Annotated in this window: 55 protein-coding genes (2 of these 55 cut by a window edge); 21 read left to right on the top strand and 34 right to left on the bottom strand. The window is 56.5% G+C overall.

The features are described 5' to 3' along the window. The 5 genes from BM205_RS16275 to BM205_RS16255 all read right to left on the bottom strand — a co-directional run. A protein-coding gene (locus tag BM205_RS16275) for an MFS transporter (protein WP_092415922.1) crosses the window boundary here: on the bottom strand, positions 1 to 537 show its beginning. The gene continues 777 nt to the left of window position 1, outside the view; the window shows 537 of its 1,314 coding nt (coding positions 1-537); its start codon is at positions 535 to 537; its stop codon lies off the left edge, out of view. A 98-nt stretch (positions 538 to 635) separates the two neighbouring features. Further along, positions 636 to 1,868 carry an MFS transporter gene (locus tag BM205_RS16270; RefSeq protein WP_092415921.1) on the bottom strand — a complete coding sequence of 411 codons (1,233 nt, stop codon included), beginning with the start codon at positions 1,866 to 1,868 and terminating at the stop codon, positions 636 to 638. A gap of 121 nt (positions 1,869 to 1,989) precedes the next feature. Continuing rightward, positions 1,990 to 3,594, bottom strand: a complete 1,605-nt coding sequence (nadB, locus tag BM205_RS16265) for an L-aspartate oxidase (protein ID WP_092415920.1) — start codon at positions 3,592 to 3,594, stop codon at positions 1,990 to 1,992. A 117-nt stretch (positions 3,595 to 3,711) separates the two neighbouring features. Beyond that, positions 3,712 to 4,923, bottom strand: coding sequence for a formate-dependent phosphoribosylglycinamide formyltransferase (purT, locus tag BM205_RS16260; RefSeq protein ID WP_092415919.1), 1,212 nt, complete (start codon positions 4,921 to 4,923; stop codon positions 3,712 to 3,714). Between the two features lie 262 nt (positions 4,924 to 5,185). Further along, on the bottom strand, positions 5,186 to 6,871 hold the full coding sequence (locus tag BM205_RS16255) for an MFS transporter (protein ID WP_092415918.1): 1,686 nt from the start codon (positions 6,869 to 6,871) through the stop codon (positions 5,186 to 5,188). Positions 6,872 to 7,086: 215 nt separating this feature from the next. Here BM205_RS16255 and BM205_RS16250 point away from each other — a divergent pair, with 215 nt between their 5' ends. Next, complete coding sequence (locus BM205_RS16250; protein ID WP_092415917.1) at positions 7,087 to 7,833, top strand: aldolase; 747 nt, start codon at positions 7,087 to 7,089, stop codon at positions 7,831 to 7,833. A 290-nt stretch (positions 7,834 to 8,123) separates the two neighbouring features. Here the strand turns inward: BM205_RS16250 and BM205_RS24340 are convergent, their stop codons facing one another. Beyond that, a complete protein-coding gene (locus BM205_RS24340) occupies positions 8,124 to 8,291 on the bottom strand; it encodes a hypothetical protein (protein ID WP_175511292.1) in 168 nt (55 codons plus the stop codon). Positions 8,292 to 8,358: 67 nt separating this feature from the next. Here BM205_RS24340 and BM205_RS16245 point away from each other — a divergent pair, with 67 nt between their 5' ends. After that, entirely contained in the window at positions 8,359 to 9,060 is a 702-nt protein-coding gene (locus BM205_RS16245) for a 4'-phosphopantetheinyl transferase family protein (RefSeq protein ID WP_092415916.1), read from the top strand. A 54-nt stretch (positions 9,061 to 9,114) separates the two neighbouring features. After that, positions 9,115 to 9,363 (top strand): hypothetical protein, encoded by a 249-nt coding sequence (locus BM205_RS16240; RefSeq protein ID WP_092415915.1) that lies wholly within the window; start codon positions 9,115 to 9,117, stop codon positions 9,361 to 9,363. Between the two features lie 94 nt (positions 9,364 to 9,457). Here the strand turns inward: BM205_RS16240 and BM205_RS16235 are convergent, their stop codons facing one another. After that, positions 9,458 to 9,679 (bottom strand): hypothetical protein, encoded by a 222-nt coding sequence (locus BM205_RS16235; RefSeq protein ID WP_092352557.1) that lies wholly within the window; start codon positions 9,677 to 9,679, stop codon positions 9,458 to 9,460. A 190-nt stretch (positions 9,680 to 9,869) separates the two neighbouring features. Here BM205_RS16235 and BM205_RS16230 point away from each other — a divergent pair, with 190 nt between their 5' ends. Beyond that, complete coding sequence (locus BM205_RS16230; protein WP_092415914.1) at positions 9,870 to 10,232, top strand: hypothetical protein; 363 nt, start codon at positions 9,870 to 9,872, stop codon at positions 10,230 to 10,232. 280 nt (positions 10,233 to 10,512) lie between these two features. Then, positions 10,513 to 11,559 carry an oxidoreductase gene (locus BM205_RS16225; RefSeq protein WP_092415913.1) on the top strand — a complete coding sequence of 349 codons (1,047 nt, stop codon included), beginning with the start codon at positions 10,513 to 10,515 and terminating at the stop codon, positions 11,557 to 11,559. Between the two features lie 617 nt (positions 11,560 to 12,176). On the opposite strand, the gene BM205_RS24335 is transcribed toward BM205_RS16225, so the two are convergent. Continuing rightward, the gene (locus BM205_RS24335) at positions 12,177 to 12,335 is read right to left on the bottom strand and encodes a hypothetical protein (RefSeq protein WP_175511291.1); all 159 of its coding nucleotides are present in this window, start codon (positions 12,333 to 12,335) and stop codon (positions 12,177 to 12,179) included. Between the two features lie 110 nt (positions 12,336 to 12,445). Beyond that, on the bottom strand, positions 12,446 to 13,306 hold the full coding sequence (locus BM205_RS16220) for a LysR family transcriptional regulator (RefSeq protein ID WP_092415912.1): 861 nt from the start codon (positions 13,304 to 13,306) through the stop codon (positions 12,446 to 12,448). Positions 13,307 to 13,452: 146 nt separating this feature from the next. Between BM205_RS16220 and BM205_RS16215 the strand changes: the two genes are divergently transcribed. Then, on the top strand, positions 13,453 to 13,893 hold the full coding sequence (locus BM205_RS16215) for a multidrug/biocide efflux PACE transporter (RefSeq protein ID WP_092415911.1): 441 nt from the start codon (positions 13,453 to 13,455) through the stop codon (positions 13,891 to 13,893). Positions 13,894 to 13,953: 60 nt separating this feature from the next. On the opposite strand, the gene BM205_RS16210 is transcribed toward BM205_RS16215, so the two are convergent. From BM205_RS16210 to BM205_RS16180, 7 genes are all read right to left on the bottom strand, one after another. Beyond that, the gene (locus BM205_RS16210) at positions 13,954 to 14,283 is read right to left on the bottom strand and encodes a DUF1488 family protein (protein ID WP_175511290.1); all 330 of its coding nucleotides are present in this window, start codon (positions 14,281 to 14,283) and stop codon (positions 13,954 to 13,956) included. A gap of 293 nt (positions 14,284 to 14,576) precedes the next feature. Next, the gene (locus BM205_RS16205; RefSeq protein ID WP_092415909.1) at positions 14,577 to 15,632 is read right to left on the bottom strand and encodes an adenosine deaminase; all 1,056 of its coding nucleotides are present in this window, start codon (positions 15,630 to 15,632) and stop codon (positions 14,577 to 14,579) included. A 92-nt stretch (positions 15,633 to 15,724) separates the two neighbouring features. Further along, entirely contained in the window at positions 15,725 to 16,453 is a 729-nt protein-coding gene (locus tag BM205_RS16200; RefSeq protein ID WP_092415908.1) for an amino acid ABC transporter ATP-binding protein, read from the bottom strand. Next, the gene (locus tag BM205_RS16195; RefSeq protein ID WP_092415907.1) at positions 16,434 to 17,090 is read right to left on the bottom strand and encodes an amino acid ABC transporter permease; all 657 of its coding nucleotides are present in this window, start codon (positions 17,088 to 17,090) and stop codon (positions 16,434 to 16,436) included. The genes BM205_RS16200 and BM205_RS16195 overlap by 20 nt, the downstream gene beginning before the upstream one ends. Next, entirely contained in the window at positions 17,087 to 17,767 is a 681-nt protein-coding gene (locus BM205_RS16190) for an amino acid ABC transporter permease (protein WP_092415906.1), read from the bottom strand. The genes BM205_RS16195 and BM205_RS16190 overlap by 4 nt, the downstream gene beginning before the upstream one ends. Positions 17,768 to 17,802: 35 nt before the next feature. Further along, entirely contained in the window at positions 17,803 to 18,582 is a 780-nt protein-coding gene (locus tag BM205_RS16185; RefSeq protein WP_092415905.1) for a transporter substrate-binding domain-containing protein, read from the bottom strand. 1 nt (position 18,583) lies between these two features. Further along, positions 18,584 to 19,315: a GntR family transcriptional regulator gene (locus tag BM205_RS16180; protein ID WP_092415904.1), complete on the bottom strand. Its 732-nt coding sequence runs from the start codon at positions 19,313 to 19,315 to the stop codon at positions 18,584 to 18,586. Between the two features lie 235 nt (positions 19,316 to 19,550). Between BM205_RS16180 and BM205_RS16175 the strand changes: the two genes are divergently transcribed. After that, entirely contained in the window at positions 19,551 to 20,030 is a 480-nt protein-coding gene (locus tag BM205_RS16175) for a GNAT family N-acetyltransferase (RefSeq protein WP_092415903.1), read from the top strand. Positions 20,031 to 20,119: 89 nt separating this feature from the next. Further along, positions 20,120 to 21,229 carry a mechanosensitive ion channel family protein gene (locus BM205_RS16170; RefSeq protein ID WP_092415902.1) on the top strand — a complete coding sequence of 370 codons (1,110 nt, stop codon included), beginning with the start codon at positions 20,120 to 20,122 and terminating at the stop codon, positions 21,227 to 21,229. Here BM205_RS16170 and ppc read toward each other — a convergent pair. Continuing rightward, positions 21,226 to 24,096, bottom strand: a complete 2,871-nt coding sequence (gene ppc, locus BM205_RS16165) for a phosphoenolpyruvate carboxylase (RefSeq protein ID WP_092415901.1) — start codon at positions 24,094 to 24,096, stop codon at positions 21,226 to 21,228. The genes BM205_RS16170 and ppc overlap by 4 nt on opposite strands. A 249-nt stretch (positions 24,097 to 24,345) precedes the next feature. Here ppc and hemC point away from each other — a divergent pair, with 249 nt between their 5' ends. The 8 genes from hemC (at position 24,346) to BM205_RS16125 (ending at position 32,541) form a co-directional block, all read left to right on the top strand. Further along, on the top strand, positions 24,346 to 25,287 hold the full coding sequence (hemC, locus tag BM205_RS16160) for a hydroxymethylbilane synthase (RefSeq protein WP_092415900.1): 942 nt from the start codon (positions 24,346 to 24,348) through the stop codon (positions 25,285 to 25,287). Positions 25,288 to 25,365: 78 nt separating this feature from the next. After that, a complete protein-coding gene (locus BM205_RS16155; RefSeq protein ID WP_175511289.1) occupies positions 25,366 to 26,157 on the top strand; it encodes a uroporphyrinogen-III synthase in 792 nt (263 codons plus the stop codon). Further along, a complete protein-coding gene (locus BM205_RS16150; RefSeq protein WP_092415898.1) occupies positions 26,154 to 27,341 on the top strand; it encodes a uroporphyrinogen-III C-methyltransferase in 1,188 nt (395 codons plus the stop codon). Before BM205_RS16155 ends, BM205_RS16150 begins: the two co-directional genes overlap by 4 nt. Positions 27,342 to 27,345: 4 nt before the next feature. Next, positions 27,346 to 28,542, top strand: coding sequence for a heme biosynthesis protein HemY (locus BM205_RS16145; protein ID WP_092415897.1), 1,197 nt, complete (start codon positions 27,346 to 27,348; stop codon positions 28,540 to 28,542). Between the two features lie 217 nt (positions 28,543 to 28,759). Next, positions 28,760 to 29,419, top strand: coding sequence for a CC0125/CC1285 family lipoprotein (locus BM205_RS16140; protein ID WP_092415896.1), 660 nt, complete (start codon positions 28,760 to 28,762; stop codon positions 29,417 to 29,419). A gap of 57 nt (positions 29,420 to 29,476) precedes the next feature. Beyond that, the gene (locus BM205_RS16135) at positions 29,477 to 30,448 is read left to right on the top strand and encodes a S1C family serine protease (protein ID WP_092415895.1); all 972 of its coding nucleotides are present in this window, start codon (positions 29,477 to 29,479) and stop codon (positions 30,446 to 30,448) included. 144 nt (positions 30,449 to 30,592) lie between these two features. Further along, positions 30,593 to 31,915 (top strand): hemolysin family protein, encoded by a 1,323-nt coding sequence (locus tag BM205_RS16130; protein ID WP_092415894.1) that lies wholly within the window; start codon positions 30,593 to 30,595, stop codon positions 31,913 to 31,915. 272 nt (positions 31,916 to 32,187) lie between these two features. Next, entirely contained in the window at positions 32,188 to 32,541 is a 354-nt protein-coding gene (locus BM205_RS16125) for a hypothetical protein (protein WP_092415893.1), read from the top strand. 1,202 nt (positions 32,542 to 33,743) lie between these two features. On the opposite strand, the gene BM205_RS16115 is transcribed toward BM205_RS16125, so the two are convergent. The 10 genes from BM205_RS16115 to BM205_RS16070 all read right to left on the bottom strand — a co-directional run bounded on the left by BM205_RS16115 (position 33,744) and on the right by BM205_RS16070 (position 40,988). Then, on the bottom strand, positions 33,744 to 34,514 hold the full coding sequence (locus BM205_RS16115; protein ID WP_092415891.1) for a nucleotidyltransferase domain-containing protein: 771 nt from the start codon (positions 34,512 to 34,514) through the stop codon (positions 33,744 to 33,746). 100 nt (positions 34,515 to 34,614) lie between these two features. Then, positions 34,615 to 34,893, bottom strand: coding sequence for a DUF7660 family protein (locus BM205_RS16110; protein ID WP_092415890.1), 279 nt, complete (start codon positions 34,891 to 34,893; stop codon positions 34,615 to 34,617). Positions 34,894 to 34,974: 81 nt separating this feature from the next. Next, positions 34,975 to 35,193 (bottom strand): DUF6434 domain-containing protein, encoded by a 219-nt coding sequence (locus BM205_RS16105; protein ID WP_092415375.1) that lies wholly within the window; start codon positions 35,191 to 35,193, stop codon positions 34,975 to 34,977. Between the two features lie 108 nt (positions 35,194 to 35,301). Continuing rightward, positions 35,302 to 35,622: an SMI1/KNR4 family protein gene (locus BM205_RS16100; protein ID WP_092415889.1), complete on the bottom strand. Its 321-nt coding sequence runs from the start codon at positions 35,620 to 35,622 to the stop codon at positions 35,302 to 35,304. Between the two features lie 220 nt (positions 35,623 to 35,842). Then, entirely contained in the window at positions 35,843 to 36,181 is a 339-nt protein-coding gene (locus BM205_RS16095; RefSeq protein ID WP_092415888.1) for a hypothetical protein, read from the bottom strand. Between the two features lie 751 nt (positions 36,182 to 36,932). Further along, complete coding sequence (locus BM205_RS16090; RefSeq protein WP_092415967.1) at positions 36,933 to 37,265, bottom strand: c-type cytochrome; 333 nt, start codon at positions 37,263 to 37,265, stop codon at positions 36,933 to 36,935. Between the two features lie 529 nt (positions 37,266 to 37,794). Further along, positions 37,795 to 38,229, bottom strand: coding sequence for a YybH family protein (locus tag BM205_RS16085; RefSeq protein ID WP_092415887.1), 435 nt, complete (start codon positions 38,227 to 38,229; stop codon positions 37,795 to 37,797). A gap of 102 nt (positions 38,230 to 38,331) precedes the next feature. Further along, complete coding sequence (locus tag BM205_RS16080; protein WP_139227290.1) at positions 38,332 to 39,231, bottom strand: hypothetical protein; 900 nt, start codon at positions 39,229 to 39,231, stop codon at positions 38,332 to 38,334. Between the two features lie 170 nt (positions 39,232 to 39,401). Then, positions 39,402 to 40,184: a 3-hydroxybutyrate dehydrogenase gene (locus BM205_RS16075; protein ID WP_092415885.1), complete on the bottom strand. Its 783-nt coding sequence runs from the start codon at positions 40,182 to 40,184 to the stop codon at positions 39,402 to 39,404. Positions 40,185 to 40,247: 63 nt separating this feature from the next. Next, positions 40,248 to 40,988 carry an acetoacetate decarboxylase gene (locus BM205_RS16070; RefSeq protein WP_092415884.1) on the bottom strand — a complete coding sequence of 247 codons (741 nt, stop codon included), beginning with the start codon at positions 40,986 to 40,988 and terminating at the stop codon, positions 40,248 to 40,250. A gap of 591 nt (positions 40,989 to 41,579) precedes the next feature. Between BM205_RS16070 and BM205_RS16065 the strand changes: the two genes are divergently transcribed. Beyond that, positions 41,580 to 42,908 carry a dicarboxylate/amino acid:cation symporter gene (locus BM205_RS16065; RefSeq protein WP_092415883.1) on the top strand — a complete coding sequence of 443 codons (1,329 nt, stop codon included), beginning with the start codon at positions 41,580 to 41,582 and terminating at the stop codon, positions 42,906 to 42,908. A 211-nt stretch (positions 42,909 to 43,119) separates the two neighbouring features. On the opposite strand, the gene BM205_RS16060 is transcribed toward BM205_RS16065, so the two are convergent. From BM205_RS16060 to BM205_RS16035, 6 genes are all read right to left on the bottom strand, one after another. Then, positions 43,120 to 43,851 carry an ABC transporter ATP-binding protein gene (locus BM205_RS16060; RefSeq protein ID WP_092415882.1) on the bottom strand — a complete coding sequence of 244 codons (732 nt, stop codon included), beginning with the start codon at positions 43,849 to 43,851 and terminating at the stop codon, positions 43,120 to 43,122. Next, on the bottom strand, positions 43,848 to 44,582 hold the full coding sequence (locus tag BM205_RS16055) for an ABC transporter ATP-binding protein (RefSeq protein ID WP_092415881.1): 735 nt from the start codon (positions 44,580 to 44,582) through the stop codon (positions 43,848 to 43,850). The genes BM205_RS16060 and BM205_RS16055 overlap by 4 nt, the downstream gene beginning before the upstream one ends. Beyond that, positions 44,579 to 45,535, bottom strand: a complete 957-nt coding sequence (locus BM205_RS16050; RefSeq protein WP_175511286.1) for a branched-chain amino acid ABC transporter permease — start codon at positions 45,533 to 45,535, stop codon at positions 44,579 to 44,581. Before BM205_RS16050 ends, BM205_RS16055 begins: the two co-directional genes overlap by 4 nt. Then, complete coding sequence (locus tag BM205_RS16045) at positions 45,532 to 46,395, bottom strand: branched-chain amino acid ABC transporter permease (RefSeq protein WP_092415880.1); 864 nt, start codon at positions 46,393 to 46,395, stop codon at positions 45,532 to 45,534. The genes BM205_RS16050 and BM205_RS16045 overlap by 4 nt, the downstream gene beginning before the upstream one ends. Before the next feature lie 24 nt (positions 46,396 to 46,419). Next, entirely contained in the window at positions 46,420 to 47,655 is a 1,236-nt protein-coding gene (locus BM205_RS16040) for an amino acid ABC transporter substrate-binding protein (RefSeq protein WP_092415879.1), read from the bottom strand. Positions 47,656 to 47,847: 192 nt separating this feature from the next. Further along, positions 47,848 to 49,533: a peptide chain release factor 3 gene (locus tag BM205_RS16035; RefSeq protein WP_092415878.1), complete on the bottom strand. Its 1,686-nt coding sequence runs from the start codon at positions 49,531 to 49,533 to the stop codon at positions 47,848 to 47,850. Positions 49,534 to 49,835: 302 nt separating this feature from the next. Here BM205_RS16035 and hrpA point away from each other — a divergent pair, with 302 nt between their 5' ends. From hrpA to BM205_RS16015, 4 genes are all read left to right on the top strand, one after another. Next, on the top strand, positions 49,836 to 53,861 hold the full coding sequence (hrpA, locus tag BM205_RS16030) for an ATP-dependent RNA helicase HrpA (RefSeq protein WP_092415965.1): 4,026 nt from the start codon (positions 49,836 to 49,838) through the stop codon (positions 53,859 to 53,861). A 141-nt stretch (positions 53,862 to 54,002) separates the two neighbouring features. Beyond that, positions 54,003 to 54,569 carry a dCTP deaminase gene (dcd, locus tag BM205_RS16025; RefSeq protein ID WP_092415877.1) on the top strand — a complete coding sequence of 189 codons (567 nt, stop codon included), beginning with the start codon at positions 54,003 to 54,005 and terminating at the stop codon, positions 54,567 to 54,569. A 9-nt stretch (positions 54,570 to 54,578) separates the two neighbouring features. Beyond that, positions 54,579 to 55,799 (top strand): hypothetical protein, encoded by a 1,221-nt coding sequence (locus BM205_RS16020; RefSeq protein ID WP_092415876.1) that lies wholly within the window; start codon positions 54,579 to 54,581, stop codon positions 55,797 to 55,799. Positions 55,800 to 55,816: 17 nt separating this feature from the next. Then, positions 55,817 to 56,029 carry a DUF1653 domain-containing protein gene (locus tag BM205_RS16015; RefSeq protein ID WP_092415875.1) on the top strand — a complete coding sequence of 71 codons (213 nt, stop codon included), beginning with the start codon at positions 55,817 to 55,819 and terminating at the stop codon, positions 56,027 to 56,029. Between the two features lie 211 nt (positions 56,030 to 56,240). Here BM205_RS16015 and BM205_RS16010 read toward each other — a convergent pair whose 3' ends face one another. Next, on the bottom strand, positions 56,241 to 57,671 hold the 3' portion of the coding sequence (locus tag BM205_RS16010) for an arginine/lysine/ornithine decarboxylase (RefSeq protein WP_092415874.1). The gene runs 834 nt beyond the window's last position; the window shows 1,431 of its 2,265 coding nt (coding positions 835-2,265); the start codon falls outside the window, past its right edge; it ends in the stop codon at positions 56,241 to 56,243.

Raw genomic sequence — 57,671 nt, 5'->3', positions numbered from 1 at the left:
CAGGCCGTTCGCCATCAAAAAGCCGACCGAGGGCCCGAGTTGCGGAAACATGCCGTACCTGCCGCGTTTTCCAGCCGGTGCATATTCGGTTGCGAGTAGCGCCGCGCCACCCCATTCGCCGCCAAGGCCGATGCCCTGGGCGAAGCGCAATACGCACAGCAGGACGGGGGCCAGTGTGCCGATGCTGTCGTACCCCGGCAAGAAGCCGATCAGCATGGTGGAGATACCCATCACCAGCAATGAAATCACCAGCGTCGATTTACGACCGATCCGGTCGCCAAAATGACCGAACAGAAAAGCTCCGATCGGTCGTGCGATAAACGCGATGCCAAAGGTGACAAATGCCGACAGCGCCTGGGCGGTCGGCGAATCGTGCGGGAAAAATATCGGGCCGATGACCAGCGCTGCCGCAGTCGCGTAGACATAGAAGTCGTAGAATTCAATAGCGGTGCCGATGAAACTGGCGAAGATTACTTTCCTGGCGCTGTTTTGCGGCGGGCTTGGGATGGATGTGATTTTCTCTGACGCTGCACTCATCGTGTCTCCTCGTTATGGTTTTGATTTTGATTTCCAAGCATAGCCGAGATGAGCGAATTGCGACACTATCTAAAGCGTCCATCATTCATCATTATCTTTCAGGCGAGCGGCGCTGGCAGGCGCTGCAGCACGCGCACCTCGGAGTCGAATATGATCCAGGCTTGCACTACGAAACCTGCCAGCGCCAGCGCCAGGCAGGCTGATTCACCCCAACGTGCGCCGACCAGGCCGCCAAGCGCGGCACCAATCGGCCGCGCTCCCGTATTCACGGTGAGGAAAATCGCCGATACCCGTCCCAGCATGGCGCCTGGCGTGACTGTCTGGCGCAATGTGGTTGAGGTGATAACCCAGATAATCGGGCCCACACCGAACAGAAAGAAGGCGACAGCTGCCAACACGCCGCTCGGGAACGCGAGTGTCGCCACCATCGTGAGCGCAGCCAGTACCGAGATCACCGGGCCGAGCTGGATCGCGCGGCCAAACGGCAGCCGCGCCACCACGCGCGACGTCAGCAGCGCGCCGACCATCATGCCTACGCCATACGCGCCAAGCGTCATGCCGACCTCGCCGGCAGTGAGCCCGAGCTTCCGCACCGCGTAAGGCACATAGGCAGCCTGCAATACAAACCAGGAAATGTTCCAGGCCACGGCGGTCAACAGGATCGGCCGCAGCAAATTATCGCGCCAGACCAGGTGTGCACCATCGCGTAACTCGAGCAAGGGATGACGGGCTGGCGCCGGCGTGCGCTGTGGTTCACGCAGTTGCAGCAGCAGCACCACTGCCGATCCGGATAGCATGGCAGCCAACACGAACGCGGCCGAAGCGCCGGCCCAGGAAGTCAGCGCGCCGCCCAATGCCGGACCGGCGGCAAAAGCGGCGCTGCGGGCAAGTTCCAGCCGGCCGTTGGCTTTCGCAAGGTTCTCGCGCTCTACCAGCGCCGGTACCAGGGCAGGTGCGGCGACACTGAAACCTACCGTACCGACGGCGCCGATGAAGCCGAGTACCGCCAGCAACTCGATCGAAAGATGGTTCAGGAGAATCGCCGCCAGCACGCCAAGCAAGGCCAGCATGCGTAGCGCCTCTGCCGCCACCATCAGGCGCCGGCGCGAGGTACGGTCGGCCAGCAAGCCGAATGGGATCGACAGCAACAGAAACGGCAACGACTGCACTGCCGCCAGCATGCCGATTTCGCCAGGCCCTGCACCTAGCATCAGTACGGCCATGATCGGGGCCGCCGCCAGGCTTAATTGCTCCGCCGATTGTGCCGCCAGGTTAGACCATGTGAGCGCTACCAGCGAGCGAGGAAGGACAGGGGAAAGTTTTGAAGTCATGAAATTTCTGCATTTTTTCTTGGAAAAACGGAGTGTAGCGCCGGTGCCGGCGGCAAACACTCCGTTTCTTGGCGCGCAATTCGTCTATTCGTCTGCGCGCCGGATGAACGTAATCTAACGCTTAACGCCGCTGTGGCGGTGTCAGCACGCTCGGCAAAGCCTTGGCCAGCGTCTCTGGATAATCCTGGCTGTAGTGCAGGCCACGGCTTTCATGGCGCGACAGTGCGCTTTCGACGATCAGCGAAGCCACCTGCACCAGGTTGCGCAACTCTAGCAAATCGCGGCTGATGCGGAAGTGGGCGTAGTACTCGTCGATCTCTTCCTTCAGCAAGCGGATCCGGTGCTGAGCCCGTTCCAACCGTTTATTGGTGCGCACGATGCCGACGTAATTCCACATGAAGCGACGCAATTCATCCCAGTTGTGAGAAATCACGACTTCTTCATCGGCGTCGGTCACGCGGCTTTCATCCCAGGCCGGCAGCGGTATGGCTTTCGGCTTTTCTTGCTGTGCGATGAATTTAGCGGTGGCGCGGCCGACCACCACGCATTCCAGCAGCGAATTGCTGGCCAGGCGGTTGGCGCCGTGCAAGCCGGTATAAGCGGTTTCGCCGACTGCGTACAAGCCGGGCAAGTCGGTGCGGCCGTTGAGGTCGGTAACGATGCCGCCGCAGGTGAAATGGACTGCAGGCACCACCGGAATCGCCTGTTTGGTGATGTCGATGCCGAGTTCCATGCAACGGGCATAGATAGTAGGGAAATGCTCTTTCAGGAATTCCGGCGACTTGTGCGTGATGTCGAGATCGACATGATCAAGGCCGCGTTTTTTCATCTCGAAGTCGATCGCCCGCGCCACCACGTCGCGCGGCGCCAGTTCGGCCCGTTCGTCGTGTGCCGGCATGAAACGCAGGCCGGCATCGGCGCCTTCGGTATCCGGCAATTTGAGTACGCCGCCTTCGCCGCGGATCGCTTCGGTGATCAGGAACGACTTGGCATAAGGATGGTACAGGCAGGTCGGATGGAACTGGATGAATTCCATGTTCGCTACCCGGCAACCGGCGCGCCAGGCCATGGCGATGCCGTCGCCGGTGGCGCTGTCGGGATTGGTGGTGTACAGGTAGACCTTGCCGGCGCCGCCGGTCGCCAGCACCGTATGGTTGGCAGCCAGGGTCAGCACTTTGCCGGTCTTGACGTTTTTTGCGTACAGGCCGAGACAGCGGGGAGCGTTATCGCCAGTGGCGACCTTCTTCGACGTGATCAAGTCGATGGCGTAATGATCTTCCAGCAGCGTGATGTTGGGATGGGCGCGCACCTTCTGTTCCAGCGTGACTTGCACCGCATGGCCGGTGGCGTCGGCGGCATGGATGATGCGGCGCTGGCTGTGGCCGCCTTCGCGGGTCAGGTGGAAGCCCAGTTCCGCGCTGGCGTCAGGCGTGAAGGGTACGCCTTGTTCGATCAGCCATTCAATTGCGGAGCGGCCGTTTTCAACAATGAAGCGGGTCGCGCTTTCGTCGCATAAACCGGCGCCCGCGATCAGGGTGTCGTTGATATGCTGTTCGTGGCTGTCGCCGGAATCGAGCACAGCGGCGATGCCGCCCTGGGCCCAGTTGCTGGCGCCGTCGAGCAGCGCGCGTTTGGAGATGACTGCAACTTTGTTGGTCTCAGCGAGGTGCAACGCGACCGACAGGCCTGCCAGCCCGCTACCGATAATGGCGACATCGAATTTCATGGTGAATGTGTGGTTATTTGTTCTTTTAATCTGGATCGCCCCGAACCGGAGTCCGGAGCGATGTCTCTACTACCCTTTGTTACGGTACCGCTGTGTTGCTAGCTGCTTTGTATCGGATTAATCTACGATCACCGGCTTGACCTTGGCCGCAGCCTGCTTGGCGCGTATGCGCGCGGTCTCGACGTCGTCGCCGGTAGCCAGCGCGACGCCCATGCGACGACGCTGGAACGACTCCGGTTTGCCGAACAGGCGAATATCCACGCCTGGAACCCGTAACGCGTCCGCCACGCCTTCAAAGGCAATTCCCTTGGCGTCGTGCTGGCCATAGATAACCGCCGAAGCCGCCGGGCTGCGGAGGGCAACGTTGACCGGCAAGCCGAGGATGGCCTTGGCATGCAACTCGAATTCATTTTGCTGCTGGCTGGCCATGGTGACCATGCCGGTGTCGTGCGGGCGCGGGCTGACTTCGGAGAACCAGACCATCTCGTTCTTGACGAACAGCTCGACGCCGAACAAGCCCAGGCCACCGAGGTTGTCGGTGACTTTCTTGGCGATATCGCGCGCCTTGAGCAGCGCTTCCGGATGCATTGGATGCGGCTGCCAGGATTCGACGTAATCGCCTTGCACCTGGACGTGGCCGATCGGCTCGCAGAAATGAGTGGCGATGCTGCCATCCTGCTGCAGCGCTCTGACTGTCAACAGCGTAATTTCATAATCGAAATCGATAAAACCTTCAACGATGACGCGCCCGGAATCGACCCGGCCACCAGCCGCGGCATAAGCCCAGGCTGCTTCTATTTCACTGGCGCTGTCGAGTTTCGACTGGCCTTTGCCGGAAGACGACATGACCGGTTTGATCACGCAAGGAAAGCCGATTGCCGAGCAGGCGGCTTTCAATTCATCCAGGTTGTTGGCGAAGCGGTAAGGCGAAGTTGCCAGTCCCAGCGTCTCGCCAGCCAGACGGCGGATGCCTTCGCGGTTCATGGTCAGCCAGGCGGCACGCGCCGTCGGGATCACGGTGACCTTGCCGGCCGCTTCCAGTGCGACCAGCGTTTCAGTGGCAATCGCTTCAATTTCCGGTACCACCAGATCAGGCTTCTCTTGCGCAATCAGCGCTTCCAGCGCCACGCCATCGGCCATGTTGATGACATGCGAGCGATGCGCGACCTGATGGCCTGGGGCGTTCGGATAGCGGTCGACGGCAATCACTTCAACGCCCAGCCGTTGCAGCGAGATGATGACTTCTTTGCCAAGTTCGCCGGAGCCCAGCAGCATGACTTTGGTGGCGGAAGGGGAGAGCGGGGTACCGATTCTGTTTGGTGTCTTCATTTTGGAAAGGAGCTGCGGTGCATGACGCGCCGTATTAATCGTTGATGGGTGAAGTAGATGATGGCAGTTCGTAAATAAGAGGGCGTGTATTTTCTGAATTCGGCTGGCCATGTAAAGCAAAGCATTATTGTTGGCCAACGCCCGACAATACCAAATATCGAGGCGCATGGACAGTTGGCAGAATGAAAAAAGCCGCCAGAATCATCTGGCGGCTCTTTTTACGCTGCTCAGGCATAGCCGTAAGGATATGCCATATCGTTGATTAGCGCTCGGCCTGGTAAATATCGTAGTCTTTGGTTTCCTTGACAAACAGCATGCCGATGACAAAAGTGGCTGCTGCGATGACGATCGGATACCAGAGGCCATAGTAGATATCGCCCTTGAACGCCACCAGTGCGAAGGCAGTGGTTGGCAGCAAACCGCCGAACCAGCCGTTGCCGATATGGTAAGGCATGGACATCGAAGTGTAGCGGATGCGGGTAGGGAACATTTCCACCAGCATTGCTGCGATCGGGCCGTAAACCATGGTCACGTAGATCACCAGGATAAACAGCAGCAACAGCACCATCGGCTTGTTCATCTGATCCGGATCGGCCTTGCTCGGATAGCCTGCGCCTTTGATGTCGCCAGCCAGTTCTGTCGAGAACGCCTTGTCCTTGGCGGCAGCATCTTCTTTCGACAAGCCGTTGGCGTCATACGAAGTCAGGATCTTTTCGCCGATCTTGATAGTGGCGACCGAACCAGGAGCGCCGACGACGTTTTCATAGTTCACCGAGGCAGCCGACAGCTTGGCTTTGGCAATGTCACAAGACGATGTGAATTTCTTGGTGCCGGTAGGGTTGAACTGGAACTGGCAAGTCGCCGGATCGGCGGTAACGATCACCGGTGCGTTCTTCAGTGCCGCTTCCAGCGCAGGATTGGCATAGTGCGTCAGGCCGGAAAAAATCGGGAAGTAGGTCAGCGCGGCAATCAGGCAGCCGGCCATGATGATGGGTTTGCGGCCGATCTTGTCGGACAGCGTACCGAAGATCACAAAGAACGGCGTGCCCAGCAACAGGGCGAGTGCAATCAGGATGTTGGCGGTGGACATGTCCACCTTCAGGGCTTGAGTCAGGAAGAACAGGGCGTAGAACTGACCTGTGTACCAGACCACGGCCTGGCCGGCGGTCAGGCCGATCAGCGCCAGGATCACCAGTTTCAGATTTTTCCATTGGCCGAAAGCTTCTGTCAAAGGTGCTTTGGAGGTCTTGCCTTCTGCCTTCATTTTGGCAAAAGCCGGCGACTCGTTCATCGACAGGCGAATCCAGACCGAGACTGCCAGCAGGATGACCGAGACCAGGAAAGGAATGCGCCAGCCCCAGGCCGAAAACGCTTCTTCGCCGACGGCGCTACGTACGCCCAGGATCACCAGCAGCGACAGGAACAGGCCCAGTGTCGCGGTAGTTTGAATCCAGGAGGTGAACGCGCCGCGTTTGTCGTCCGGTGCATGTTCGGCGACATAGGTAGCCGCACCGCCATACTCGCCGCCCAGTGCCAGGCCTTGCAGGATGCGCAAGGTAATCAGAATGATAGGAGCGGCAATCCCGATAGTGGCGTAATTCGGCAGGATGCCGACGATGAAGGTCGATGCGCCCATGATCAGGATCGTCACCAGGAAGGTGAATTTACGGCCGATCATGTCACCCAGGCGGCCAAACACCAGCGCGCCGAAAGGGCGCACGATAAAGCCTGCCGCAAATGCCAGCAATGCAAAAATGAAGCCGGTATTAGGATCTGTGCCGGAGAAGAACTGCTTGGCGATGATTGCCGCCAGCGAGCCGTACAGGTAGAAGTCGTACCATTCGAATACGGTGCCCAGGGAAGATGCAAAAATGACTTTGCGCTCCTCTGGTGTAATACCCCGTGTAGCAGGTTTAAGCCCACCTGCGGTAGGTTGTAATGTGGCCATGCCGGTCTCCTTGATTATTTATATTTGGTACAGCTGATTTGGAGTGTGCAGGAAAAACCTTACGCGGGACTTGCTTGAAACTTACCAGAAACTTACATGCCGGAAGTGGTGGAAGTGGCGGACAGCTTCAGATATCCAGGATTAAGTGGGAGAATCCATGAACTGAAGTTTTGTGTTTCTCGATACTATCGTCCAAAACATTTCTAAAGGCTCTCATGAACGCGATTTCCTCTGACATCGAAGCAATTTTCAATTCACCCGTTGTGGCGGCATTGCGAGCCGATCTGGCGTTGGCTCTGCGTGCTGCAGCGCATCACGGGTTAGGAGAGGGAGTTTGCAATCATTTCAGCGTGGCATTGCCGGATCGCAGCGATCTGTTCCTCCTCAATCCGCGGGGCCTGATGTGGAGCGAGATACAAGCCGGCGATATCGTCATGATTGACGCGACCGGCCGCAAACTCGCTGGCCGGCACGAAGTTGAACCCACCGCAATGTTCATTCATGCAGCGATTCACCGCATCGCCCGGAAAAACTGCGTGCTTCACACCCATATGCCTTATGCAACGGCGCTGACGCTGACAGAGGCGCGCGGCCTGGATACGACTTTGTCGCAGAATGCCATGCGTTATCACGGCCGGATCGCCATCGATGACCAGTACAATGGATTGGCGCTGGATGGATCGGAAGGCGAGCGTATCGCCAATGCAATGTCTGGCGCCGACGTCGTTTTTCTTGGCAATCATGGCGTGGTGGTCTGCGGCGAGCGGATCGACTACGCTTACGACGATTTGTATTATCTGGAGCGAGCTTGCACCGCGCAAGTCCTGGCTAGCTCTACCGGCCGCGCTTTACGGCCGGTACGCGCGGAACTGGCAGAACGCGTTGCGCAACAATTGCAGGGAGAACGCTTGCAGTCGGCGCTTTTTTTCGAAGCCTTACGGCGGATATTGAACCCGGATTGAATCAGCGCTTCGGCAGCTATCGACGCTTTGCACCCCTGTCATTACTGACAGCTGCGCCGATCTTGTAGTAAAGCTACAATAGACCGTCTCCTCAACTCTCCCCGAGTTTGGATCCTGCCCGTGACCGCAAGGTATCACGGGCTTTTTTTTGCCTGTCCGCCATAGACAAAAACCTGCGGCGAGAATGAAGCCAGGCGCGAGCATTGTCATGCTTGCGTCATACCGTTGTCATGTTAACCCGGTACGATTCGACTTGTTGATTTAGTGCTCACTCATAAAGACCAACTCAATCAATCGGGCAGGGGCTTTTCGAAGGGTGTTTTGCCATCAGCAGGTTGGCCGGTAGCCTCGATCACCGGCACCAGTTTCGTTGTATCTTGTTGCATTCCAGTTAACCCGCTGCCGTAAGGTGCGCGGGTTTTGTTTTTTGCATTTTTTGTTTCTTGGCCCGGACGCATCAGTGCCGTCGCTGATCGTTATAATGTTTTGTCATCCGTACAAAACTGTTCAGCCCTGAAAAGACACATGCCAATTCCAGAAAATGACATGACCGGAATCATCTTGCCGGAAATGCCCGAGTCTATCCGCCAGGCCAGCTTGCGTTATACGGTCGATGCCGGACAACTGGCCGGCCTGGAAGCCGGCGGCATTGTTTTGCCCGAGAGCCTGGAAAATGCGGTGTTAAAGCGGCAAGTCGAGTTCGCCGCAGGCAGGTTTTGCGCGCGCGAAGCGCTACAACAGCTGGGCTGCGAGAGCCGGGCGACGCTCGCCATCGGCCAGCACAGGGCGCCGCTCTGGCCTGCTGGCTACCTGGGCTCAATCAGTCACGGCGACGGACTGGCGATTGCCATTGTGACCACCGCCAGGTCATGGCGCGGGTTGGGAATCGATATTGAACGGATCCTCACCAATGCAGCGGCAGTACCGTTGGTTGAGCACTCGATGACGGCGGCAGAACTAGCCCTCGGCAACGCTGCCGGCCTGCCGCTTGCACGCTGGCTGAGCCTGGTTTTCTCGGCTAAGGAAAGCTTGTTCAAAGCGCTTTATCCTTTTGTCGGACGCTATTTCGATTTCCTGGATGCCGAGGTGTGCGAGCTGCAAGAACAACAATCCTGCATCACGCTAAGGCTGGTGACAACATTGTCGCCGTCATGCGTGAAAGGCAGCCTGTATTGTGTCCGATATAGTTATTTTTCCAATAATGTCGCGACGCTATGCCTGCTTTGACGACTGGATATTTGCGCAGCGGCATCTATAATAAAAAGTCTCCTGGAGGCTTATATGAAGGCAGCGAAGATCATCGAGATGTGGAGCAGGGCGAGTCATCAGGTACCGCACACCAGTGACGACGATATCGTGCAGATGTTTGCCAACGAGATTGCAAAATTGTCATACAAGCTTACTGACGAAGAGTTATATCGGCTGATTGCGGTGGGGGCATTGGTTTATCAGCGTGGTTTCCGGGAATTCGATGGAACCATCATGGCGGATCTGTTGATCAGGACTTTGCGCGAGGGTGGCCGGGCGTAGGGCGGGTTCTGCAGCAATACAATTCTCTTTCCCGAATAAAAAAGCCTGCGTCCTTAGTGGTCGCAGGCTGGCATGTGGGTGGTCGAAACGCAGATTAAATCCGGTAGATCTTCTCGCCAGTCTGCACAATCACAAATTTCCCTTCCGAATACGGGTTCAGCGCACGTCCATCGGCCAGCTGGTAGGTTTTCGATACTGGCAGGCTACTGATTACGCCGTTTGCGGTGGCTCTTTCAATCGTGTTTTCATAACACTCTACATGATAGGCGTCCCCGGTTTCTTTGCCTTTGGCGTCGAATTTTTCTATTAAATCCATAAATGTCTCCTTGTGCATGAGGTTGGAATACCTGCGGTAACGATACCAGATTTTATTTCGCAGTTGTAGTTATCAATGGCGTTAATCGATGCTTCCGCCTGGCGACGGAAGTCCTGCAGCCTTGCTGCTATCCATTGCGGCGCGTACCATGGGGGTCGCAGCAAGGCAAATACTTACAGAGGAAGCAGTAATGAACGACAGTTTGACAAGAGATGAATACGACGCGCTGGGCCAGATCGGCAAGGGTGCGCACGGCAGGGTGAGCGCTTGCGTGGCACGCAATACCAAGCGCCTGGCCGGACTGAAGTACATTGCGTATGAAAAAAACGGTGGCCTGTCCTTGACCGAAAAAGGCCAGCAGACCTTGTTCATCAGGAATTGCATAGATGGTTTGCGCGCCGTGGCGAGCGACCCTGGCACCAAGCTTGCGGCTGATGTTGCGCTGTTCCTCGGGAAAAAGGGACATGTCATCGCCAGGTCTGCCGGCGACGGTTACGACATCACCGAAAAAGGGCGTGAATCCCTGGCCGATATCGATTCTTCGGCCCCCTGAATCGCGCCGGAGTTGCCACCGAAGCGGTTATTTACGCTGCCGCCTTTGGGGGCAATCAAGCCATCGCGCAAGTTGTTGCAAGTCCGGTCCGAAGTACTAACCTTGTGCGTTCGGTAAAAAATCATATAAATCAAAGACTTGATTAAAATTAGTGATAGTTATCCACAGGACTGTCCACAATTTCTGTGGGTAACTTTTTCAATCATCATTTGCTTTGGCTGAATCCATCCGGACTTATCTGAATCCACCCTAATCTATCCCGTAATGTAGAAGGAGAGCCATGTCCATCTTGAAAGTAGGCCTGTTAGGCTACGGTTTTGCCGGCGCCACTTTTCATGCGCCACTCATCGGATACTCGGGGCGCACCGAGGTTAGCGCGATTGCCAGCAGTCAAACCGAGGCTGCCGCCAAAGCGTGGCCGCGGGCGCGCTTTGTTGCCGATCTCGATGGTTTGCTGGCGGATTCGGCGATCGAATGCATCGTGATCGCAACGCCCAATGACACGCATTTTGAATTCGCCCGTCGTGTATTGGCGGCAGGCAAGCATGTGGTGGTCGATAAACCGGTCACGCTGAGCGCAGCCGAGGCGCGCACCCTGGCGCGCATGGCCGCAGATAGCAAACTGTTGCTGGCGCCGTTCCATAATCGTCGCTGGGATGGCGATTTCCGTACTTTGCAATTGCTGGTCGCCAGCGGCCGGCTTGGCCATATCACGCATTTTGAATCGCATTTCGACCGTTTCCGGCCCCTGGTACGGCAGCGCTGGCGCGAGAATGCGTTAACCGGAGGCGGTTTGCTGTATGACCTTGGGCCGCATTTGATCGACCAGGCACTGACATTGTTTGGCGCTCCGCAAAGTGTCAATGCGACCATCGGCACCTACCGCGAGCATGCCCAGGCAGACGACTATGTCCACTTGCAGCTGGGCTATCCCGATAAGCAGGTGGTGTTGCACGCCAGCGCCCTGAGCGCATTGGAGGCGCCGCGCTTTGTGGTGCATGGCCGCCGCGGCAGCTATCTGAAATCAGGACTCGACAGCCAGGAAGATCAGCTCAAGGCTGGTTTGCGTCCCGGACAGCCCGGTTGGGCTAAAAACCCGCCCGGCTTGATCAGGGAAGTGGAGGGCGAGCTTGATCTGCGTGGTGAACTGGCTACGCTGGATGGTGCTTACGAGGAATTTTATCGTGCGCTGGCGGCTTCGGTTCAGGATGGTGCGCCATTTCCGGTTGCGGCCGATGCTGCGGTCAGCGTCGCGGAAATTCTCGAACTGGCGCGCCAGAGCGCTGACGAGGGCCGGCGCTTATCCTATACGGCAGTGGGATGGTAGCGCTATCAGCCCTATGAATAACTGATATGCGTTAAATAAATTGGCGGTGCCGGGGGCGGGTCTATATAGTTGTACCTGTCTCCTCCAACACCTCACAAGGTTTGGATTCAAGCCCGCACCGAAAGGTCTAGCGGGCTTTTTTTTATCCACATGGCTCGTGGTAAATGCGCATTCTTCGTCACTTTTCTTGCATTAACTACAAAATCTGTGTATAATTCAGAAATTGCCTGTCGCGTACAACGTCTTAAACGTGATCCGGGCCAATACAAGAGTAGATTCGTTACACGTCGGAGCCACTTTCCAGATAGGACTGGGTTTCGGGAATCTTCTCCTGTATTGAAGAATTAAAAAAACCTGCTTGCCTCACGGCCGCAGGTTTTTTTGCATCTGATACCGTATTTTTACTATATTGCAGTGCCGCATATTTCGTCATATAGTTGATTCGTCTCCTCCAACCTCTACGGTTTGGATTCAGCCCGCGCCGCAAGGCCCAGCGGGCTTTTTTTTGTCTGGCGGGAAGAGGGCAAAGAGAGCAGCCATGCGGCCGCGCAGGCTGGACACGATGTGCTCACCCTGCGCGGTTTGGTTTCTGTGCCGGCAATGTGCCGACATTGACCTTACTGGTGCGGCTTGATCGTCCGGCCGCGCTGCAATCGGGCGTCAGAGCGGGCATTGCGGTTATAAGTTGACAGGAAACCGCGTGTTTTAAACTCTTTACGCAACAGGAAAAAAGCCAGCAAAGCGGCAAAGGTGACGGAGGCGAGGAGGATTAACATTTTTTGTCTGTTTTTTGGGTGATATCGGACAACAGCAAAATTCGCGCCAGATATCGCTGCCGTAACCGACGCATCGCCAATACAGCACGAATACGCCGCAAATCACCTGCTCATCGCGCCATCAAGGTATCCAGCAGCCAGCTGCCGGCCGGTCCCAAGCCACGCTGCCGCGACCAGACCGCATCGACCTGTATGCTTTTCGGCCAGCCGCGCACCTTCAGCTCGAGCAAGCTGTTGGCGGCAAAGCGCTTGGCCATCCAGTGTGGCAACTCGGCCCAGCCGAAGCCCAATTCCGTCATTTCCAGCAACAGCAGGTAACTGGACGCAGTCCAGCATTTACCGCGCCGGCGTTGCACCGCATCGTCGGCGTAGGTACTCAGGCGCAGCTCGCGCGCGCCATGCAGCATCTCGGTGGAGATATGTTTTGCCCGCGCCAGCGGATGTTGTTTGCCGACGTACAAACCGATTGCCGAACGATCCGGGACCGATTCAAAACCGATATCCGGCGCGTAGTCCGGCTGCGCCGCCACCAGCCCGAGATTGGCGCGTCCTTCCTGCACCAGGGAGACCACATCGTTGTGCTCCGCAATCATGCATTCCAGCTCTAGTTCGGGGTAGCGCTGTTCGAAACTGGTGAGGATGTGCTCGAAGCGGTCCGACTGGTAGGTATCCGACAACACCAAAGTCAATTGCGGTTCCAGCCCGCCAGCTAGCCGGTGCGCTGATCGTTCAAGGCGGTCGGTGGCCTCCATCACCTGCTGCGCATGTACCAGCATCGCCCGGCCTTGCTCAGTCAGCGTCGGGCGGCGGGTGCTGCGATCGAACAGCGTCAGTCCGAGGTCGATTTCCAGGTTGGCGATCGCTTCGCTGACGGTGGATTGCTGTTTGCCGAGTTTGCGGGCTGCCGCCGAAAACGAGCCTTGCGTGGCGGCTTCGACAAACATGAATAGCGTTTCCAGGGAGTGCCGCATCCGTGCTGGTTCCTATGTATGTGTCTATGTGTCTATGTGTTTATCCATCGGTTTATCCGATGGTTATTACTTTTATAGTATCAGGAAAATCGAAGAAAATAGCCTCATCGACTTCATCAACCAATTTTGAAGTAATGGGAGGCAATATGAATACGCACAAAACCTGGACCGAGCGCGCTACTCACGCACTGATTTTTGAGGTGTTGGCAGTCTCAATGACAGCACCGGTATTAGCCTGGGTGTTGAAGGTGCCGATGGCCCACGCGGGCTTGCTGACGCTGATGATTTCGCTGGTGGCGATGATCTGGAACATGATTTTCAACAGCCTGTTCGACCGCATCGAGCGCCATTGGCGCCTGGTCCGCACCATGGCCATGCGGGTGGTGCACGCTACTGCATTTGAAGCCGGGCTGGTCGCAATTGTCGTGCCCTTGGTGGCATGGTGGCTGAATATGAGCTTGCTCGATGCACTGATTCTCGACATCGGCTTGCTGCTCTTCTTCCTGCCTTACACCTTCGTCTTCAACCTGGCATATGACAAGCTGCGCGCAGCGTTGTTGAAGAAGCGTGCGTTTGCCGACACGTGACAATCCACCGCATGCGCAGGCCGCATGCGGTGAGTTAGTGAAATCAGGTCAGTCCGGGAATTATTGGAAATAACCGCTGCCGATAACCAGCGGTTTGCCGATAATGCCGGCGCCGATCAAGCGCCGTGCAACGCCTTCGATTTTTGTCTGGAATGCCCGATAAGTGACGAGCAAGTCGAGTTTAGGGTCTTTCGAATGCGACAGATCTGAGAGTGTGGTTGCTGGCACCAGGCACTGATACTGTTGAAATTCGACCGTCACCGAAAACAGAATGCCGGCGTTGGTCAGGCGAGGTGCAGCAAGTACGTTGTCCATCATGGTCTCCACGATAATACGGTTGCGCAGAGTCAGACGGGATCGATAGAGCAGGCTATCTGGCTGCTTATCCATGTTGCACGGAAACTGTCCGGCTGGCAAGGACATTACAGCTTTTAGGGCGTTGGGCCAGATTCGTTATACGCTTGCGGAATATCAGGTATGCGAACTCTAAAGCATACAAGTAGAAGTAGCATCGCTATAGTTACGCCTGTCTCCTCCAACACCTCCTAGGTTTGGATTCAGCCCGCAACCGCAAGGTATGCGGGCTTTTTTTTTGCCTGTCCGGTTTCAGGCGCAAAAAAAACCGCCGGACCTGTGCGGTGCGGCGGCTTGCGGGCGGTGCTGCAATGGAGGGGGGCGTAAGGCTAATGCGCCATACAGTAACCATCCAGCTCCAGCAGCAGTTGCTGCTTTGCCGCGGCAGGTAAGAATGTCGCCTCAAAAGCATTCCGCGCCAGCATCACCAATTCGGTGCGGCTCAAGCGCAGCGCTGCCGCCACCGCCAGGAAATTGGCGTTCATGTAGCCGCCGAAGTAGGCCGGATCGTCAGAGTTCACGGTAACCGCCAGGCCGGCATGCAGCATGCGCGCCAGGTTGTGGTTGCGCATGTCGTCGACCACGCATAACTTGAGGTTGGACAGCGGGCATACCGTCAGCGGGATGCGTTGCTGCGCCAGCCGTTTCATCAAGGCCGGGTCCTCCTCGCTGCGCACGCCATGATCGATACGTTCCACATGCAGCACATCGAGTGCGGCCTCAACGTATTGCGGCGGGCCTTCTTCGCCGGCGTGGGCAACCAGGTGAAAACCGAGTTCGCGGCAACGCGCAAAGACCCGTGCAAATTTTTCGGGGGGATTGCCGCGCTCCGCGGAATCCAGGCCTATACCTATCCACAGGTCACGATATTGCGCACGCAAGGGCAGCGCTTCTTCCAAGGTCGCGAAGGCATCTTCTTCCGATAAATGACGCAGGAACGACATGATCATGGCGCTGCTGAAGCCGTACTTGTCGCGCGCTTCACGCAGGGCGCGGGCGATCCCTGCAAATACTACATCGATGCCGATGCCGCGTTCGGTATGGGTTTGCGGATCGAAGAAAATTTCCGAATGGCGCACGTTGTCGGCGCGTGAACGGACGATGTATGCCATCGTCATATCGTAAAAATCCTGTTCGGTCTGCAATACGGCAGCACCAGCATAGTACAGGTCGAGAAACGATTGCAGATCGGTGAAGGCGTAGGCGGCGCGCAGTTCTTCGACCGAGGCGTACGGCAGTTTGACATTGTTGCGTTGGGCCAGCGAGAACAGTAGTTCAGGTTCCAGCGTGCCTTCAATATGCAGGTGCAATTCCGCTTTCGGCAAGCCTTCGATGAAGGAGATCAGATCGGCAGCGAGTGGCGGGGTAGTGCTGATTGAATTCATGTGTACTTCCACAATTAACAGGAGCTAATCCGCAATTTTACAGAATTGCGGATCAGCTCACCCGGTTTGCCAATTTCGGCGTTGATTGAAGCTTAGTGCGAGGCGCCCAGAAACTGCTGCAGTTCGACTGTTTTCGGGTTCGCAAAAATATCCTCCGGCGCGCCGATTTCATGCACCTTTCCCTGATGCATGAACACTACGCGATCGCAGACCTCACGCGCAAAGCGCATTTCGTGCGTCACCATCAACAGCGTCATGCCTTCCTCCGCCAGACCGCGCACCACCGCCAATACCTCGTTCACCAGTTCAGGATCAAGTGCAGAGGTAATCTCATCGCACAGCAAGGCCTGCGGCTGCATCGTCAGCGCGCGTGCAATCGCCACCCGCTGCTGCTGGCCGCCGGACAACTGATCCGGATAAGCATCGAATTTTTCGGCAAGGCCGACCCGTGCCAGGTTTTCCTGCGCCGATTTGCGCGCCTCGCTCTCCGGCGTTCCCTTGACGATCATCGGCGACAGCATCACGTTGCGGCCCACAGTCAGGTGCGGAAACAGATTGAATTGCTGGAAGATCATGCCGACCTTGAGGCGCAGCGCCCGCAATTCCAGCTCGGTCTTGCCCAGATGCGATCCGGCGACGCTGATATTGCCCTCGTCGATGCTTTCCAGACCGTTGATACAGCGCAGCAGAGTACTCTTGCCGGAGCCGCTTTTGCCAATGATGGCAATCACTTCACCTGCTTCGACATCGAGCCGGATGCCTTTCAGCACCTGGTTATCGCCGAAACTTTTCTTTACGTTATCAATGGCGATTAGTGGCATTGAATTTCCTTTCCAGAGACTGACTGTATTTGGACAGCGGCCAGCACAACGCAAAATACATCAGCGCCACCAAGGCATACACGGTGAACGGCTGAAACGTAGCGTTGGTGATCATGGTGCCGGCTTTCGACAGTTCAACGAAGCCGATGATGGAGGTGACCGCTGTACCTTTGACGATTTGCACGCTAAAACCTACCGTAGGCGGAATCGCGATACGCAAGGCCTGCGGCAAAATCACGTGGCGCATTTGCTGCATGTAGCTCATCGCCAGGCAAGACGATGCTTCCCATTGGCCACGCGGAACGGCGTCAACGCAGCCGCGCCAGATTTCGGCCAGATAGGCGCTGCTCCAGCAAGTCAGCGCCAGGCCGGCGGCAAGCCAGGCTGGCACTTCCAGGCCAAACAAAGCCAGGCCGAAAAAGGCCAGGAACAATTGCATCAGCAAGGGCGTGCCTTGGAACAGTTCGATATACATTTTGGTGAGGCGGCGCAACCAGGCTTGCTTCGAGCTTCGCAAGAACAAGATGACCAGTCCCAGCAGGCCGCCCAAGGCAAACGACGCCAGCGACAGCAATACGGTCCAGCGCATTGCCAGCAACAGGTTGCGGACGATGTCCCAGGTCGAAAAGGAAATCATGCGGCCTCCCTGGCTACAGGCCGGCCAAAAAGCCGGTCACCAATCAAACGCAGCAATTGCCGCAAGCCGATCGCCAGCACCAGATAGATGGCAGTCGACAGCAGATACGATTCAAACGAACGGAAGTTGCGGCCCTGGATGAAGTTGGCCGCATACGCCAGTTCTTCCACCGCAATTTGCGAACACACGGCAGAACCCAGCATCACGATCACCACCTGGCTGGACAGGGCCGGCCAGATTTTTTGCAAGGCCGGCGGCAGGATGATATGACGGAATATCTGCATCCTGGTCATTGCCAGGCTTAATCCGGCTTCGATCTGGCCGCGAGCGACGGCGGCGATACCGGCGCGGATGATTTCACAGCTGTAGGCGCCCAGATTGATCACCATGGCCAATATTGCCGCCTCCATCTCGCCGATTTGCAAACCGATCCCCGGCAAACCGAAGAAAATGAAAAACAGCTGGATCAGGAATGGCGTGTTGCGGATCAATTCCACGTAGGCGCTGACCAGCGGCCGCAACCAGCGCGGCCCCTGGGTACGGGCCCATGCGCCGAAGATGCCGACCGCTATTCCGAGCACGCCGCCGATTGCGATCAGCTCGATTGTCACCAGCACGCCCTTGATGAGGACGGCTGGATAGTCGAACGGCGCCAGAAAATCGAAGTGATAACTCATGTCTTGCCTAAGCTGGTGGTGGTGGCAAGTCGGGTTTACAGATTAGCCGGCAAAGGCAAGCCCAGCCACTTCACGCTCACCGCATTCAATTCGCCATCCTTCTTGGTTTGCGCCAGGATCTCATTAACCTTGGCCAGCAATTTCGGTTCGTCCTTGTTCAGGCCGATCGAGCAAGGCGAGTTCTTGATCAGGAATTTCGTTTCCGGTTTCTTCGGCGGATTCTTGGCGATGATCGCGGCAGCCACTACGTTGCCGGTTGCGACCAGTTGCACCTGGCCGGACAAGAACGCGCTGATGGTGCCGTTATTGTCTTCGTAGCGCTTGATGGTGGTGCTGGCTGGAGCGATCTTGGACAGTTCCAGGTCTTCCACGGCGCCACGGGTCACGCCCACGGTTTTGCCGGCCAAATCGGCTGCACTGGCGACCTTTTGATCGGCGCCGCCGAATACGCCGTTATAGAAAGGCGCATAGGCGTCGCTGAAGGCGATCACTTTTTCGCGCTCCGGATTTTTGCCGAGGCTGGAAATGATCAGGTCGACTTTCCTGGTTTGCAGGTAAGGCACGCGATTGGCGCTGGTAACCGGGACCAGTTCGATCTTGACGCCTAGTTTTTTAGCAATCAAGGTAGCGACGTCGATGTCCAGCCCTTGCGGCTTGAGATCGCTGGTGACCGAGCCGAACGGCGGGAAGTCTTGCGGCACGGCGACTTTCAGGACACCGCTCTTGACAATATCGTCGAGCGCGTCGGCCCGTGCGGTGCTGCTGAAGAGGGCAGTGGCGGCAACCATGGCAAGTAAAATCTTTGGAAATTTCATGTTAAAACTCCTTTAGCTGAGGTGATATTGCAAATGACGGCTTGTCGAGATTATCTCTAAGTGGCGCTAGTGCTTGCCGTAGCGGTGACAGCGGATCGCTGCGCAGCGATTGATCCAGGCCCGCTTCGACGTTGCATAAATGGGTGTGCATCAGTTGCTCTGCCTGCTCCAGGTTGCCGCTTTCCAGCGCCGCGACGATGCCGACGTGTTCGGCACAGGATTGCCGGGCATGGTGTGACGACTGGTACTGCATGGCGGTCAGGGTGGTGCGGGTAGTGAGATCGCGCAAGGTGTCGGCCAGCAAAGTGTTGCCAAACGATTCACACAGGCAGACATGGAAATCGCCTAGCAGGAAGCTGCGGTTGGCGACATCTTCGCCTTCCAGCGAGGCTTGTTCGCGCTCGACGTGCTGGCGCAGCTTGCGGATGGCATCGGCGCCAATCGGCCGCGCATGCCGCAGCAGCCCCAATTCCAGCACCCGGCGCGCCTCGAAGGCATCGCGCGCATCCTCTGGCGTGGGTTCAATCACATACCAGCCGCGGCGGGCGCTGACGGTGACGATGCCGCGTGTCACCAGACGGGTTAGTGCCTCGCGAATCTGGGTCCGGCTGACGCCAAACAATTCTGCCAGTTGCTGTTCGCCTAAGCGGGTGCCGGGCGCGAGTTTACGCGCCAGCATTGCCTCGGTAATCCGTTCGGCGATCTGGGTTGACGATTTGGCGGTGGCAGTCATGCGGTGGTATCTGCAAGTCGCATGCCAGGCGATATCAGCTGATATTTTGGCCTGATGCACCAATCTGATATACAAGATTGGTGTATCAGTTCACCAATTTGGCGAGTGCTGCCGAAAATTGTCACTAAAGTCACTAAAAAGGGGAGCGGCTGCGCTTTTTTTGCACCCGCCTGGCATTGCCCTACGCTGATATAGAATCAGAAACATCAATCAATAATGAACCAGGATCAAAAACATGACTCAGATAGTGAACGCCGATTTTGCCGATGCACGCCATGCCGGTGCAATTGTGGAGCTGCTGAACGGCTATGCCATGGACGCCATGGGCGGCGGGCAGCAGCTCGCCGATTTCGTCAAAAGCAACCTGATCGCTGCCCTCGGCAAAAGAAACGATGTCCACGTGGTACTGGCTTTTGTCGACGACGAGCCAGCCGGCGTGGCGATCTGCATCGAGGGATTCTCGACTTTTGCCTGTCAGCCGCTGCTGAATATCCATGATCTGGCGGTCGCCGCAAAATTTCGCGGCCGCGGGATTTCGAAGAAGCTGATCGCTCAGGTCGAGAAGGTGGCGCACGGCCTTGGCTGCTGCAAGATCACGCTGGAAGTGTTGGAAGGCAACCAGCTCGCCCAGGCGTTGTACAAGTCGACCGGGTTTGCCGGTTATGAACTGGATCCTGCCATGGGCAAGGCCATGCTGCTGCAGAAAAAACTCTAACGTCGGCCGAGGTCTGTCAAGGTCGGCCCAGGTCGGCCCAGGTCGAGGGGGAATAGCTCCGGGGCCGATCAAACGATGGAAGGCGATGGATGAATCCGAGTATTTTCCCCGAGTTGCAATACCTGGAGGCCAGCCTCTATGTGCTTGGCGCGGCCCTGTTGGCGGCATTGGTTGCAGGCGTGTTGCATCATGTCGGCATCATGCTGCTGCGGCGGCTAATCCGCAATCGGCCATATCTCGCCAACCTTAGTTTTATCGCTTACCACGCCAGCCAGGTGTGCCTGATCCTGTTCGCGGTGCGGCTGGTGCTGACCGGGGCGCCGGATGATACCCCCTGGCTGGTGCCGTTGTCCTACCTGGCCTCGGTGGCGTTGATCATCGCCTTGACATGGCTGGCAATGCGCTGCATCAGGGCGTTAAGCGCGACCGTTGTCCAGCTCAATCCTGTCACCGCCGCCGATAACCTGAAAGCGCGCCGCATCCTGACCCAGACCAGGGTACTGACGCGCAGCGCCTATTTCATTGCCGCGCTTCTCGGTTTGAGTTTCGTCTTGCTGACCTTGCCCGGCGCTCGCCAGTTCGGCGCCAGCTTGCTAGCGTCGGCCGGAGTCGCCGGACTGGTCGCCGGCATTGCCGCACGGCCGGTGCTGGGTAATTTCATTGCCGGCATGCAGATAGCATTTTCGCAGCCGATCCGCATCGACGATGTCTTGATCGTTCAAGGTGAGTGGGGCCGAGTCGAAGAAATCACGGGTACCTTCGTGGTGGTGCGGATATGGGATGAGCGGCGCCTGATCGTGCCATTGCAATGGTTTATCGAAAATCCCTTTGAGAACTGGACGCACACCTCCTCAACCATCCTGGGCACGGTGTTCCTATGGCTGGATTTTGCCGTGCCGGTGCCGGCCGTGCGTGCTGAATTCGAGCGTGTATGCAAGCAATCCACTTTGTGGGATGGCCGGGTTTGCGTGCTACACGTGACCGACGCCAATGAGCGCGCCATGCAATTGCGCCTGCTGGTCAGCGCCAAGGACTCGGGCACAGCGTTCGATCTGCGTTGCGCCATCCGTGAAGCGATGATCGGTTTCATCGCTCTGCACTATCCGGAGAGCCTGCCGCGTTTGCGCGCGGCGCTTGATACGGAAGTGGCCAGGGAAGAGATGGCCAGCGATGCTGACCACCTCCATTCAGACGGCTAGCCGGTATTGCGCAAGCCCGCAGCAATACCATTGATGCTCAAATGGATGCCGCGCTTCACACGTTCCTCGGTAGTCCGGCCCGCCGCGGTAACGCTGCGGTGGCGCTTGATCAGTTCCACCTGCAAGTGATTCAGCGGATCCAGGTAGGCGAAGCGGTTCTTGATCGAACGCGCCAGTAGCGGATTTCCAGACAAACGATCCTTGGCGCCGGTAATCGCCGACAAGATGCTGCTGGTGCGTTCATGTTCATCGACGATGCGTTTGAAGATGCTGTTGCGCAGCTTGCGGTCGGTGACCAGCCCGGCATAGCGCGAAGCCACCGCCAGGTCGGTTTTCGACAGCACCATGTCCATGTTCGACAGCAAGGTAGCGAAGAACGGCCATTCCTTGTACATGGCGCGCAGCGTCGCCAGTTTCTGGGTTCTGAGCTTGCTGTCCTTGCCTTCCTCCAGCCAGCTTTCAATCGCACTGCCGAAGCCGTACCAGCCCGGCAACAGCAGGCGGCACTGGCCCCAGGAAAAGCCCCACGGGATCGCACGCAAATCTTCGATGCGGCGGGTTGCCTTGCGTGAGGCAGGGCGCGAACCGATGTTCAGTTCGGCGATCTCTGCAATCGGCGTCGCTGCAAAGAAGTAGTCGGTAAAGCCCGGGGTTTCATAGACCAGGTTGCGATACGACTGGTAAGCGCGCTCGGACAAGCCATCCATCAACTGCTCGAATTCACCCAGCTTTTTAGCCTGCTTGCTGTCGGCATTATTCGGCATCAGGCTGGCTTCCAGCGTCGCTGCTACTAGCAACTCCAGATTGCGGCGGCCGATTTCCGGATTGGAAAACTTGGAGGCGATGATCTCGCCTTGTTCGGTCAGGCGGATCTGGCCGTTGACGGTACCCGGCGGTTGCGCCAGGATCGCCTGGTAGCTCGGGCCACCGCCACGACCGACGGTGCCGCCGCGGCCATGGAACAGGCGCAGCTTGACGCTGGCGCGATCGAACACGCGTACCAGCTGGATCTCGGCCTTGTACAGTTCCCAGTTGGAAGTCAGGAAGCCGCCATCTTTGTTGGAGTCGGAATAACCCAGCATGACTTCCTGCAGCTGGCCTTGTCTGGCGATCAGGCGCGCCACCGGCGGCAACGCCATGAATTGCTCCATGATCGCGGCGGCGCGGCGCAGATCGGGAATGGTTTCGAACAGCGGGATCACCATCACTTCCGGCGCCTCGGATACAGTGGCTTTACCTTTTCCGCTATCAGGGCGCAGCAGGCCGGTTTCCTGTTGCAGCAACAAGACTTCCAGCAGGTCGGACACGGTCTCCGTGTGCGAAATGATGTAATTGCGGATCGACCGTGTGCCGTAGCGTTGCCGCATTTCGCCGGCGGCGCGCAGGATCGACAGTTCCGAAACGGTCTCGTCGGAGTACGCGATATACGGCGAATACAGCAGACGCGGTTTGGCCAGTTCAGCCAGCAGCAGTTCGATCTTCTGTTCTTCGCTGAGCTTGTCGTAAGCACCTTCCACCTGGGCCTGGGCAAACAGCTCAGTCAGGACCCGCTCATGGACATCGGAACTCTGGCGCATGTCGAGCGAGGCCAAGTGGAAGGCGAAAATCTCGGAAGCGCGCTTGAGTGTCGCCAGGCGCGGTTTGATCAAGGCGCTGCCGTGGTGGGCGCGTAGTGAATCTTCGACGATCTGCAATTCGCGGGTGAATTCCTGCGGTGTTGCATAGTGGGCTGCGGCGCCGACTTCCTGGCGCAGGATGTTGGTGGCGCCCAGTTCGCGCGCGGTCGATGCCAGCCGTGCATAGATCCCGATCAGGGCGCGGCGATAGGGTTCATCGGAGCGATGGTCCGAGGTGTCAGGCGAGCTTTCCGCCAGCGCCAGCAATTCCTGGTTGACGCTGACCATCAAGGTCGATACCGACAATTCCGCACCCAAGGCGTGGACTTCTTCCAGGTAGAAATCGAAAATCGTGGTCGATTGCCGTGTCAGCGCGCGCTGCATGGTGCTGGCGTTGACGTTGGGATTGCCGTCGCGGTCGCCGCCGATCCAGCTGCCCATCTGTACGAATGGCGCTAGTTCATTGCTGGCGCCAGCGCCGGCCTGGCGCGCGCGGGTCGGGAACTGGGTGGCGATTTCGCCTTCGATGTCATCGTACAGCGCCGGCAGCTCGCGCAGGAAGGTGATGCGATAGTAAGACAGCGCGTTTTCGATTTCATCGGCGACGGTCAGTTTGGTATAGCGCAGCATGCGGGTTTGCCACAAGGTGGCGATACGGCCGCGCAGCAGTTCGGTGTTGTCGCGCAGTTCCTTGGCGGTCAGCGGACGGTCGCGGTCAGCCAGCAGGCGGGCAATTTCGCGCTCTGCATCCAGGATACTCTTACGTTGCACTTCGGTCGGATGGGCAGTCAGGACCGGCGAAATCAAGGCGTCTTTCAAGAAACTACGCACGGTGGCGCCCGATACGCCAGCGTCATCCAGCTTGCTCAGCGCATGGGCAACGCTGCCAGGCTGCGCAGCCGATCCGGCCAGCAGATGGGCGCGGCGGCGGCGATTGTGATGCTGGTCTTCAGCGATATTGGCCAGGTGCGAAAAATAAGAAAACGCGCGCACCACCGAATTGGTCTGGTCGCGCGTCAGTTTCTTGAGCAGCTTGTCGAGATCGGCGCCGGCTTGCGGATCCGATTCGCGGCGGAAGCGCACCGCGGTTTGGCGGATGGTTTCTACTACTTCAAATACCGAATCGCCCTCTTGTTCGCGCAGCACATCGCCCAGCAAGCGGCCCAGCAGACGAATATCTTCTTTGAGTGGAGCATCTTTGTTAGGGGCGGGTTTTTTTACCTGGACAGCAGAATTCAATTGTTTTGCCATAATGGACGAGTGCAATCAGCTTTTCTGGGGTGGGAACAAGGGCTTGTAACTGGTTAAAACGCGCGCTATATATAATCTGATATAGAGAGTACAACTGAGACAGTAGGGAGTGCATGCTAAAATCCGGCGCAAAAATTACGAGTTTTTGATAACACTCGCTAGCGGCTAATGATTGGCGATTAGATAACTCTGCTCTATCCTGACTGCGTTGCTGCATTTGCGTTGCATAGCTAAAATTTGAAAGAACCTGTGGCTAAAATATCCTCCCCATCCAAGTTAGTGATTGCATCGCGTGAAAGCCGGCTGGCCATGTGGCAAGCGGAACACGTGCGCGCGCGGTTATCTGCATTATATCCAGAATGTAATATAGAAATCCTCGGAATGACCACCCGCGGCGATCAAATTCTTGATCGGACCTTATCCAAGGTTGGCGGCAAAGGTTTGTTCGTCAAGGAATTGGAAGTGGCGATGGAAGAAGGCCGCGCCGACCTCGCGGTGCATTCGCTCAAGGATATGCCGATGGAACTGCCGCCCGGATTTGCCCTGAGCGCGGTGCTGGAGCGCGAAGATCCGCGCGACGCGTTTGTTTCAAACGACTACGCCAACCTGGAAGAGTTGCCAGCGGGCGCCATCGTCGGCACCAGCAGCCTGCGGCGCCAGGCTTTGATCGCGGCGCGTTTTCCGTTGTTGCAGATCAAGCCCTTACGCGGCAATCTCGATACCCGCCTGGGCAAGCTGGATCGTGGCGAATATGCCGCCATCATCCTGGCCGCAGCCGGCCTCAAGCGGCTCGGCCTGGCCGCGCGCATCAAAGCTCTGATAGAGCCGGAGCAGAGTTTGCCGGCGCCGGGGCAGGGCGCAATGGCGATCGAGATCCGCGCCGACCGCGCCGATCTGCACGAAATACTCGCACCCTTGAATCATTTGCCGACAGAGCTGGCAGTGACTGCAGAGCGTACCTTGTCGCGCGCCTTCGGCGGCAGTTGCCAGATTCCGCTGGCGGCGTTTGCCACCATCAGCGGCGACCAGATGCGTTTGCGGGCGATGATCGCTACGCCGGACGGCCTGCGGGTGGCGATTGCCGACGCCAGCGGTGCGGCCGATGCACCTGAGGTGCTGGGAGAACAGATCGCGGCGGCGCTGGAAGCGCAAGACGCAGGGGCCATTCTGGCGCTGTGCAAGGACGCCTAGTGCCAGCGTTACTGTTACAGCCGTTGCAGCGAAGCGATTTTGCCGATTTTTCCTTTTGCCGACAGGTAGATGGTTGTCATGCAACCTAGCCCACCCTCACTTCTGCATCCGATTGTCATCACCAGGCCGGCGGCGCAAGCCGGGGCGCTGGCGCAGCAGATCGCGGCACGCGGTCGGCAGCCGGTGATTTTCCCCTTGCTGGAAATCCTGCCGCTGAGCGACAGTGCGCCTCTGCAAGCCGTCCTGAGCAAACTCGATACCTACGCATTGGTGGTGTTTGTCAGCCCGAATGCGATCGACGCCGCGTTCCAGCATATCGCCAGCTGGCCGCTGCAGGTTCCCATCGGGATTGTCGGCGAGGGTAGCCGGGCGGCGTTGGCGCGGCATGGCCTGACAGCGCGCAACGCCACCATCTTCAGCCCGCCGGATCCGGCCAAGACCGATTCCGAAGGATTGTTGCTGGCGCTGGACCTGAACGCCTTGCGCGGCCGCCAGGTGTTACTGGTGCGCGGCGAAAGCGGCCGCGAATTCTTTGCCGACAACTTGCTGGCGGCCGGTATCAAAGTGCAGGCCGTTGCGGCTTATCGGCGCCAGGCGCCAGTCCTCGATGAAACCTTGAAAGCCCGTCTGCAACAACTGCTGGATAGCGAAAACGACTGGATACTGACCAGTTCGGAAGCGCTCAGGCATCTGATGGACCTGGTCCAGGCGCTTGAAAACAGCACCGGTGTTGCAAAAATCCAACAGCAGAAACTCCTTGTCCCGCATGCCCGCATTGCCGAAACAGCACATGCGCTTGGATTTACCGATGTGACTCTCACCGGCTCAGGCGACGAACGGCTACTCGACGCGTTACAATTCCCGCTATGAACGAATCGATACCCACTCCAGAATCGAACCAGCCTGCTGGTCCTGCCGTCAGTGCGACGTCGCCATCGTCAGCCGCGCAACCTGTGCTGCAACCTTATGTTATCGACAAGGGCAAGAGCTCAAAGCGGGGGCTTGGCCTGATCTACGGCATATTGCTGTTGCTAGCCTTGGCGCTGGCAGCGCAATGGTGGGTGATGCACACAGAAAACAACAAGCTTCGCCAGGAAATAGCGCGCCGCCTGCAAGTCGGCGACAGTACCAATACCGAGACCAAGGTACTGGTCAAGTCGGTGCAGGACGAGTCGAAGGAATTGCAGGGCAAGGTCAGCGTCCTGGAAAGCAAGCAAGTCGAAGCGCAAAGCCAGCAACTGGCGCTCGAGCAGTTATACAAGGATTTGTCCCGCAATAGCGACGATTGGACCCTGGCCCAGGTGGAAGACGTGCTGTCGACCGCCAGCCAGCAATTGCAACTGGCCGGCAACGTCCAGGGCGCGCTGATCGCGCTGCAGAATGCCGACAAGAACCTGTCGCGCTCCGACAAGCCGCAATTCATCATCGTGCGCCGCGCCATCGCCAGCGATATCGAAAAACTGAAAGCCTTGCCGACGCTGGATGTCACCGGCATCGCGGTGCGGCTTGACAGCATCATCGGCCAGATCGACAGCATGCCGCTGTTGTCCGATGAAAAGCCGATCGTCGGCGTCAGCAAGCCCAACAACCAGGCTGTTGTCAGCAACAAGCCAAAAGCTGCCGGTGCCGGCAATGTAGCCAAGTCGCAAGCTGCGGCCGATGCCGCGGTGACTGACTGGAAGAACAGCTTGAAGGATAAATGGCAAAGCTGGAGCAGCGAGATGTGGACCGAAATCAGCCAGCTGATCCGGGTCCGTACTGTCGATACGCCTGAGGCCTTGCTGTTGTCGCCAACCCAGGCTTACTACGCCAGGGAGAACCTGAAGCTGCGTTTGCTCAACGCCCGCCTTGGCCTGCTGTCGCGTAACGAATCGGCATTCCGCAGCGACCTGATCGCCGCCCAGGAAACCATCACCAAATATTTCGACACGCGCGCCAAGCAGACCCAGACCGTACAGACGCTGCTGAAGCAAGTCCAAAGCAGTAATCTCTCGATCACCATGCCGGCGCTGGATAGTCCAGCGGCGATCCGTACTTACAAAGGCAAGCCATAGTCCTATGCGATTCTTTCTCCGGCTTGTTGCTCTGTTTGCGGTCGCCATCGGCCTGGCTGTGGTGGCGCGTTACAACCCCGGTAATGTGGTGCTGTTTTTCCCGCCATACCGGATTGACCTGTCACTGAACTTTTTCGTCGTAGCGTTGGCGATTCTATTCATCATCTTGTACGTGGTGATCCGGGCCATCCGGGTTACCCAGAAGTTGCCTGCACGCGTGATCGGTTATCGCCGCAACAAACGTGAAACCACCGCCAACAATGCCTTGCGCGATTCGCTCAAATCCTTGTTCGAGGGCCGTTTCGGCCAAGCCGAAAAAGCCGCCACCCGCGCCGCCGAACTGCCCGACAACCTGGGCGTGGCAGCTTTGATCGGCGCCCGTGCCGCGCATCGCATGGGGCAACCCGAGCGGCGCGATATCTGGCTGGCCAGCATCGAAGAGGACGAACCGCTGAAAACGGCGCGCCTGATCACGACACTGGATCTGCTGGTAGACGAGCATAAGTCACAGGCGGCGCTGCAAACCGTCAGCGAACTGAACGCCCGCGGCACGCGCCATATCCACGCCTTGCGGCTGGCCTTGAAAGCCAACCAGCAAGCCAAGAACTGGCCGGAAGTGCTGCGCCTGGTACGCAGCCTGGACAAGCACGACGCCTTGCATCCAGCCTTGTCGACGCGTTTGCGCGAACTGTCTTACGACGGTTTGCTGTCGGACGACGCCCACGATGCCGAATCGATTACCCGTTTGTGGGCTACGGTGCCGAGCGAAGACCGGATCAAGCCGTTCATCGCCATGCGCGCCGCCAACGCCTTCAACAAATGCGGTTTGCATGCCGAAGCCCGCGCCATCGTTGAAAAATCCCTGGCGACAGAGTGGGACCGGCGTTTGTTGCCGGTCTATCGCGATGCTGCCGCGGCAGAAGCTACACCAGCGCTGCTGTCGCAAATCGAGCATTGCGAACGTTGGGCAATCAAAGCGCCGAACGATGCCGAGCTGGCCCTGACCCTGGGCAGCTTCTGCTTCAAGCAAAAATTATGGGGCAAAGCCCAGCGTCACCTGGAGCAGGCTTTGTCGGATGCCGTGGCGCCGTCCACGGTACGTGAAGCGCATCTGAGACTGGGACAGTTGCATGAGGCGATCGACCAGCAGGCGCTGGCGGCGGAACATTATCGTCAGTGCGCGCTGGCGACAGCGCTGTAAAACGCTTGCTGCGGCTAACCCGCCATCGCCAGGCTAGCCGCACATCGCGACGACCGCGTCAGAAGATATTTGAAGTACGATTTGTGCCATTTCTGGCGGTCTGATCTGGTAGCACGACATGGCCTGCATTGCACATAAATAAAGTTCTAAACGGCAACATAAATAAAGAAGAGCGCGTTTATAATCTGCTCATTTCGGCCAGATTATCAAATCATCCATGCGCGCATTTTCAGCTCTTCCGTTGTATCTATTTGTCCTGACGGCGTTATCCGGTTGTGTGACAAGCTATGGACCGCGCGGCCCCACCGGCGGTTATACAGAAAAGAAACTTGATGACGTTACTTATAGCGTCTCATTTTTCGGCAACGGCAAGACCAGGCGCGACATGGTCTGGAATTATTGGATCTACCGCTGCGCCGAACTCACCTCGCATGCGGGATATGAGTTTTTTGTACTGCGTCCCGGCGCCGACAATGCCGGCAAGACAGCCCAATTATCTGACGACGTCCCGCAATTTTCCAGCGCGGATCCAATCGACAACCCGCATTTTGAACAAACCGCGGCTCGCGCGCCGACGTACGTTTACGTGCCTGGTGGCACTATCACGACTTACTCGGCTACCGGCACCGTCAGGATGATGCACCAGGCTGAAAGCTATCAAGGGCTCCCGCCATTGCGGGCAGCTGTCATTATGCAAAAGCTGTCAGGTTATGTGCAATCCGGAGGGAATGCGAGCGCACCCTCAAGCCAGGAGATTATCCAGGCAGCCCTGGCCGGCAATGGCGGTCCCGCGTCCGTTATCGGAAAAGGGGGGAGCGCGTATACACCGACCACCATGGACGATTTACAAAATCTGCTGCCTCCTCCCTCTCGCTGAGCAGATCATTGCGCCAGCATTGTGCGATTTATTTAACCAAGTCGGATCGTCGGTCTCATGAGTCCATTGCAGAACAGAATATGCCTGACAATTGCCGGCCTGGCGAGCCTGCTCGGATTATCTGCGGCGCAGGCGATGGAGCCCGATGAGTTGTTCGAAAAAGTGTCGCCAAGTGTCTGGGTAGTGGTCACCAATGACAGCCAGGGGAAGCCCATGGCGTCAGGAACGGCGGTAGTAATCGCCGAAGGTCGTCTGGTCACCAACTGCCACGTCTTGGCAAAATCCAGCAGTTTTACCGTGCATCGCGAAAAAATCAGTTTTCCCGCCACGCTGGAATATCCTGACGTGGAGCGGGACCTGTGCCAGATCAAGGTTAACAACTTTTACGCTCCGTCAGTATTGATCGGTCTTGTCGACCGCCTGCGTGTCGGACAAAAGGTGTATGCAATCGGCGCGCCACGCGGTTTTGAAGAAACGATGAGTGACGGCATGCTATCGTCGCTGCGCATGGGGAAGGATGGCCAGTTACGTTACATTCAGATTACCGCGCCAATTTCTCACGGTTCCAGCGGCGGCGGATTGTTCAACACAAGGGGCGAGCTGATCGGCATCACCTCGGCCGGTGAGGATGCTACCTACGCGCAAAACATCAATTTTGCCGTCCCTGCCCAGTGGATACTTGAACTGCCCGAGCGTGGCCAGGCTGCCTTGGACAAACCGAGAACGGCGACCCGCAATCCCGCGCCGATTGCTCCGGCCCAGCCAAAACCGGCGGTAGCCGTCACCCCCAAAATCGCAGAACTTAGCGAAAGTTGCCAAGCCAGTTTCAAGCAGTATCTGCAGCTGCCTAATCCTCGCGCCTTTGCAATCTCGAGCAATGGCCATTGCGGATATGCATGGTCCGGAGGGGGTGGGTCAGTCAGCGGCTTCGGCGTGTCGGCAGGGCCACGCGCGATCAGGTACTGCATACAGGGTGGCGGCAGCAGCTGCCGAACTTACATGGTCGACAACGAGGTGGTGGACGAGTAGCCGGGTACCCGGCTTCTTGCTGCCGCGCAGGCCCACATCCGGCGCGGCAAACGACCCTGATTCATAGCTGATTGATGCGATTTTGTTAAAGATCCCCATCTTCCTCTATACTTGCGGTTCGTCATTACCCATGAAAGAGATTCATTGAACAACCTGTTATTGGTTATCGCAGCATTATTTCTGGTAGCACTCAACGGTTTTTTTGTTGCTGCCGAATTCGGTTTAGTCAAATTACGCCAGACCCGTATTCGCGCCATCGCCAAGACCCAAGGCCTGCGCGGCCGCATTCTGGCGACGGTGCATCATCAGCTGGACGCTTATCTGTCCGCATGCCAACTCGGTATTACACTCGCCTCGCTGGGGCTGGGCTGGATCGGTGAGCCGGCATTTGCCAGTTTGCTGCAGCCGGTATTCGGCTGGATCGGCGTCACTTCACCTGAACTGATCCATGGCATTTCGTTTTTCTTCGCCTTCTTCCTGATTTCATTCCTGCACATCGTCATCGGCGAACTCGCGCCCAAGACCGTCGCGATACGCAATCCCGAAGTGATCGGCCTGTGGTGCGCCTTGCCCTTGTACGGCTTCTACTGGGCCATGTATCCGGCTATCTTTGTGCTCAACGCCAGCGCCAGCTGGATCTTGCGCATGGCAGGGCTGGGCGGCGTCCATGGCCATGATGCGCAGTATTCGGCAGACGAGCTGAAGTTGATTTTGCGCGGTAGTCACGCTGGTGAGAAATTCAACCGTGAAGAATGGAAAGTGCTGGCGCAGTCACTCGATTTTAGCGAACTCGAAGTATCCGACCTGATGCGTCCCATCAACGAGATTACCGCTCTGCATCAGGCGCGCAGCCTGCAGGAAAACCTGCAGACTATCTACCGTCACCGTTTTAGCCGCTACCCGTACTTCGACCAGAGCGGCATCAATGTACTGGGCGTGATCCATCTCAAGGATTTATTTATCGCACAACAGGAAGGCAAGTCGATCGACAGCCTGAGTGCTTATTTGCGGCCGGTGGAATATGTTTCGCCGCGCATGGCTGCATTGGAACTGTTCCGCCGCTTCCGTACCGGCGCGCCGCATTTTGCCATCATCGGCAAAAAGGGTACTAAACCGGAAGGTTTTATCACGCTTGATAACTTGCTGGGCGCGATGGTAGGCGAGATCCGCGATGAATTCCGGCGTAACGACAACGAATGGAGCCGCCTGGATGACGGCACCTTGCTGGGTAAGGGTAGCCTGCCGATCTTCAGCCTGGAACGGATACTTGGCATCGACGTCGTGATTGACGGTGATGAAGATGTCGACTCGGTTGGCGGCCTGATCATGGCCAAGCTGGGCGATCTGCCGCATGAAGGGCAGAAGATCGAATTCGACGGGTTTGATATCGTGGTCAAGAAAATGAACGGCCCGCGGATCGTGCTGGTCAAGGTGTATCCGGCGCAACGTGCGGCGGATGCTGAATAGGTAGATTGCTGATTGCGATCACATCGATGACTGTTTATAGTCGATCAATCCCTGAAAAAGAAGGGATCGGGTTTGACAGCCTGCTACACAAAACGCGCAAAAACCGCGACACGCGGTTTTTTTATGCGTACCATCACGTTCTCCACGGGCGGCGGTGGTAGGGAGCCTTCGGGCTGCCGGTTTTGCGTTTTGTACCGGTCTGTCAACCTTGCCATCTGTCGCCCTCCCAATTTGAAAGCGGGATGCGGCCTCACGCAACTCTGGAGATCGTCATGACCCGCATCAACACGTCCCCCCAATTGTCTCAAACTGCCGCTCGATCAGAGCATCAATCATTTTCATTGCTGGCCGATGAGCTGCGGTTCGACGCATCGGCGCAATTCATGGCGCTTACGTTGGATCTGAGTCAGGGCATCAAAACCTGCTTGTCGCTGATTCATGCAAGTCATTTGGCGCGCGAGGAGGACGATGATGCTTACCCGCCCATGCTCAATGTGGCCGATACCGAGGGCCTGACGCGGATGGCGATGGCTGCGGCCGGAGTGTTGTCGGAGCGCGCCGGAAGCCATATTGATATCCTCAACGCCTCGCACATGAAGGCCGGAGAGCAGACGCTGTCTAATTGAGCCACCTCGCGGTAAATGCTGTCAAATGGTGGACTAGATAGAGAAATCAGGATTTATACGTGGTTTCAGGCTGTCGCGTGCAGCCTGTGTGCGATGAGTTTTATAGAAGGGTTTGGCAAGCCAAAATGAGGGAAGATTTTTAGAGTTTGTGTTCCGGGTAGGGTTTCTGCAGGCGTTGGTGCAAATTGACCGCTGCGCTTGTTCTGGCTAACCTACTGTGCTGGTCCACGCCGGCCTATCCTGATGGCGTTGACTTCACTGTTCATGAATGGCCGACTGACGCGTGTTGCGACGGGCAGCACACGCCCCTTTGCTGTCATTCGAGATTCTCCAAAGCGGATATTCAGAGCTACGGTATAAAGCGAAAATCTACTAATGGTCTCCACCATAATCGAAATCGCTGCAAGTACTGTCAACTCCGTCCAACCCGTCGACAGGGCGAGAGTGGGCAGTGGGTGTTTCTTGGCGTGACAAATATAGAGTTAAAAAAGCTCCCAGAACAGGAACTAACAAAACAATTCCGACATGTCCCCACTGTTGCGCCCTGCTGTAATAGGACGAATGGAAGCTCTTCCATATCGCAACGCAGTTTAGGCAACAGACCACGAATATGATGCCCGTGACGATGAGTCCGAAAGGTGAAATTTGCATGCGCTTTTCTCCCTAATTAACCAGCTAACACCGCTGTATCTTGGTAGTCAGCTCTTGGCCGACTGCGGGCCATCATCCGTCAAAAAGATGTTGATTGCATGCAGGGCAGGCCTTCGTTTCGAGGATTTTTGTACGGTCTTTCCATGTAAGTAGCGCCTTACAATATACGCACGTAGGCATTTCAATTTTGCGCATTGCGCGCATTAGCGTTATGTACATGGCAGTCCACATTATTAACCCCAGTGCGGCAACCACGATAGATATATTGGCTGGTGCATGAGTTCGGACCAGATAAACATCGTATCCAAAGATGGGAACCACAACAACAAAGTTAAATACAAGCGCCACGGCCACAACCCGCGTTGTACGCCGCCGAACTTCCTCTAGTCTCTGCGTCAAATCAAACTCTGTCATAGAATGCCCACCTTATTTTCTTGCTATAACATCCCAACCAATGTCAGTTTTGGGGAACATTCTTGAATGACGGTTATTGGCCGATTACCGACTATCGCGATGAATATTTGCCTGTAACGACTAAGACGAACCATACGTCATATCTGCAGTTGCATCCATGCTGAAAAAATTCGCAACCGTTCGACGAAATCGCCCTGGTCACTATCCACCATTTGTTGCTGGCAAAGGAAAGAGGTAATTTGTGGCCTCATTTCTGGATACGTCATTAGAAAATGATCGACATGATCTTCGAGTGATTCAGGCCACGATAACGCCTCGACGGGGCGAAGTACATTGGTAGAGCGAATGAGTTTTCTTGATGCGGCTCTCTTGAGACTCTCAATCAAAAGGACGTTCTTCTCAGCTTCTATGCGTTGCGCGTAAGTAGCCAACACATCAGGAAAGTCTCCATTCACTGCTCTCGCAATCAGTCTGGACGGCTGAAATAGAGCGAATTGGTTCGCAAGATCATTGCCATAGACGCATCGGCAATGATGCTTGAGCCAGAAACCCCATTTACAGAGATTTTCAGGAGAGTGAACGTCCGCAAGACACCCAACATCGAAGTCGACCTTTGTAACTTCCGAGTGTCGACCTTCTAGTGAGATGCGCACAGACTCAATGGCTTGATTGTCTTGCAATGTAGGCTCGCGAATCAGGATCAAGGTGACGTCCAAGTCTGATCTTCCAGCCATAGCATCGCCTCTCGCGACGCTGCCGTATAAGTACACGCTGTCAATCAACGAACCCAAGCAATCCCGCAGCATCTCGCACAATTTATCGACCACTGCCTGGAAGACGGGCTGGATTGGTCTGCACGATATAGTCCGGATGAACCCCTTGGTATCTAGGCCTTTTGGTTCAATCAAATCTATCCTCCCGGTCTACACAATATCTGGCGTCTAGAAATATCTGACGGCACCTTGAAGGTCTGTACATGGCCGATTGTGGATTATTTTTCTTTTGGCATCATTCGTATATCTTCCCACAAAAGAGAAAGACCGCGAACTTCTTCCAAGGGGACTCCGACGCCAAACCTTGCTTAGAGCCGAATTCTGAATCTTCGGCCCAAGCATGGGCAGCTTCCAAAAAGTCCTCAATCGAATGATTTTCCCAGCCGTGTTCATTTCGCCCGAAGTCATCAACGCGTCCTCCTGCACTTGCGCGGCGGTCTTTTTCAAGAGCTGCGACGAACGCAAGGAATGTGGTTTCGTCAACGACGGTTTCTAATTGTTCGTGTAATTGCATCTAAATTAGGTAGGGAAATTTAAAGTGTCGGGATTATGAACTCTCAGTGAGGGTCCGCTTCTGGCCGGAATAAGTCATTTGCTAATCTTGCGCAGTTGTACGTCGGCGCGTCCACTCGTCCACAACGTCGCCCATGTTCTTCTCGACGCCGTTTCGTATCCATGCCATCAGGTCGCGATCAAATTTGAACTCCGGTCCACACTGATGTGAAAGAAAACGCCGAACGTTCTGCGTATTTTTGTAGGCAGAATCGACTAACGTTGTCCGCGAAATTACTCCGCCGTGCCAATCAAATTTCATGACCCAATTCCTCCAATATCGTCATCAGTTTGGCGGACGTCTTCGACCGTCCGATTTTGGCCGAAAACTGACTACCGACCATCGCCCCAAAGATGATGTCCAAGTGCTCTAGTTTTCTCGCACCAGCGTCAAAAACTCAGAGAACGACGTGGCCACCTCGTCTACTCGGTTATCTGTGCGTTCGCGTTCATGGCTCCACCATATGACACGCGCACCTTGTGCGACGTCAATCAAGTACAGGTTTCCAGACGAGTCATCGGCGACTGGAAACATCCCCGTAGGTAATACATCGCCCACCGCTTCGAACACATGGTCTACCTGGTCATATGCCGCGACATCCCCAATTTCGAACAGTACGCGAATTCCCCAGTAATCTGGATTGTTGACCAGGTAAGCATCCGACAGGGGCTTTGCGCGATGAACAGACACGAACGGATTTATATTCGCTTGGCAAAGCTCGGTCGATTCGTTTTTCGATGCTTTCGAGGCGTGATGTCATATTCATGTTTTCCATATTTCTTTTAGCCGCCTGCAATTCGGATGACCGCCCTTCGCCGTTTTGAGGCGGTCGCGTTTCCCGAGGGTTGGCAGGTAATAACGCGCATCAATTTTTATCGACAGCTTCGCCTAGATTGCTGAAAACAAGTTATCAGGATAGAAGCATTGATATGCCAAGCATTAACATGATGATGCTAAAAATACAACTAAAGGTAATTACGAACCAAAACCCGAATGGTCTATTTTCTTTTTTTATTTCATCTCCCCAAACACCCAGTTTTCCATATTTATATACGCCGGTAAAAATAGCTCGAATACAACCCGCCAGCATCAGCAAGCTAATACCCGCAAGAACTACTCCTAGACACGATTTCTTGATACTAGGCGGACCAATAAAAGAACCCACGAAAGCCCCAAGAATAACAATTAAAAATACCAGCAAAGCATAGCCCAGTAACTTCCTGCTTTCTGTCGACAATAGTGAGGGCATTTCTTATCCTAATAATTAGATATTTCGGTCACGTTGCCCATGAGACTTGGAGGTTTTTATCGCCTATTGGTCAAATGCAGATGTCCGCCTCTGGTCGAGTTGCGTCATCAATATCTGATGATACGTGTTTGTGTTTACGTGTGTGTCTATGGCATTTGATTTGCACCCACCAACACTGATGCGAAACCAAGAAAAAAAAGTATAAAAAATAGAAAAAGAGAATATAAAGCACCAAGACCAACTCTGCTGTTCAATGACCACCGCATGGTTAATCGCTGTACTCCTATGAGCGCTATCAAGATTAACACTGCACAAACGGTCGTTGAATAAATTGGCTTTGACCAATCAGTGTGGCGCGACGAATCCAGATAAAAAAGCCAGCCCCAAATGGGAAATACAAACATTAAAGTAATATTAAATACCGTCGAAAGTAGGCGTTTCATCAGAGGGCCCAACGATAAAGTAGAACGTAGATTCTGAACAATACACAATGAGTATTCAACAAATATTTGAGGGGCAAGTCCTGTTGTTGGCCAATGTATCTATTGCACAGTATGTTGATTCGGCATCAATTTGGCAGACTCTTCCGACCGTCCGCAATTGGCCGGAAGCACGCATCCAAGGAACGGATGGTACATTTCCATCCGATCATCCTATCCTGATCGAAGCGATTCAATCGCGGGTTCGAGAGAGAAGGAGCTGCCGGGGCGGCAGCGATTGGTCCGCTCTCTGGGCGTAGTGGATGCTTCTCTCATTTTGACTTGTTAATCACATCCCTCAGGTAATCGTTGAGATCCCGAAAATCCTTGACGGTCCATGTATGCGGAGGCAGCCGGTAGCCATTTTCCTTCAATGTCCTGGGAATGAGGTCGCCGTTGGGTCGCAGTATGATGGACGACACAATGACGCCAGGATACTCCGCCAAGCGCCTCTTGAATGCAGGTGTCGTCAAATCCGGGGTTGGCGGGTCACTTTTGCGAGCGAGCGGACCCGAGCCTTTCGCGTCCGATCCGTGGCACATCGCGCATCTTCCCATGAACAGCGTCTCCCCATTGCCGGCATAGGCAGCGGACATCGGTGTCATGCACGATGCGATAAGCAACAACGGTAGAAATACCTTGCCAATCCACATTCCCTTTTTTCCTCTGGTAGTACAGCGATACAGCATTCTGTTTTGGTCCTTTCATGACTGGCCGGAAGCAGGTCGCCTTTAGTCCTCTGCGCTGAAAATCCGCGCCTGGCCGATTGCGGCCATAGTTTCCTCGAGAAAAAAGCCGAACGCATTCATCGTAATTTCGATTTTGATAAAAGGCGTTAAAACTTCAGTAGCAATTCGACATAGTGCCGAATCTAAGTATCGGTGTCACCATGCAGAGAAGCTCTTGGGACGAGAAAAAGCTCGTTACGTAGCCACAGATCGTTTTAGATGAGTCATCGACATTTCGAGGAATAATTGGAAAATGCGTATGCTGCCACCGGAAAATTGGCAATGCAACATCAGATAAGCACTGCGCCCAAATGACCGGAATTGGCGGATAGAAGACGACTACTTTCGATTCGAAGCGGACATCCGCTATGACCCTGTGCGGCGTGGAAAAATTTTTTCCACTCGATCATGAATCCCGTCCGTCTCTCAACACGGATTCTCCCGTGCGTGGATTCGTCAGAGTTACGTTCTCGAGCGCCTTGATTCGCCACTCTGCTGCCTGCCGCGTCAGCACGGCAAGGATCACCGTGTCGACAGCGTGTGGCCCCGCTGGATGAGCCGCTCCGACCGCGAGTCGGCTCCAGAAGTGCATGACTGCCGCGTCGTCGCTGATCGCGACTACATCGATTAGCTCGTTCTCAAGCATGGAATCGCTGTAGATGGTTGCGTGAATGGGCGCATGCAGCTTGACGATCTCATCGACACCGCGCACATAGTGCCCGAACCGATTCACGAACGTCGCATCCTCATGGAACAGTGCTCCGAAGGATCGCATGTCGTGATTGTTCCAGGCGGTTTGAAACGCGTGAGGTGCGTCTTCGGGTTGTTTCATTTGAATCATGTGGATCCTCATAAGCGTCTATATGAAAGTACCCAATGTCTGTTTTTTAGCTTACGGTCGGGCGGTCAAGGCAAATCCTGTTCAACCACGGAATGTCCGCTCCTAAGGAAAAATCGCCCCCAACCGCACCGACCAGCTTGCCATCGGCGTGGCAGACCAGACATTGCGATTAAACAGGTAAAGCCGCTGGCTGCGCAGTTTGCTCGGCCATGGCTGTTCGTCCAGCGACAAGCCCATGCTGGGTTGGCACTCCGGACGCGGGAAGCGACCATCGTGATCCAGAACCTCGCGTATACGTTTGGCTTCACCGTCCATATGGAATGCTGTCGGCACCACTTCGTCGACCGGCAGATCTGCAAGCCAGGCATCGCCTACGCACCATGACGCCAACGCTGTGACCGACAAAGCTACGTTGGCGGGCAGGGCGTCGCGGCTGCGGGTGATGACATCAGCCAAAAACGGCTTCTGGCTATGCATGACTTCGAAATCGAGTTGTACCACCTGGCTCGGGCTGCGTGTCGCGGCGGCTACCACGGCGTTGACGATGGCGCGTTTCTGCCTTTCGTTCAGAGCCGGTTTTTGCACACCGCGCGCCATCTCGATATGGACTATGGTGACAACCGGCGCTTTTTGCTGCAAGCGGTTCTGGGCGTACCACGCCGGTGGCAGTTTCAACGACTGCTGACGGCGCCGGACACTGGCGCTGCCATCGCGCAGCAGGACGGTGGTGTCTAACACTGCAACGCCCATCCGCTGATCCTGGATTGACGGCGCCGGATTATCGGCGGCGCCTTTGCCTTGCCTGGCGCTGCCGTCGATCCAGGTGCGAACGTCATCGGGCCGTTCTCCTACCCATAGCATCAGCGGCGGCAAAGCGGATAACGCCGCTTGCCGGCTGGTAAACGCCGACGGCGCCTCGGCTGCGGCTGGTTTGAGTGGCTCGGTTTTAGCGAGCAGATTGGCGCTGCCTAGCGGCAGCAACACGCATAGCAAGCATGACAAGCAATGCTGTAATCGATGCGAAAGACGCCGGGCTGGCTGAGACGGATAACAAATTTTACTCAAAATGGCTTCTCTGATTGAGTGCGGCTGCGGTCGATGAGAAGGTAAGAAGGTTTGTTCTTCTTTTTGCTCATCGCAGGCAGCCGCCATCTCTTACTACATGGACTTGTTTATTGCATGAACCAGCCGTGGCTGACGACAATCGACTGTCCGGTCAACGCGTTGGATTCGAAACCGCCGAGGAAGATTGCGGTTTGCGCCACATCGTGGGTAGTGGTGAACTCGCCATCCACGGTGTCTTTCAGCATCACGTTCTTGACTACTTCGTCTTCAGTGATACCGAGTTCCTTGGCTTGTTCCGGAATCTGCTTTTCCACCAGAGGAGTGCGCACGAAACCCGGACAGATGACGTTGGCGCGAATCTTGTTTTTAGCGCCTTCCTTGGCGACCACTTTTGCCAGGCCGATCAAGCCGTGCTTGGCGGTGACGTACGGCGCCTTCAGCGGCGAGGCTTCATGCGAGTGTACCGATCCCATGTAAATGATGGAGCCGCCGTTGCCTTTCTTGATCATCTCGCGCATCGCCGCACGGGTGGTCAGGTAGGCGCCGTCGAGATGGATCGCCAGCATTTTTTTCCAGTTGTCCAGGGTCGAGTCGACGATCGGCGCGATGATCTGGATCCCGGCGTTGCTGATCAGGACGTCGATGCTGCCATAGGCGGCGACGGTGTCGGCGATGCCTTTGTCGACCTGGGCTTCGTCGGTGACGTTCATGGCGACTGCCATGGCGATGCCGCCGGACTGGGTGATCTCGTTGGCGGTGGCAGTGGCGGCATCGAGCATCAGGTCGGCGATGACGACCTTGGCGCCGGCGCGTGCGTATTCGATGGCGATTTCTTTGCCGATGCCGCTGGCGGAACCGGTAATCAGTGCAACTTTATCTTTGAGTGACATGGCATTCCCTTATTTTCGTAATGATATTAGCGTGATGATTTACGTGACGTTGGCTGGCTTAGGTTACTTGGCCAGATAATCATAGGCGACCGTGCCCAGGGGCAAGGTCAGGTCAGTCAAAATGTGTACTGCAGATAATACTTCCAGCACCGGCAGATCGGCGACGGGCGCTAACGCATGCGCGTGCAGGTCAAGCGCGCCAGGGCCGCTCCAGGCGCCTTTGACGGTGATGTCGGTCAGGCTGTACTGTACCAGTTCGCAGATGCGCGGTGTGCCGTCGACATGCGGAATGATTTTGAGCAAGAAAGCCGGCGTTTCCAGCGATTTCTTGATCGCTGCATTATCGAGCGTCTTGTGCTTGTAGCCCATGGTACCGGTGGCGACCCGGAAGTCGCTGTAATCCAGTGTGCCCATCAGGGTGTCGGTATGCACGCGCAACTCCGGGTTGCCGAGTTTTTTCGGGAAACCCCACAATTCGCGGCCGCCGGCAATCGGCGGATGGTCGTTCAGGAACATGCTGTGGACATAACCGCCAGCCACGCCATCTAGCGTCACCGGGATGACTTGCCCCGATTCGCAGTAATGGCCAAAACCGGTGGAATCCGGCATTTTGATAAATTCAAACTTGACGATCGGCTCGACGAATTGCAGTGGCGCAGGAATGATTTTCTTGAGCGCTTCCGGATCGGTGCGGTAGGTAATGATCAAGAATTCGCGATTGATGAAACGATAAGGTCCCGGTGGGAAAGCAGGATTGTGGATAGGCATCGCAAAGGCGTTATTGCGGACATCGTTTTCAGTCATGGATCTTCCTTATGAAAAGACTTGCTGGTGGCCTGGCTTGTTTGAGACAAACGCAACAGGGGAAAGGTTGCCATTGCTTTCCGATGTTTTGTGTAAAAGGGTTGTTTCGGCTCTCACGCAGGCTATGAGCAAGATGCGTGCAAGATGTGTACAAGATACGTAATTGCAAATAAAGCAATGTAAGAAATTGGGAAGCGCCATCCAGAATACGCAATCATTATGACAAGGGCATCTCAAGAAATCATGCAGGGTAAATATCTCATGCGGGAATTTACTTGCGGTGAAATACAGAACAGAATGTATTCGTATGCAAATCTGCCAATTCAAGAGATTGCGGCAGATGCATCTTGATGATGATTGCATAAAATGCAATTTTATGTCGATGAATGTAAATAACTTGAGTGGTGGTAGCGTTATCAGCTAAAGTGGCGCACTTTTTTCAGTTTTCCTGTTCCGGTATTCAGGGAGGTTTACCGGATCGACGGGTGGGGAAAAGGAAGCAGTACGATCAGCGCCAGCCGCGCGGTGACATGTTTGCAGGCGGCCAGCAGCGATATTCTAAAAAAAGCGTAATCTAATCGGAGAGAACATATGGCAAAACCAGCGCTTTACAAATCACTCTATGTACAGGTATTGACGGCCATCGTGATCGGCGTCGTGCTTGGACATCTTTATCCGGAAACCGGGGCGGCAATGAAGCCGCTCGGCGACGGCTTCATCAAATTGATCAAGATGATCATTGCGCCGGTGATTTTCTGCACCGTGGTGATCGGCATCGCCGGTATGGAAGACATGAAAAAAGTCGGCAAGACCGGCGGCCTGGCTTTGCTGTATTTTGAAATCATGAGCACCGTGGCGCTGATCCTCGGCCTGGTGGTGGTCAATGTCTGGCATCCGGGCACCGGCATGCACGTCGATCTGAGCGCGCTCGACACCAAGAGCATTGCTGCCTATACCGGTCCGGGCAAGATGGAATCGACTACCGATTTCCTGTTCCACATCATCCCAAGCAGTTTTGTCGATGCTTTTGCCAAGAACGAGATCCTGCAAGTATTGCTGATTGCGATACTGTTCGGTTTTGCGCTGCATAAGTTCGGTGGCCGCGGCACGCTGGTGTTTGATTTTGTTGAAAAATTCTCGCACGTGTTGTTCGGCATGGTCGGCATCATCATGAAAGTCGCACCTATCGGCGCGTTTGGCGCGATGGCTTTCACTATCGGCAAATACGGCATCAGCTCGTTGCTGTCGCTGGGCCAGTTGATGGGCGCGTTTTACCTGACCTGCCTGCTGTTCATTTTCGGCGTACTGGGAGTGGTAGCCAGGATCCACGGTTTCAGCGTCTGGAAGTTCGTCAAATACATCAAGGAAGAATTACTGATCGTGCTCGGTACTTCGTCGTCGGAGTCGGTGTTGCCGCGCCTGATGGGCAAGATGGAAAACCTGGGCGCCAAGAAATCGGTGGTCGGCCTGGTGATTCCAACCGGTTATTCATTCAATCTGGACGGTACATCGATCTATCTGACCATGGCGGCAGTATTTATCGCCCAGGCAACCGATACGCCGATGACGCTGGTGCAGCAACTGACTTTGCTGGCAGTCTTGCTGTTGACTTCCAAGGGCGCAGCTGGCGTTACCGGCAGCGGCTTCATCGTGCTGGCGGCGACTTTGTCGGCGGTTGGCCATGTGCCGGTCGCTGGGTTGGCGCTGATCCTCGGTATCGACCGTTTCATGTCGGAAGCGCGTGCCTTGACCAACACCATCGGTAACGGCGTGGCGACTATCGTCGTGGCGAAATGGACCGGTGAGCTGGATGAAGAGCAATTGCATCGTCAGCTGGACGGTAAAGCGATCGACGCCGAGCAGGAACTGGCGGCGCGCGAAGCTGCGCTTGCGGAGGCTGATCAGCGTAGTCATTCATAAGTTTGCTTGCGGGGGGATTCTCCTGAGTTGAACGAAAACCCCCGTTGTTGCGCAACGGGGGTTTTTATTATCTGTGCAGGTTGCATGTCGGCGTAGGGTGGGCATGAATGCCCACGCGTGACTGTGATAACCGGAGTACAGACCCCCGTGGCGCGGAAACAGGTATGTGCGTGTTGTAAGTTCCGCGTGGGCATTCGTGCCCACCCTACGATTAAATTCCCAGATAGGCCTGCTGAACCGCCGGATCGTTGATCAGATTTTTTGCAAATCCGCTGTGCACGATGCGACCGGTTTCCATCACGTAGGCGCGGTTGGCGCCGGACAAAGCCAGCTGCACATCCTGCTCGACCAGCAACACGGTCACGCCATCCCGCTGGATCGCGGCCATGACTTCCATCAATTCCTGCGTCACCACCGGCGCCAGGCCCAGGCTCATTTCATCGATCATCATCAGCACCGGCGCCGCCATCAAGGCGCGTGCGATGGCGCACATCTGCTGTTCGCCACCCGACATGCTGCCGGCCAGTTGGCGCCGCCGTTCTGCCATGCGCGGGAAGATGGTGTACATCTTGTCCAGGTCGCGCGCGATGGCGATCTTGTCGTGGTGGCGGCGGTAACTGCCCATCAACAGGTTGTCTTGCACGGTCATGCGGTCAAATAGCTGGCGTCCTTCGGGTACTTGCACCAGGCCCAGGCCGAAGATTTTATCGGGGGTGGTCCCGGCCAGCTCGCGGCCGTTCATCACAATGCTGCCGCTGCAAGACAGCATGCCCGATAAAGCACGCAGCAAAGTCGTTTTGCCGGCGCCATTGCTGCCGACCAGCGCCACCATTTCGGCTGGATAGATTTCCAGGTCGACGCCATGCAATACCGGCAATTCACCGTAGCCGGCACCCAGATTGCTGACTTTAAGCAGGGGAGTTGTGTCTGCCGGAGCGCTCATGGCCGCTTCTTTCCCAGGTAAGCCTGCACCACGACCGGATCCGACAACACCGCCTCGGGCGTGCCATCGGCGATCTTCTCGCCGTGGTGCAGCACCAGCAAGCGATCCGACAGGCTTTTGATGGCCTTGATCACATGCTCGATGACCAGAATGCTGATGCCTTGATCGCGCACTTTGCGCAGCAGATCGATAACCTCATCGATCTCGACATGGTTCAAACCAGCCATGATCTCGTCGCACAGTAACAACTTGGGCTGCATCGCCAGCGCTTTTGCCAGCTCCAGCCGTTTGCGGCCCGGGCCGCCCAACTCATCGGCGCGTTGGTCGATGTGTTTATCCAGACCCACGAATTCAAGGCAGGCACGGGCCTGTTCGCGCGCTTGCGCCAAACGCGACTGGCCGCCGTCGCGTCCGAACAGGGCGCCGACGGCGACGTTATCCAGCACGGTCAACCCCGGAAACGGCCGCATGATCTGGAACGTGCGGCCAATCCCGAGCCGCGCGCGGCGAAATGCCGGCAGGCGGTTGATGGACTCGCCCTGGAACAGCAGCTCGCCTTCGCTCGGCGCCAGGGTTCCGCTGATCAGGCTGATCAAGGTCGTCTTGCCGGCGCCGTTGGGACCGATCAGGCCCAGGATTTCGCCCTGCGCCAGCGTCAGGCTGACATCGTTAACCGCGATCAGCCCGGCGAAACGGCGGGTGGCATGACGGACTTCGAGCAGGGCAGTCATAACCTGTGGGTCCGGATGTTTTCAATGAAATAACGCCAGCCGGTTTTGCGGAAGCGCCGCAGCATATCGGCCAGGCCGAGCGGCATCATGACCACCGCAGCGACGATGACGACACCGAAAAACAGGCCGGCGACGCTGGTCACTTCACTCGACAGGAATTCGGAAACCGCAGACAGTGAAAGCGCGCCGACGATGGGACCGAGCACGGTGCCAGGGCCACCGAATACCGCCATGATGATCATCTTGACGTTAAGGCTGATATCGAAGGCGCTCTCCGGATCGAGGAAGGTGATCCAGTAAGCATGGATGCCGCCGGCCAGGGCGCTGAAGATGCCTGAAAGCGTAAACGCCAGAACCTTGTACAAGGTTGTGTTGACACCCATGACGGCGGCGGCTTCCTCGTTTTCACGAATTGCGATCAGTCCGAAACCGAAGCGGCTGCGCGTCAGCCAGAAGATCGTCAGGGTAGCGATCACCAGCAGACCCAGCGCCAATTCATAGAATAAGCGGTCGTTATTCAACGGCGGCAGCACCAGGCCGATGTTCTGGCCGGCCAGACCGACGTTGGAGACGATCGCGGTCATTACCTGCGACAAAGCCAGCGTCGCAATCGCGAAGTAGTGGCCCTTGAGACGCAACACCGGCAAGCCCAGCAGAACCGCAAAGACGATCGCCAGCAGCACGCCGAAAACCAGGCCGACGCCGAACGGCAATTGCCACTGCACCATGGCGATGGCCACGCCGTAACCGCCAAGTCCATAAAACACCGAGTTGCCGAACGAGGCATAACCGGTATAGCCGCCAATGATGTTCCAGCCTTGCGCCAACACCGCTAGCAGCAACGCGTTGATGCCGAACTGGATCAGCACGTCGGATCCGTACCAGGGAACGCCGACCAGCAGTAGCAGGGCGAGCATTACCAGGCCTGTGCGCCATGTCTTGATGCTGCTCATGTGGTCTTTCCAAGTAAGCCGCTGGGACGCACGATCAGCACCAGCACCAGGATGCCGAAGCTGGCGACATCGGCGAAGGTCTGGCCGATATACAAAGCGGTCAGCGACTCAACGATCCCCAGGAACAGGCCGCCGACAATGACGCCCAGCGGATTATCGAGGCCGCCGATAATCGCGATGGCAAAGGACTTGGCGGTGAGCGTGGCGCCGATGTACGGATTGATTTGCGACACCGTGCCATACAGCGTGCCGGCTGATCCAGCCAGTGCGATGCCCAAGGCGAAAGTCATGGCATACAGATGACGCGGTTCGACACCGTAAAGCCGGGCGGCAGTCAGGTTCTGGGCAGTGGCCCGAATCGCCCGTCCGAGCCGCGTGTGCAGCAAAAACAGCCACATGCCGACCGTCAGGACAATGGCGACGCCGAAAGCGCCCAGTCGCGCCACCGGAAACACCACCGGCCCCCAAGCCAGGCTGTTGCCCGCATAGGGTGGATTGATGGTGCGAAAGTCTGCCGAAAATACCAGTTGCGCCAGATAAGTCAGCACCACTTCCAGTCCGAAAGTGATCAGCAGCGTGTTGAACATCGGCGCCCGGATCACCAGATTGAGCAAGCCACGCTGCAGCGCGTAGCCCAGGACGAACATTACGGCAGCGGTGATCGGCAATCCGAGGAACGGATCAATATGCGCATACGTGTAGAGATACCACGACGCGTAGGCGCCCAGCATGATGAAGGCGCCATGCGCCAGGTTGACGATATTGAGCACGCCCCAGACCAGAGCCAGGCCAAGCGCCATGACAGCGTATAGCCCGCCGAGCAGAATGCCGTTGACGAGGATCTGTGCGAGCAGTTCCACCTGAAATCCCGATGGCCAGCAGGTTTAGCGTGCGGACCAGGCGGGCATCGGGTACTTCGGTTGTTTAACGAAGCCCTTGGCGCCGTAGATTTCCGCGAGTTGATTACCTTGCACCTGGATCACCACTTGCGGCAGATCGATTTGCCCTTGCGCATTGAACGCGATGGGGCCATACAGGCTATCAAACTTGATCTTTGCCAGCGCGTCGCGCACCTTTTGCGGATCGATGCTGTCAGCATCTTCCATCGCCTGCACCAGCGCCTCTACGTCGGCAGCGCCTGACGCTGCATGATAGTCCGGGTCATAGCCGAATTTGGCCTTGTATTCCTTGGCAAACTGCAGCGCATCGCCAAACCAGCGGTCTTTCAAGGTGGTACTCGGCAACCAGGCGGTCATGCCAAACGCGTAGTCGGCATCCTTGCCCAAGGCTTTGCGGAAGTCCTCACTCGGCACGCCCACCGTAAATGAATACAGCTTAGGTGCCACTGCCAGGCTCTTGGCCTGCCGCACGAAATTCAGGATCTCGGTTTCGTGGCCGGCGACCAGCACCACATCGACGTTCTTGCTCTTGATCTGGGACAGCAGCGAATTGAAGTCGGTGGCGTTGGTGCTGTAACGCTCATCCATCACGACATTCAAGCCCGCTTGCTTCAATTTAGGCCGCGTGCCTTCCGCCACCGAGACATCGAAGGCGTCATCGGCATACAGCAGCGCCACCGATTTCGGCTCCGGCTTGAGCGATTTGAGCATCTCCACGGTGCTGCCAAAGTAATTGCTGGCAGGCGCCAGCGTGCCGAAAATGTAATTGAATTTACGCGCAAAAATCTGGTCCGAAGCGCCGCCGCCTTCTACCATCGGGATCTTATACTTCTCCGATACGGCCGAATCGGCCAGTGCAAAATTGCTGGCGAACGGGCCCAGCAGCAGGTTGACCTTGTCCTCCGTCACCAGCCGTGTGTATTGGCGCACACTTAGATTGACGTCGGATTGATTGTCATAGAGCCGGAGCACCAGTTTATGTGGCTGGCCAGCGATTTTCACGCCGCCCGCGGCGTTGATTTTGTCGATCGCGAGTTGATAGGCATCGCGGTAATAGCGTCCGGTATTGGCGACCGGACCGGTCAGTTGCACCGAGGCGCCCAGCAAGACATCCTGCGCCAGCGCGGTACCGGTCGGAGCGCAGGTAAGGGCGGCGGCGGATAAGGTGGATAACAGGAAAGCGGACAGGGCGGGGAGCAGACGTGAACGTTGAAGTAGCATGATGTACGCTTTCTTATAAGAATTAGAATTGCGAATCGTGGTATTCAGGCTGTGTATAGCTTACTCTCGCGATTTCCGAAATGCAAATTGGAAATGTTTCGCGACATATTTCAAGGTGAATCGTGAAGAACCAAAAAAAAACCCGCCTGAGTATGGGCGGGGCTTTTTGATAAAAAATTACCTTAGGTTTTCTTAGTTCAGCTTGACTGCGTGCTCCCGTGTTTCATGGAACACAACTTGCGGCCAACGCTCTTGCGTCAGGCGCAGGTTCACACCAGAGGTCGCCAGATAAGCCATGTTGCCGGCCGCATCGTAGGCGACGTTATGGCCGGCCGATGATTTTTCAAAGTCGGCCAGGATTTTCTTGTCGTCGCAGGTGATCCATCGCGCGCTGCTGATACTGGTGCCTTCGAATACGGCATCGACGCCATACTCGTTGAGCAAACGGCTGGCAACCACTTCAAACTGCAGCACGCCGACTCCGCCCAATACCAGATCGCTGCTGGTGACTGGCTTGAACACCTGGATCGCGCCTTCTTCTCCGAGCTGTTGCAAGCCTTTGTGCAACTGCTTGATCTTGAGCGGATTGCGAATCCGCACCGAACGGAAAAAATCCGGGGCGAAGTAGGGGATGCCGGTGAACTGCAACAATTCACCTTCAGAAAAACTGTCGCCGATCTGCATGTTGCCGTGGTTCGGCAAGCCGATGATGTCGCCGGCGTAAGCTTCTTCGACCTGTTCGCGGCTCGATGCCATGAAGGTCACCACGTTCGATACCTTGATCTCGCGGTTCAGGCGCAGGTGCTTGATCTTCATGCCGCGCTGGAAATGGCCGGAGCAGACGCGCAGGAAAGCGATCCGGTCGCGGTGCGCGGGGTCCATGTTGGCCTGGATCTTGAACACGAAACCGGAGAAGCTGGCTTCCTTCGGTTCGACGGTACGCACGGTAGCATCGCGTGAACCTGGCGGTTGCGCCCAGTCGATCAGCGCATTCAGGATTTCGCGGATACCGAAATTGTTGATGGCGGAGCCGAAGAATACCGGGGTTTGCACGCCGGCCAGGAACGCTTCCTGGTCGAAAGGATGCGAAGCGCCGTGCACCAGTTCGACTTCCATCCGCAATTGCTCGATTTCACGCGGGAACATTTCGTCCAGGCGCGGGTTGTCGATGCCCTTGATGACTTCGAAGGTCTGGTCGGCCTTGTCGCTGCCGGCAGCGAACAGCAGGATTTCGTCGCGCAGCAGGTGATACACGCCGCGGAAAGTCTTACCCATGCCGATCGGCCAGGTCACCGGCGCGCACTGGATCTTCAACACCGATTCCAGCTCATCCAGCAATTCCAGCGGGTCGCGGGTTTCGCGGTCCATCTTGTTCATCAACGTGATGATCGGCGTATTGCGCATGCGGCAAACGTTGAGCAGCTTGATGGTCTGGGTTTCAACACCCTTGGCGGCATCGATCACCATCAGCGCCGAGTCGACCGCTGTCAGTACCCGATAGGTATCTTCCGAGAAATCCTGGTGGCCCGGGGTGTCGAGCAGGTTGACTACGTGGTCGCGGTATTCGAACTGCATGACCGAGCTGGCGACGGAAATGCCGCGCTGCTTTTCGATGTCCATCCAGTCCGACGTTGCATGGCGGCCGCTCTTGCGGCCCTTGACCGTACCGGCCAGCTGAATCGCGCCCGAAAACAGCAGCAATTTTTCTGTCAGCGTGGTTTTACCTGCATCCGGATGGGAAATGATGCCGAAAGTGCGGCGGCGCGCCACTTCGCTGGCAATTTGTTCGACGGAAACATTGTGGGCGAGGACTTCGGCAGCATCGGCTGCGTCGGTCGTTTCATTCAGTTCCGGTTGCTCGGAGATCGGTTCTTGCATGATGCGTGGTTCAGGCGATCTCGGCCGCCTGCCTTGAGAATAATGAATGCGGAAAAAAGGAAAACCTGCCTGTCGGTCGTTGTGGGCTGACCCTATGTTGACACTGGCAGTTTCGATAACCCTCGATTATAACGTATGTCGTGTGGCGAATCAGCGTTGCCAAAACAGCCACGGCTTTAGCTCACCCAAGGCCATATTTCACCGCAATTGCATTTCTGGAAATTATTTTGATTTGGCTGCGGGCAAAACAGTTAGCGATATGCCGCGGCTTCCGCTATGGCGGTCTGTATAATTCCATCCTCATGTCAGTATCAGAATCCAACAAACCACCGCGGTCAACAGATCGCCCAAGCCCCCAGCGTGCTGCTGGCCGTCCATCCCAGCCGCGCTCGGCTTCATCGCGTCCAGAGTCTGCACGGCCGGCGCCTGAGCGCAATCCGCTGCCGCCTATCGTATTTCCCGAGGAATTGCCGGTTTCAGGCAAGCGCGCAGAAATTTCGGCGGCGTTGGCAGCAAACCAGGTCATCATCGTTTGCGGTGAAACCGGGTCGGGTAAAACCACCCAGTTGCCGAAGATCTGCCTGGAACTGGGGCGCGGCCAAACCGGCCTGATCGGCCACACCCAGCCGCGCCGGATTGCAGCTTCTTCGACCGCCAAGCGCATCGCCCAGGAACTCAACTCGCCGCTAGGCGAACACGTCGGTTACAAAGTCCGCTTCAACGACACCCTGACCAAGGGTGCCTGGATCAAGCTGATGACCGACGGTATCCTGCTGGCCGAGACCCAGACCGATCCCCTGCTGCGCCAGTACGACACCATCATCATCGATGAGGCCCATGAACGCAGCTTGAACATCGACTTCCTGCTGGGCTATCTGAAGCAGTTGCTGCCGAAGCGCCCGGACCTGAAAATCATCATCACCTCGGCGACGATCGATGCCGATCGCTTCGCCCGCCATTTCGGTACGAACGAGAAGCCGGCGCCGGTGATCGAGGTTTCCGGCCGGCTGTATGCAGTCGAAGTGCGCTATCGGCCGGTCGATAATGCGGACCGCAGTGGCGTCAATCCGGCTGCTGCGGCAGCCAAGCCGAACGCGCCGCAAAGCGCAGCTCAGCGCGACCGCGAGCAACGCGACTTGATGGATGCGGTGGTGGATGCGGTCGATGAGCTGGCCCGTATCGGCTCCGGCGATGTGCTGGTGTTCTTGCCGGGCGAGCGCGAAATCCGCGATACGGCCGAGGCGTTGCGCAAGCACCATCCGCCCCATGTTGAAATCCTGCCTTTGTTCGCCCGTTTGTCGGCGCAGGAGCAGGAGCGCGTGTTCAAGTCGTCCAATGCGCGGCGCATCGTGCTAGCTACCAACGTCGCTGAAACTTCGCTGACCGTACCGGGTATCCGTTACGTGGTGGATGCCGGCCTGGCGCGGGTAAAACGCTATAGCTATCGCAACAAGGTCGAGCAGCTGCAGATCGAACCGATTGCGCAGTCGGCCGCCAATCAGCGCGCCGGCCGTTGCGGCCGGGTCGCTGCCGGTGTCTGTATCCGGCTGTATGAAGAACAGGATTATTTGCAACGGCCGAAATTCACCGAGCCGGAAATCCTGCGCTCGTCGCTGGCTTCCGTCATCTTGCGGATGAAATCGCTGCATCTGACCGATGTCGAAACTTTCCCGTTCATCGAACCGCCACCGGGCCGGGCCATCGCCGACGGTTATCAGCTGCTGCAGGAACTGGGCGCAGTTGACGACAATAACGCACTCACCAAAACCGGCCGCCAGCTAGCCAAGTTGCCGCTCGACCCACGCGTCGGCCGCATGATTCTGGCAGCGTTGGACAATGTCTGCCTGTCTGAAATGCTGATCATCGCCGCCGCCTTGTCGGTGCAGGATCCGCGCGACCGGCCGTTGGAAGCGCAAGGTGCGGCGGATCAGGCGCACAAGAAATTCGCCGATGAAAAATCGGAATTCCTGAGTTACCTGAAAATCTGGAAATGGTTTGACGACGCGATTGAGCACAAGAAAAGCAATCGCCAGCTGATGGATAACTGCCGCGCCAATTTTCTGTCGCAATTGCGTTTGCGTGAATGGCGCGATGTGCATTCGCAGCTGCTGACGATTGTGCGTGAACAAGGTTGGCGTTTGAACGAAGCGCCGGCAACCTACGAGCAATTGCATTGCGCCTTGCTGACGGGTTTGCTTGGCAATGTCGGTTTCAAGTCCGACGAAGACTCGCATTATCTCGGCGCGCGCGCCATCAAATTCCATCTGTGGCCGGGGTCGCATTTGTCGAAGAAGGCGGGCAAGTGGGTGATGGCGGCCGAGCTGGTCGATACCAGCCGCTTGTACGCGCGTTGCATCGCGCAGATCCAGCCGGAGTGGCTGGAACGGGTTGGCGCCCATCTGTTGAAGAAATCGTATGGCGAGCCGCGCTGGGAAAAGCGCACGGCGCAGGTGTCTGCATCCGAGCGCGCCACCTTGTACGGGTTGGTGGTATATAGCCAGCGCCGCATCAATTTCGGCTTGATCAATCCGCAGGAAGCGCGCGAGATATTCATTCGCGATGCGCTGGTCGGCGGTGAGTTCGATACCCGCGCGCCATTCTTCGCGCACAACCAGAAACTCATCCGCGAGATCGAGAACCTGGAACACAAGTCACGCCGGCTCGATGTGCTGGTCGACGATGAATTGATCGCGGCGTTTTACGACAAGCTGATTCCGGCCGATATCTGCAATGGCATCACGTTTGAAAAATGGCATAAGGACATCAGCGTCCAGACGCCCAAGCTACTGTTCCTGAATCGCGACGATCTGATGCGGCATGAAGCCGCCGGCATCACCACTGAACTATTCCCTAAAGTGTTGCGGGTGGCTGGCATTGAAATGGCTTTGTCCTATCATTTCGAGCCGGGCACGCCGCGCGACGGTGTGACGCTGACGGTGCCGCTATATGCATTGAACCAGGTGTACGCCGACCGCTGCGACTGGCTGGTGGCCGGCATGCTGAAGGAAAAAGTTCATCTGCTGCTGAAGTCTCTGCCGCAAAAAATACGCCGCAATTGTGTGCCGTTACCGGATTACGCCGCCGGCTTTTGTGAGCGGATACAGGCGCGCCATGTGTTCGGCCACGGCAATCTGCTGGATGCGTTGATGGCGGATATCCGCACCGAAACCAGCGTCGCCACGCGCAGCACCGATTTCAAGCAGGAAACCTTGCCGGCCCATCACTCGATGAACTTCAAGGTGGTGGACGAACATGGCAGGCAGCTCGACATGGGGCGCAACTTGGCAGCCTTGCAAGCCGAGTTTGGCGGACAGGCGCGGGAAAGTTTCCAGAAGTTGGCAAGTGTCACGGCCGCCGATGACAGTTCGGCCGCAACGGAACAGGGCGCAACGTCGTCAGCAGGGAAGTCAGCAGCGCCGACCGCAACCCGGGTTGCCGCTCAGCCGGCTGCAAAGACCGGTGACAGCACGAATGCGCAATTCAGCAACCTGACCAGCTGGACCTTTGGCGAACTGCCCGAACTGCTCGAAATCCAGCAGGGCAAGCAAACCTTGATCGGTTTCCCTGCGCTGGTGGATCGGGCTGCGCACTGCGATCTGGAAGTATTCGACGATCCGAACGAGGCCGCACGGGTCCATCATCTGGGCTTGCGCCGGTTGTTTGCCTTGCAACTCAAAGAACAATTGAAATTCCTCGAGAAAAATATCCCTGGCTTGCAGCAAATGGGCATGCAATTCCTGGCGTTGGGTTCGCAGGAAGAACTGCGCGACCAGATTATTCATGCGGGGCTTGAACGCGCTTGCCTGCAATTACCGCTCCCACGGACCGCCGCAGAATTCACGCAGCGCAAGGATGAAGGCAAGTCGCGGCTGGGTTTGCTGTGCAATGAAATTGCCCGGCTGGCTGCGTTGATCCTGGGCGAATATCACGGTTTGCCAAAGCGCCTGCAAGGCGCCAAAGGGTATCCGCAAGCCGTCGCCGATATCCAGGCGCAAATGCAATCGCTGGTCAGCAAGCGATTCATTGCCGATAACGACTACGCCAACCTGACCCATTTCCCGCGCTATCTCAAGGCGGTGAATGTACGGCTGGAGAAATTACGCGCCGATCCGAGCCGCGATGCAAAGCTGATGGCGGAATGGGCGCAAGTGGCGACGCCGTGGCAACGCGCGCAAAAAGACCGGAGCGGCAAGACGGATCCGAAGCAGGCGGAATTCCGCTGGTTGCTGGAAGAGCTGCGGGTGTCGCTGTTTGCACAAGAGTTGCGCACGCCGATGCCGGTCTCGGTGAAGCGCCTGCAGAAAGTATGGGAAACCATGCAACGTTAGGAATAGTAAATATCAGTAAACGTCAGTAAGCACCCTGTAGAGCGTGAAATCGCTGTTTTAAAAGGGTTTTCGCGTAAAATTGCGCCAGATGCAGGTTACAAATTCATTACACACAATTGCAGGCAGAAGAGGAAATACGCTATGAGCATCAAATCCGATAAATGGATACGCCGCATGGCGCAGGAAACCGGCATGATCGAGCCGTTCGAGCCTGGTCAGGTGCGCGAGGCTAACGGCCACAAGATCGTCTCTTACGGCACCTCGTCGTATGGCTACGATATCCGCTGCGCCAATGAATTCAAGATTTTCACGAATATCAATTCCACCATCGTCGACCCTAAGAATTTCGACGAGAAATCGTTCGTCGATTTCAGCGGCGATGTCTGCATCATCCCGCCTAACTCTTTTGCGTTGGCACGCACCATGGAATATTTCCGTATTCCGCGTAGCGTACTCACCATCTGCCTCGGCAAATCGACCTATGCGCGTTGCGGCATCATCGTCAACGTCACCCCGTTCGAGCCAGAGTGGGAAGGTTACGTGACGCTGGAGTTTTCCAACACCACGCCGCTGCCAGCCAAGATATACGCCGGTGAGGGCTGCGCCCAGGTGCTGTTCTTCGAAAGCGATGAAGTCTGCGAGACCTCCTACAAGGACCGCGGCGGCAAATATCAAGGGCAGCAGGGCGTGACTTTACCTAAAACCTGAAGAACTGACATGCCAAAGAACAAGCGCCCCGCGCCACGGAAATCCAGCCTTTCCCCTGAAGATAAAGACGAAGCCGTCACGCAGCAGTTGTGCGACCTGGCGATCGACCTCGCCGAGCAGGATGACGACGAAGCCGAAGGCGTTGCTGCCGGCGCCGTTTTGCAGCAGGCCGGTATTGATTTTCACAAGATCATCAAGAAGAGCTTGCAGCAGAAAAAGGATGACATCCTGTATGACGCGATCGAGCGCGCCAAGTACGCTGATCTCGATGCCTGGCAGTTCCTGAAAGGGCAGGTCGAAGAAGCCTCGGAAATCTTGCTGGTGCGGCGCGACGAAGGCAAGGTGCTGGAACTGAATGCGTTCGTGGTGCCATTCTTCGCCCATGTCGGCGGTGGCCTCAAGCGTGAGCAATGCTTCCAGGACCAGGATGCATTCGATGCGCTGTCCGCCAGCTTCAAACAGGCTGAGCTGGAAGGGCCGGATGCGACCGTAGTGCTGGTCAGCCACGCCTACCACCTCGACGAAATCGACAGCATCCGTTACAGCCATCTGTTTGAAATGAATCGCGATGCATTCGGCGCCATGGCGGACAAGAAGCTGGGAGCGACGGATGCCATCGAACGCAGCATCAGCGGCTGGCCGGAAAACCAGTTCGCGGCGGATGACGATGCGGTCGAGTTACGCTTCCTGCTGGGCTTTTCCCTCAAGGCGACCGATGACGCGTTTTATACGGTGCCGGATGACGACGCCGGCGCCGATGCTTACTTCAGCGCGCGGGAAGAACGTTTTCATGGCTGGACCGAGCAAGTCGCACCGCTGCTCAAGCGCTGCCTGGTCACCGATGGCAGCGAGATCGATCTGCATTTCCTCTACCAGGACCTGTTCCACAGCGGCAAGGAGCGCGGCATTGCCGAATACTTCACACTGCAGATGATGTCTGAATTGAACCACGGTCTCGATCAGCACGGCGTTGCATCTTTCGATGCCAACGCCGTCATCGGTCCGGCCGATGTGCGCGGTGAAATGGTCTTGCGGGTGAATTTGTACGGCAAGGACGGCGCCTTGCTGGCCTCGTCGGAAAAACCGTTGAGTGCCGGCGCCGACTTGCAAGTGGAAGTCGACGATACCTACGACGCGCTGCGCACCATCGGTGTCACATCGCTGGCGGTCGCAATGCGGTTTGAAGCCGACGGCCAGCCGTCCGAAGTGCAGCCTTACGCGGCGCCCTGACTATTTTGGAGAATTGAGTGACTGAAGAAGACGCACGGAAAATTGCCACCCATCGGCATTACAAAGGTGGCTTGTACCGCTACATCGGTGTCGCCAGGCATTCGGAAACCGAAGAAGCAATGGTCGTCTATGAACACCTGTGGCCACATGCACCCGGCTTGTGGGTAAGGCCTGTGGAGCTGTTCAACGGCTTGCTTGAGAGTGGCGCAAGGCGTTTCGCGCCGCTGTAATTGCAATACCAAGGTTTTACAGCAACTGCGACGAACAAGCCGAACTAACCGGGGTCAGAGTGAACTTTCGGCATGCCTTACCGCCGAAACTTCACTCTGACCCCGCTTAGTGGACCACGGAGCATAAGCCGTAAAACGCAAAGAAACAAACCGACGATAAGTGAGCTAGCTCTCTCCGAACCCGTGATGTGAGGTCAGCGTATTGCGGAATTTACTGCCGCACGCAATCCACGAAATAATCCCGCTTGCCATTCACTTCGCGCTTCACCAGACCATGCACATCGGTCTCGAAGCCGGGGAATTTCTCGTTGAAATCCCGTGCAAACTTCAGATAGTCAACGATAGTCTTGTTGAAGCGTTCGCCCGGAATCAACAGCGGAATGCCCGGCGGGTAAGGCGTCAGCAAGATCGAGGTGACACGGCCTTCAAGCTGGTCGATCGGCACGCGGTCGATTTCGCGGTGGGCCATTTTTGCGAACGCATCGGATGGCTTCATGGCAGGCTGCATGTCGGACAGATACATCTCGGTGGTCAGGCGCGCCACGTCGTAGGACTTGTAGGTCTCATGGATCTGCTGGCACAGGTCGCGCAAGCCGAGCCGTTCGTAGCGCGCATTCTTGCCGCTATTGCCGGCAGCGAATTCAGGCAGGATGCGCCAGATCGGCTGGTTCTTGTCGTAATCGTCCTTGAACTGTTGCAGCGCGGTCAGCAGCGTGTTCCAGCGGCCCTTGGTGATGCCGATGGTGAACATGATGAAGAACGAATACAGGCCGCATTTCTCGACGATAACGCCGTGCTCGGCCAGGTATTTGGTCACGATGGAGGCCGGAATCCCGCTCTCGCCAAACTTGCCTTCCAGCGACAGGCCCGGTGTGACAATGGTGGCCTTGATCGGATCGAGCATGTTGAAGTTCGGCGCCAGGTTGCCGAAACCGTGCCAGTCGTCTTCTGCGCGGATCACCCAGTCTTCACGGCTGCCGATGCCATCTTCCGAAAAGCTGTTCGGTCCCCAGACCTGGAACCACCAGTCCTTGCCCCATTCTTCGTCGATCTTCTTCATGGCGCGGCGGAAATCCAGCGCTTCCAGAATGCTTTCTTCAACCAGTGCCGTGCCGCCAGGCGCTTCCATCATGGCCGCCGCAACGTCGCAAGAAGCGATGATCGAGTATTGCGGCGATGTCGAGGTGTGCATCAGGTAGGCTTCATTGAAAGCATCCTGATCCAGTTGCACGCTTTCCGATTCGCGCACCAGGATTTGCGAGGCCTGCGACAGGCCGGCCAGCAATTTGTGGGTCGACTGGGTCGAGAAGATCATCGATTTCTTGGCGCGCGGGCGGTCTTTGCCGATCGCATGCATGTCTTTGTAGAAATCATGGAAAGTCGCATGCGGCAGCCAGGCTTCGTCGAAATGCAAGGTGTCGATCTCGCCGTCGAGCATGTTCTTCAGGGTTTCGACGTTATAGATCACGCCATCGTAAGTCGATTGTGTAATGGTCAGGATGCGCGGTTTCTTGTTGACAGCTTCGCGTGCAAACGGATTGGCTTCGATTTTCTTGCGGATGCTTTCCAGCGTGAACTCTTCCAGCGGGATCGGGCCGATGATGCCGAGGTGGTTGCGGGTCGGCATCAGGAACACCGGGAT

It is taken from the genome of Collimonas sp. OK307, from assembly GCF_900113705.1.
Taxonomy (GTDB): domain Bacteria; phylum Pseudomonadota; class Gammaproteobacteria; order Burkholderiales; family Burkholderiaceae_D; genus Collimonas.
Note: the sequence above shows the minus strand (reverse complement) of the source record. Positions and strands in the feature narration are given on the sequence as shown.

Coding starts and splice junctions, on each gene's coding strand:
- BM205_RS16035 (WP_092415878.1), bottom strand. CDS start 49,533: ATGCAAGAACCGATCTCCGAGCAACCGGAACTGAATGAAACGACCGAC.
- BM205_RS24340 (WP_175511292.1), bottom strand. CDS start 8,291: ATGCGTCCGGGCCAAGAAACAAAAAATGCAAAAAACAAAACCCGCGCA.
- BM205_RS16145 (WP_092415897.1), top strand. CDS start 27,346: ATGCGATTCTTTCTCCGGCTTGTTGCTCTGTTTGCGGTCGCCATCGGC.
- purT (WP_092415919.1), bottom strand. CDS start 4,923: ATGAAGACACCAAACAGAATCGGTACCCCGCTCTCCCCTTCCGCCACC.
- ppc (WP_092415901.1), bottom strand. CDS start 24,096: ATGGCAAAACAATTGAATTCTGCTGTCCAGGTAAAAAAACCCGCCCCT.
- BM205_RS16105 (WP_092415375.1), bottom strand. CDS start 35,193: ATGAAATTTGATTGGCACGGCGGAGTAATTTCGCGGACAACGTTAGTC.
- BM205_RS16230 (WP_092415914.1), top strand. CDS start 9,870: ATGAACGACAGTTTGACAAGAGATGAATACGACGCGCTGGGCCAGATC.
- BM205_RS16210 (WP_175511290.1), bottom strand. CDS start 14,283: ATGGATAAGCAGCCAGATAGCCTGCTCTATCGATCCCGTCTGACTCTG.
- BM205_RS16140 (WP_092415896.1), top strand. CDS start 28,760: ATGCGCGCATTTTCAGCTCTTCCGTTGTATCTATTTGTCCTGACGGCG.
- BM205_RS16135 (WP_092415895.1), top strand. CDS start 29,477: ATGAGTCCATTGCAGAACAGAATATGCCTGACAATTGCCGGCCTGGCG.
- BM205_RS16150 (WP_092415898.1), top strand. CDS start 26,154: ATGAACGAATCGATACCCACTCCAGAATCGAACCAGCCTGCTGGTCCT.
- BM205_RS16040 (WP_092415879.1), bottom strand. CDS start 47,655: ATGCTACTTCAACGTTCACGTCTGCTCCCCGCCCTGTCCGCTTTCCTG.
- BM205_RS16020 (WP_092415876.1), top strand. CDS start 54,579: ATGCCAAAGAACAAGCGCCCCGCGCCACGGAAATCCAGCCTTTCCCCT.
- BM205_RS16060 (WP_092415882.1), bottom strand. CDS start 43,851: ATGAGCGCTCCGGCAGACACAACTCCCCTGCTTAAAGTCAGCAATCTG.
- BM205_RS16180 (WP_092415904.1), bottom strand. CDS start 19,315: ATGACTGCCACCGCCAAATCGTCAACCCAGATCGCCGAACGGATTACC.
- BM205_RS16090 (WP_092415967.1), bottom strand. CDS start 37,265: ATGACACCGATGTCCGCTGCCTATGCCGGCAATGGGGAGACGCTGTTC.
- BM205_RS16050 (WP_175511286.1), bottom strand. CDS start 45,535: ATGAGCAGCATCAAGACATGGCGCACAGGCCTGGTAATGCTCGCCCTG.
- BM205_RS16200 (WP_092415908.1), bottom strand. CDS start 16,453: ATGCCACTAATCGCCATTGATAACGTAAAGAAAAGTTTCGGCGATAAC.
- BM205_RS16195 (WP_092415907.1), bottom strand. CDS start 17,090: ATGATTTCCTTTTCGACCTGGGACATCGTCCGCAACCTGTTGCTGGCA.
- BM205_RS16270 (WP_092415921.1), bottom strand. CDS start 1,868: ATGACTTCAAAACTTTCCCCTGTCCTTCCTCGCTCGCTGGTAGCGCTC.
- BM205_RS16065 (WP_092415883.1), top strand. CDS start 41,580: ATGGCAAAACCAGCGCTTTACAAATCACTCTATGTACAGGTATTGACG.
- BM205_RS16070 (WP_092415884.1), bottom strand. CDS start 40,988: ATGACTGAAAACGATGTCCGCAATAACGCCTTTGCGATGCCTATCCAC.
- BM205_RS16175 (WP_092415903.1), top strand. CDS start 19,551: ATGACTCAGATAGTGAACGCCGATTTTGCCGATGCACGCCATGCCGGT.
- BM205_RS16205 (WP_092415909.1), bottom strand. CDS start 15,632: ATGAATTCAATCAGCACTACCCCGCCACTCGCTGCCGATCTGATCTCC.
- BM205_RS16240 (WP_092415915.1), top strand. CDS start 9,115: ATGAAGGCAGCGAAGATCATCGAGATGTGGAGCAGGGCGAGTCATCAG.
- BM205_RS16110 (WP_092415890.1), bottom strand. CDS start 34,893: ATGCAATTACACGAACAATTAGAAACCGTCGTTGACGAAACCACATTC.
- BM205_RS16255 (WP_092415918.1), bottom strand. CDS start 6,871: ATGGCCACATTACAACCTACCGCAGGTGGGCTTAAACCTGCTACACGG.
- BM205_RS16185 (WP_092415905.1), bottom strand. CDS start 18,582: ATGAAATTTCCAAAGATTTTACTTGCCATGGTTGCCGCCACTGCCCTC.
- BM205_RS16220 (WP_092415912.1), bottom strand. CDS start 13,306: ATGCGGCACTCCCTGGAAACGCTATTCATGTTTGTCGAAGCCGCCACG.
- dcd (WP_092415877.1), top strand. CDS start 54,003: ATGAGCATCAAATCCGATAAATGGATACGCCGCATGGCGCAGGAAACC.
- hrpA (WP_092415965.1), top strand. CDS start 49,836: ATGTCAGTATCAGAATCCAACAAACCACCGCGGTCAACAGATCGCCCA.
- BM205_RS16125 (WP_092415893.1), top strand. CDS start 32,188: ATGACCCGCATCAACACGTCCCCCCAATTGTCTCAAACTGCCGCTCGA.
- BM205_RS16085 (WP_092415887.1), bottom strand. CDS start 38,229: ATGATTCAAATGAAACAACCCGAAGACGCACCTCACGCGTTTCAAACC.
- BM205_RS16190 (WP_092415906.1), bottom strand. CDS start 17,767: ATGAGTTATCACTTCGATTTTCTGGCGCCGTTCGACTATCCAGCCGTC.
- BM205_RS16155 (WP_175511289.1), top strand. CDS start 25,366: ATGCAACCTAGCCCACCCTCACTTCTGCATCCGATTGTCATCACCAGG.
- BM205_RS16225 (WP_092415913.1), top strand. CDS start 10,513: ATGTCCATCTTGAAAGTAGGCCTGTTAGGCTACGGTTTTGCCGGCGCC.
- BM205_RS16075 (WP_092415885.1), bottom strand. CDS start 40,184: ATGTCACTCAAAGATAAAGTTGCACTGATTACCGGTTCCGCCAGCGGC.
- nadB (WP_092415920.1), bottom strand. CDS start 3,594: ATGAAATTCGATGTCGCCATTATCGGTAGCGGGCTGGCAGGCCTGTCG.
- BM205_RS16250 (WP_092415917.1), top strand. CDS start 7,087: ATGAACGCGATTTCCTCTGACATCGAAGCAATTTTCAATTCACCCGTT.
- BM205_RS24335 (WP_175511291.1), bottom strand. CDS start 12,335: ATGTTAATCCTCCTCGCCTCCGTCACCTTTGCCGCTTTGCTGGCTTTT.
- BM205_RS16055 (WP_092415881.1), bottom strand. CDS start 44,582: ATGACTGCCCTGCTCGAAGTCCGTCATGCCACCCGCCGTTTCGCCGGG.
- BM205_RS16245 (WP_092415916.1), top strand. CDS start 8,359: ATGCCAATTCCAGAAAATGACATGACCGGAATCATCTTGCCGGAAATG.
- BM205_RS16235 (WP_092352557.1), bottom strand. CDS start 9,679: ATGGATTTAATAGAAAAATTCGACGCCAAAGGCAAAGAAACCGGGGAC.
- BM205_RS16215 (WP_092415911.1), top strand. CDS start 13,453: ATGAATACGCACAAAACCTGGACCGAGCGCGCTACTCACGCACTGATT.
- BM205_RS16170 (WP_092415902.1), top strand. CDS start 20,120: ATGAATCCGAGTATTTTCCCCGAGTTGCAATACCTGGAGGCCAGCCTC.
- BM205_RS16095 (WP_092415888.1), bottom strand. CDS start 36,181: ATGCCCTCACTATTGTCGACAGAAAGCAGGAAGTTACTGGGCTATGCT.